Origin of the sequence: Streptomyces sp. NPDC052299 (assembly GCF_040679335.1) — a bacterium.
Classification (GTDB): Bacteria; Actinomycetota; Actinomycetes; order Streptomycetales; family Streptomycetaceae; genus Streptomyces.
The window spans coordinates 1-57,671 of the sequence record NZ_JBFAUP010000024.1 but is presented as its reverse complement, the minus strand read 5'-3'; the positions used below and the strand labels follow the sequence as shown (position 1 = coordinate 57,671).

36 protein-coding genes, 1 pseudogene and 1 riboswitch (1 of these 38 running past the window's edge) are annotated in these 57,671 nt (G+C 72.0%); of the genes and pseudogenes, 14 read left to right on the top strand and 23 right to left on the bottom strand.

The features are described 5' to 3' along the window. On the bottom strand, positions 1–1,354 hold the 5' portion of the coding sequence (locus tag AB0L33_RS30760; protein ID WP_365686634.1) for a serine/threonine-protein kinase. It extends 203 nt beyond the left edge of the window; the window shows 1,354 of its 1,557 coding nt (coding positions 1–1,354); its start codon is at positions 1,352–1,354; its stop codon lies off the left edge, out of view. 242 nt (positions 1,355–1,596) lie between these two features. On the opposite strand from AB0L33_RS30760, the gene AB0L33_RS30755 reads away from it, so the two are divergent. After that, positions 1,597–2,742, top strand: a complete 1,146-nt coding sequence (locus AB0L33_RS30755; protein WP_365686632.1) for a pyridoxal-phosphate dependent enzyme — start codon at positions 1,597–1,599, stop codon at positions 2,740–2,742. 78 nt (positions 2,743–2,820) lie between these two features. Beyond that, positions 2,821–3,225, top strand: a complete 405-nt coding sequence (locus tag AB0L33_RS30750) for an FKBP-type peptidyl-prolyl cis-trans isomerase (protein WP_365686630.1) — start codon at positions 2,821–2,823, stop codon at positions 3,223–3,225. A 47-nt stretch (positions 3,226–3,272) separates the two neighbouring features. Here AB0L33_RS30750 and AB0L33_RS30745 read toward each other — a convergent pair whose 3' ends face one another. Beyond that, positions 3,273–4,127, bottom strand: a complete 855-nt coding sequence (locus AB0L33_RS30745) for an alpha/beta hydrolase (protein WP_365686629.1) — start codon at positions 4,125–4,127, stop codon at positions 3,273–3,275. A gap of 203 nt (positions 4,128–4,330) precedes the next feature. Between AB0L33_RS30745 and AB0L33_RS30740 the strand changes: the two genes are divergently transcribed. Further along, the gene (locus tag AB0L33_RS30740) at positions 4,331–5,164 is read left to right on the top strand and encodes a PIG-L family deacetylase (RefSeq protein ID WP_365686627.1); all 834 of its coding nucleotides are present in this window, start codon (positions 4,331–4,333) and stop codon (positions 5,162–5,164) included. A 63-nt stretch (positions 5,165–5,227) separates the two neighbouring features. Here AB0L33_RS30740 and AB0L33_RS30735 read toward each other — a convergent pair whose 3' ends face one another. From AB0L33_RS30735 to AB0L33_RS30705, 7 genes are all read right to left on the bottom strand, one after another. Continuing rightward, a complete protein-coding gene (locus AB0L33_RS30735; RefSeq protein WP_365686625.1) occupies positions 5,228–6,736 on the bottom strand; it encodes a DUF4246 domain-containing protein in 1,509 nt (502 codons plus the stop codon). Between the two features lie 72 nt (positions 6,737–6,808). Continuing rightward, positions 6,809–8,524: a PP2C family protein-serine/threonine phosphatase gene (locus AB0L33_RS30730; protein WP_365686680.1), complete on the bottom strand. Its 1,716-nt coding sequence runs from the start codon at positions 8,522–8,524 to the stop codon at positions 6,809–6,811. A 106-nt stretch (positions 8,525–8,630) separates the two neighbouring features. Next, entirely contained in the window at positions 8,631–10,334 is a 1,704-nt protein-coding gene (gene atzF / locus AB0L33_RS30725) for an allophanate hydrolase (RefSeq protein ID WP_365686623.1), read from the bottom strand. Continuing rightward, on the bottom strand, positions 10,331–13,912 hold the full coding sequence (uca, locus tag AB0L33_RS30720; protein WP_365686622.1) for an urea carboxylase: 3,582 nt from the start codon (positions 13,910–13,912) through the stop codon (positions 10,331–10,333). The genes atzF and uca overlap by 4 nt, the downstream gene beginning before the upstream one ends. A 30-nt stretch (positions 13,913–13,942) precedes the next feature. Continuing rightward, positions 13,943–15,601 (bottom strand): allantoin permease, encoded by a 1,659-nt coding sequence (locus AB0L33_RS30715; protein ID WP_365686621.1) that lies wholly within the window; start codon positions 15,599–15,601, stop codon positions 13,943–13,945. Positions 15,602–15,678: 77 nt separating this feature from the next. Further along, complete coding sequence (locus tag AB0L33_RS30710) at positions 15,679–16,419, bottom strand: GntR family transcriptional regulator (RefSeq protein ID WP_365686619.1); 741 nt, start codon at positions 16,417–16,419, stop codon at positions 15,679–15,681. A 144-nt stretch (positions 16,420–16,563) separates the two neighbouring features. Next, positions 16,564–17,553 (bottom strand): polysaccharide deacetylase family protein, encoded by a 990-nt coding sequence (locus tag AB0L33_RS30705; protein WP_365686617.1) that lies wholly within the window; start codon positions 17,551–17,553, stop codon positions 16,564–16,566. Between the two features lie 360 nt (positions 17,554–17,913). On the opposite strand from AB0L33_RS30705, the gene AB0L33_RS30700 reads away from it, so the two are divergent. Together AB0L33_RS30700 and AB0L33_RS30695 are read left to right on the top strand one after the other, a co-directional pair. Then, complete coding sequence (locus AB0L33_RS30700) at positions 17,914–19,101, top strand: cellulose-binding domain-containing protein (protein ID WP_365686615.1); 1,188 nt, start codon at positions 17,914–17,916, stop codon at positions 19,099–19,101. 174 nt (positions 19,102–19,275) lie between these two features. Beyond that, a complete protein-coding gene (locus AB0L33_RS30695; protein WP_365686613.1) occupies positions 19,276–19,710 on the top strand; it encodes a hypothetical protein in 435 nt (144 codons plus the stop codon). A gap of 13 nt (positions 19,711–19,723) precedes the next feature. Here the strand turns inward: AB0L33_RS30695 and AB0L33_RS30690 are convergent, their stop codons facing one another. From AB0L33_RS30690 to AB0L33_RS30680, 3 genes are read right to left on the bottom strand one after another with little or no spacing between them, the layout of a single operon-like run. Then, positions 19,724–20,422, bottom strand: coding sequence for a helix-turn-helix domain-containing protein (locus AB0L33_RS30690; RefSeq protein WP_365686612.1), 699 nt, complete (start codon positions 20,420–20,422; stop codon positions 19,724–19,726). Next, on the bottom strand, positions 20,419–21,651 hold the full coding sequence (gene fahA / locus AB0L33_RS30685; RefSeq protein WP_365686610.1) for a fumarylacetoacetase: 1,233 nt from the start codon (positions 21,649–21,651) through the stop codon (positions 20,419–20,421). Before fahA ends, AB0L33_RS30690 begins: the two co-directional genes overlap by 4 nt. Next, positions 21,648–22,520 (bottom strand): hypothetical protein, encoded by an 873-nt coding sequence (locus AB0L33_RS30680; RefSeq protein WP_365686608.1) that lies wholly within the window; start codon positions 22,518–22,520, stop codon positions 21,648–21,650. The genes fahA and AB0L33_RS30680 overlap by 4 nt, the downstream gene beginning before the upstream one ends. Positions 22,521–22,696: 176 nt before the next feature. Between AB0L33_RS30680 and AB0L33_RS30675 the strand changes: the two genes are divergently transcribed. The 4 genes from AB0L33_RS30675 to katG all read left to right on the top strand — a co-directional run bounded on the left by AB0L33_RS30675 (position 22,697) and on the right by katG (position 29,405). Continuing rightward, the gene (locus AB0L33_RS30675; RefSeq protein WP_365686607.1) at positions 22,697–23,917 is read left to right on the top strand and encodes a chitinase; all 1,221 of its coding nucleotides are present in this window, start codon (positions 22,697–22,699) and stop codon (positions 23,915–23,917) included. Between the two features lie 180 nt (positions 23,918–24,097). Next, complete coding sequence (locus tag AB0L33_RS30670) at positions 24,098–26,320, top strand: serine/threonine-protein kinase (RefSeq protein ID WP_365686605.1); 2,223 nt, start codon at positions 24,098–24,100, stop codon at positions 26,318–26,320. 26 nt (positions 26,321–26,346) lie between these two features. Then, positions 26,347–26,961, top strand: a complete 615-nt coding sequence (locus AB0L33_RS30665; protein ID WP_365686603.1) for a class I SAM-dependent methyltransferase — start codon at positions 26,347–26,349, stop codon at positions 26,959–26,961. A 212-nt stretch (positions 26,962–27,173) separates the two neighbouring features. Then, complete coding sequence (katG, locus tag AB0L33_RS30660; protein WP_365686601.1) at positions 27,174–29,405, top strand: catalase/peroxidase HPI; 2,232 nt, start codon at positions 27,174–27,176, stop codon at positions 29,403–29,405. A gap of 61 nt (positions 29,406–29,466) precedes the next feature. Here katG and AB0L33_RS30655 read toward each other — a convergent pair whose 3' ends face one another. The 4 genes from AB0L33_RS30655 to AB0L33_RS30640 all read right to left on the bottom strand — a co-directional run bounded on the left by AB0L33_RS30655 (position 29,467) and on the right by AB0L33_RS30640 (position 42,220). Then, the gene (locus AB0L33_RS30655) at positions 29,467–32,748 is read right to left on the bottom strand and encodes a GH92 family glycosyl hydrolase (RefSeq protein WP_365686679.1); all 3,282 of its coding nucleotides are present in this window, start codon (positions 32,746–32,748) and stop codon (positions 29,467–29,469) included. 279 nt (positions 32,749–33,027) lie between these two features. Continuing rightward, positions 33,028–35,238 (bottom strand): helicase, encoded by a 2,211-nt coding sequence (locus AB0L33_RS30650; protein ID WP_365686678.1) that lies wholly within the window; start codon positions 35,236–35,238, stop codon positions 33,028–33,030. A 158-nt stretch (positions 35,239–35,396) separates the two neighbouring features. Then, positions 35,397–35,921 (bottom strand): hypothetical protein, encoded by a 525-nt coding sequence (locus AB0L33_RS30645; RefSeq protein WP_365686600.1) that lies wholly within the window; start codon positions 35,919–35,921, stop codon positions 35,397–35,399. A gap of 41 nt (positions 35,922–35,962) precedes the next feature. Continuing rightward, positions 35,963–42,220 (bottom strand): RHS repeat-associated core domain-containing protein, encoded by a 6,258-nt coding sequence (locus AB0L33_RS30640; RefSeq protein WP_365686599.1) that lies wholly within the window; start codon positions 42,218–42,220, stop codon positions 35,963–35,965. A gap of 401 nt (positions 42,221–42,621) precedes the next feature. Between AB0L33_RS30640 and AB0L33_RS30635 the strand changes: the two genes are divergently transcribed. Beyond that, positions 42,622–43,890 (top strand): phospholipase D-like domain-containing protein, encoded by a 1,269-nt coding sequence (locus AB0L33_RS30635; protein WP_365686597.1) that lies wholly within the window; start codon positions 42,622–42,624, stop codon positions 43,888–43,890. Between the two features lie 25 nt (positions 43,891–43,915). On the opposite strand, the gene AB0L33_RS30630 is transcribed toward AB0L33_RS30635, so the two are convergent. The 3 genes from AB0L33_RS30630 to AB0L33_RS30620 are packed head-to-tail and all read right to left on the bottom strand — an operon-like array spanning position 43,916 to position 47,131. After that, a complete protein-coding gene (locus AB0L33_RS30630) occupies positions 43,916–44,548 on the bottom strand; it encodes an isochorismatase family protein (protein WP_365686596.1) in 633 nt (210 codons plus the stop codon). A gap of 32 nt (positions 44,549–44,580) precedes the next feature. Next, complete coding sequence (locus AB0L33_RS30625; protein ID WP_365686595.1) at positions 44,581–46,239, bottom strand: (2,3-dihydroxybenzoyl)adenylate synthase; 1,659 nt, start codon at positions 46,237–46,239, stop codon at positions 44,581–44,583. A gap of 52 nt (positions 46,240–46,291) precedes the next feature. Next, positions 46,292–47,131: a 2,3-dihydro-2,3-dihydroxybenzoate dehydrogenase gene (locus AB0L33_RS30620; RefSeq protein WP_365686594.1), complete on the bottom strand. Its 840-nt coding sequence runs from the start codon at positions 47,129–47,131 to the stop codon at positions 46,292–46,294. Positions 47,132–47,555: 424 nt separating this feature from the next. Continuing rightward, positions 47,556–47,740, top strand: a riboswitch (cyclic di-AMP (ydaO/yuaA leader). 3 nt (positions 47,741–47,743) lie between these two features. Between AB0L33_RS30620 and AB0L33_RS30615 the strand changes: the two genes are divergently transcribed. The 3 genes from AB0L33_RS30615 to AB0L33_RS30605 all read left to right on the top strand — a co-directional run bounded on the left by AB0L33_RS30615 (position 47,744) and on the right by AB0L33_RS30605 (position 51,588). Beyond that, positions 47,744–48,610, top strand: coding sequence for a transglycosylase SLT domain-containing protein (locus tag AB0L33_RS30615; protein ID WP_365686592.1), 867 nt, complete (start codon positions 47,744–47,746; stop codon positions 48,608–48,610). 168 nt (positions 48,611–48,778) lie between these two features. After that, positions 48,779–48,967 (top strand): antitoxin, encoded by a 189-nt coding sequence (locus tag AB0L33_RS30610; RefSeq protein ID WP_365686591.1) that lies wholly within the window; start codon positions 48,779–48,781, stop codon positions 48,965–48,967. Between the two features lie 116 nt (positions 48,968–49,083). Then, positions 49,084–51,588 (top strand): SpoIIE family protein phosphatase, encoded by a 2,505-nt coding sequence (locus AB0L33_RS30605; RefSeq protein WP_365686589.1) that lies wholly within the window; start codon positions 49,084–49,086, stop codon positions 51,586–51,588. Positions 51,589–51,607: 19 nt separating this feature from the next. Here the strand turns inward: AB0L33_RS30605 and AB0L33_RS30600 are convergent, their stop codons facing one another. The 3 genes from AB0L33_RS30600 to AB0L33_RS30590 all read right to left on the bottom strand — a co-directional run bounded on the left by AB0L33_RS30600 (position 51,608) and on the right by AB0L33_RS30590 (position 54,401). After that, positions 51,608–52,405, bottom strand: a complete 798-nt coding sequence (locus AB0L33_RS30600) for an alpha/beta fold hydrolase (RefSeq protein ID WP_365686588.1) — start codon at positions 52,403–52,405, stop codon at positions 51,608–51,610. Positions 52,406–52,449: 44 nt separating this feature from the next. Beyond that, positions 52,450–53,772 (bottom strand): geranylgeranyl reductase family protein, encoded by a 1,323-nt coding sequence (locus AB0L33_RS30595; protein WP_365686587.1) that lies wholly within the window; start codon positions 53,770–53,772, stop codon positions 52,450–52,452. 143 nt (positions 53,773–53,915) lie between these two features. Continuing rightward, positions 53,916–54,401 (bottom strand): potassium channel family protein, encoded by a 486-nt coding sequence (locus tag AB0L33_RS30590; RefSeq protein WP_365686585.1) that lies wholly within the window; start codon positions 54,399–54,401, stop codon positions 53,916–53,918. A gap of 342 nt (positions 54,402–54,743) precedes the next feature. On the opposite strand from AB0L33_RS30590, the gene AB0L33_RS30585 reads away from it, so the two are divergent. Then, positions 54,744–57,344, top strand: coding sequence for a SpoIIE family protein phosphatase (locus AB0L33_RS30585; RefSeq protein ID WP_365686677.1), 2,601 nt, complete (start codon positions 54,744–54,746; stop codon positions 57,342–57,344). 78 nt (positions 57,345–57,422) lie between these two features. On the opposite strand, the pseudogene AB0L33_RS30580 reads toward AB0L33_RS30585, so the two are convergent. After that, positions 57,423–57,671: pseudogene (locus tag AB0L33_RS30580) on the bottom strand (coagulation factor 5/8 type domain-containing protein); the annotation flags it as partial.

Here is a 57,671-nt window from a genome sequence, read left to right as displayed (position 1 = left end):
GACAGAGAACCGTGGTCACGACGCCGTTCTTGGACCGGAGCCACGGCACGGTGTATCCCTTGCAGCCCTTTGAGGACCCCTGCACCACACTCGCCACCGTCCAGTCGACGTCGGCCGCCCCGCAGTCGGCCGTGCGGGGTTGTTCGGAGTCCCATTCGCCGTCAGGTGTGACGTAGTTGCCCAGGCAGTCACCAGCCCGTACAGCGGCGAATGCGTTGTCCGTCGCGTCGGGTTTCCGCGACTCCTTGTACGTGAAGTAGGCGTAGGCGCCTCCGCCGACGATGACGGCGAGCAGGGTGCCCATCAGGACGCGGACGACCGTCACCACCGTCCTGGCCACTCGCCCCTCGGTCGCCTCCTCGCCCTGCCGGTCACCGGGCTTCGTCACGTCCACCGCGTCGACGTACGTGGCGGTTTCCTCGGAGCGGGACGTCCATCGGGCGGACGCCAGTTCGCGGCCCTGGCGCGCGTACTCGTCGATCAGGTCGGTCCAGGGCTGGGGCAGCCAGCCGCCCGGCTCCGTCGAGGTGGGCATCCCGGCCAGGTCCAGGGTGAAGCGGTCGATGAACTCGGCCGCTTCCGGCCGGTCGGCCGGAGCTTGTGCCAGGCACGCCCTGACCACGGGGCCCAGCTCTTCCGGCAGGCCCGACAGATCGACGTCCGCCTCCGCGACGCGTGCCAGCAGCCGCAGCATCTCCTCCCCCTCGGGGTAGGGCGGGCGCCCCGCGACCAGGTGGAAGAGAGTGGCGCCCAGGGAGTAGATGTCGGACGCCGAGGTCGAGCGCTCACCGCGCGCCTGCTCGGGGGAGGTGAAAGCGATGGTGCCCAGCGTCAGTTGCGTGCGCGTCAGGTCGGCGGCGTGGGAGATCCCGAAGTCGATGAGGCAGGGCCCGCTGTGTCGGAGCAGCAGGTTCTGCGGCTTCACGTCGCGGTGGACGATGCCCTCCCGGTGCAGAGCGGCCAGCGCCTCCACGGTGCCGCGGACCACCCAGCGAGCCGCCGGCCCTCGTAACACCCCGGCCTGGGCGACCAGTTGGGCGAGCGACGGTGCGGCGATGTATTCGGTCGCCATCCAGGGGCGTTCGGCGTCCGGGTCGGCGTCGAGGACCCGCGCGGTGTGCGAGCTGCTCACGCGCTGGGCGACCTTGACCTCCCGGGCGAATCGCCGGCGGTCGGTGACACCGATCTCCCCCTCGGCGAGCAGCGTCTTCACGGCGGCTGTCGGCCCGTCGCCGCCGGCGTGCCCCAGGTAGATCCTGCCCATGCCCCCCGTCGCCAGCCGGGCGTGCAGCCGGTACGGGCCGAGCCACTCCGGGTCGTCTTCGTGCAGAGGTCCTAAGTTCGCCCCGACCACAGCTACGCGTCCCCCTGTTCCACCGCGTCCCGCCTTGGTGTCCTCATGCCATCTGCCGGCGGGGGGAGTGTACTCGCCCCCAGCGGCTGGGCGGCGGTTCCGTCTGCTCCCCGCTCGCGGGCCGGGCGATGACCGTGCACGTCCGCCGCGGGCGTCACTGTGCGATCTTGGACGTGTTGTTCACAGCTGGACTGCACGTCTAATCTGAGGTGTACGCCGAGCGAGGGAACTCCGGGACCGCGATGACCGATGAACAGCCTTCGGACGGTGCCGCACCCGTCCTCGTCGACCGGTCCGGCCGGCGCTACCCCCTGGATGATCCCCGTTGGCGGGGCGATGACGGCGGGCCGCTCGCCGTCAGTGCGCTGCCCGGGCTGCGGCCCGAGCAGATCGACACCGCCGAGCGGTCCCTCTGGCGCTATCACGCCGCGCTTCCCGTTCCGCCCGGCCGACGGGTGAGCCTGGGGGAGGGCTGTACGCCGATGATCCCGGTCGACTGGGCCGGGCGGCGGGTCCATTTCAAGCTGGAATGGTTCAATCCGACGTCCAGCTTCAAGGACCGGGGCGTGTCCGTGATGCTCTCCCACCTCGTGGCGCACGGTGCCGAGCGCGTGCTCGAGGACAGCTCGGGGAACGGTGGTTCCGCGGTGGCCGCCTACGCCGCCGCAGCCGGAATCCGCGCGAAAATCATTGTCCCCGCCGCCACCTCGGCGGCCAAGATCCTCCAGGCCCGGGCGTACGGAGCCGAGATCGAGCTCGTGGCAGGCACCCGCGACGAGGTCGCGCGGGAGGCGGTGCGGCAGTCGGAGCGGATTCCGTATGCCAGCCACAACTGGCACCCCCTGTTCATCCAGGGCACCAAGACCGTCGCCTACGAGATGTGGGAGTCCCTGGGCTTCACCGCGCCCGACAACGTGGTCCTCGTCGCCGGGGCCGGCAGCAACGTCATCGGGTGCGACCTCGCGTTCGGTGAACTGCTCGCCGCCGGGCAGACCGACCGGCGCCCGCGACTCTTCGTCGGGCAGCCCGAGCACTGGGCGACCATCGCCGACACGTTCAACGGCATCGCCCCGGGCGCGCGCGGCGAGCGGGTGCCGACCATCGCCGAGGGCGCGTCCATCGCTTCCCCGGTCCGGCTGCCCGAGGCGGTGGAGGCCATCCGCCGCTCCGGTGGAGCCGCGTACGCCGTTCCGGAGGCGGAGATCCACGCCGCCGTCCGTGCCCTGAGCGCGCGCGGCCTGTACGCCGAGCCCACCAGCAGTGTCGCGGCGGCGACCCTCGACCACTTCATCGCGTCCGGTGACATCGCACCGGACGAGACGACCGTCGTCGTGCTCACCGGCGCGGGTCTCAAGTCCGCCGAGAAGATGGCCGCCGTGTTCGCCTGACAACGCGGACCAGGGCGGCCGACCCGTACGGTGAGCTTCCCGGAGCGACCGGAACCGCCGACGAGTGAGGGGACAGTGATGAGTCAACCGGCCAAGCCCGAGGTCCGGGTGCCGGAGGGCGCCGCGCCCACCGAGCTGACCACCCGTGACCTCGTGGTGGGGGAGGGACCGGAAGCGTTGCCGGGCAGGGTGGTGCGGGTCCACTACGTCGGCGTCACGTTCGCGTCCGGGAGGGAGTTCGACTCCTCCTGGGAGCAGGACCGGCCGTTCAAGTTCGCCGTGGGCGGCGGCAAGGCCATCAAGGGCCTGGACCGGGGCGTGCGCGGCATGAAGGCCGGCGGCCGCCGCGAGATCATCGTTCCGCCGCGTCTCGGCTACGGCAAGCAGTCGCCCTCCGCCTTCATCCCGCCCGGCTCCACCCTGATCTTCGTCGTGGACCTGCTCACGGTGGTGGGCCCCGGCGGCTCGACGGGACCGGCCTGAACCCGGCCCCGGCTACGGCCGCCCCGCCGCCGGCGCTCGCGCTCGAACTACTGGACGGCGGGGGCGCCTCCTCGTAGCAGGAAGGACCGGAGGTGGGCGCTGAGTTCCGCCGGCTGGTCCTCGGGAATCAGGGTGTAGCTGTCCTCGATCTCCACGAGCCGGCCCCTGGGCAGCAGCTCGGCCAGCCGTCGGCCGTGCTCCGGGGGCATGACCCTGTCCTCGGCCGCCCACACCACGAGCGCGGGCCGGTCGAAGTCCCGCAGCTTCTCCGCCCAGCCGAGCAGTTCGCTCTTCGGCGGGACGCCCAGCACGTACTTGCGCAGGTCCCGGCGGATCTCCTTGGAGGTCCACAGCGGGGTGAACCAGGCGTTCATCACCTCGTGCGGGACCGGACGCTTGCTCATCCAGCCCCAGGTCACGGGCAGCCGGCGCATCCGCTTCGACTTCAGCAGCCTGAAGGCGAGGTTGATGCCGCCCGGCAGCTTCGCCGAGGCGTAGAGGTTGCGGCCCGGCACGCCCGGCGGGAAGTTGTCGAACGCCTCGCACGACGTGATGACGAGTCGTCCGATCCGATCGTCCCTGCCCTCCGCGACGAGGGCCTGCGCACCGCCCCAGTCGCTCATCACCAACGTGACGTCACACAGGTCGAGCCGGTCGAGGAACTCGGCGACCATCCGGGCCACGCCCGCGACCGACAGGTCCGCGTCGGGGCGCATCGGCCGGCGGTGGCCCCCCAGCGGCAGCGTCGGCACCACACAGCGGAAATCGGCGCGCAGGGGCTCCACCACATTTCGCCACAGGGAGCCGTCCATCGCGACGCCGTGCAGCAGGACCACGACCGGCCCCTCACCTCCGGTGTCCTGATACTCGACCGTCCCGGCGGAAAGGTCCGCCTCAGCCATTTCTCCTCGCCTCCCCCTCGCACACGCGTCCACCGCGCCCGTGAGGAATATGTCACCGCCGAGGAGGCCGGGCGGCCGGTTCCGGCCAGATGGATCGGCCGCCCCGGGAACACCGGGCACAGTCCGTGCGGTTGCACCGACCGAGGGTGCGGCGAGTCCGCGGCGCCCCCGTACCGCATGCTCGCTTCCGCTGGAGGACTGTGATGACTGACCGGCCGCTGACCCTTATGGCCGTGCACGCCCACCCCGACGACGAGGCCACCGGGACCGGGGGCGTGCTCGCCCGGTACGCGGCGGAAGGCATGCGCACGGTGCTGGTGACCTGTACCGACGGCGGTTGCGGTGACGGACCGGGAGGCGTGAAGCCGGGCGATCCCAAGCACGATCCTGCGGCCGTCGCCGCGATGCGCCGCCGGGAGCTGGAGGCCAGTTGCGAGGTGCTCAAGATCAGCGATCTGGAGACCCTCGACTACGCCGACTCCGGGATGATGGGCTGGCCGGCCAACGACGCCCCCGGCTCCTTCTGGGGGACGCCCGTCGAGGAGGGCGCCGCCCGGCTCGCCGAGCTGATGCGCCACTACCGGCCCGATGTGGTCGTCACCTATGACGAGAACGGCTTCTACGGTCACCCCGACCACATCCAGGCCAACCGGATCACGATGGCAGCGCTGGAGCTGACCGACCTGACGCCGAAGGTCTACTGGACGACGGCCCCGCGCTCGATGATGCAGCGCTTCGGGGAGATGATGCGCGAGTTCGGCGAGGACCTGCCGGAGCCCGACCCCGAGGAGGCCGCCGCGATGGCGGAGATCGGCCTGCCCGACGACGAGATCACCACCTGGGTCGACACCACCGCGTTCAGCGGCCAGAAGTTCGACTCCCTGGCCGCGCACGCCAGCCAGGGCGAGAACATCTTCTTCCTCAAGATGGGCAAGGAGCGGTTCGGCGAGCTGATGGGCGTCGAACCCTTCGTGCGCGTCAGGGACACCACCGACGCCCCCCTCCCCGAGAACGACCTCTTCGCCGGACTGCGCTGACCTCCGGCCGTCCCACCGCGTCCGCCGGCCCGCCCCTGCCCGGGGGCGAGCCGACGAACGTGCTCAGTGCTCGCAGAGGGAGAACTCCCGCTCGAACAGCTGCTCGTTGTGCTCGTCCACGAAGAACTTGCGCTCCCGCATGAGCTCCTCGCGGTACGCCTTCGCCTCGTCCAGGGTCATGGTCGAGGTCGCGGCCCAGGGCTGCTGCGGCTCCACGTCGGAGGTCGAGACGATCGTCTCCGACGGGTCCACCAGGAAGAACGCCAGGATCTTCCGGTACCCGGCGCGGCCCGGGTCCGCGAGGCGGAACGAACCGACCCGGTGCTGGAGCATGTTGGGGAACGCCAGACAGCGTCCGGCCGGGGTCGAGGCCGAGCCCAGCACCTGGTTCAGCGCGCCCTCGCTCTCCAGGCCGTACACCTCACGCACGCCGGTGTGGTCGCTCTGCTCGTAGTCCGGATCGTCGACCGCGGTCCGGAAGGCCAGCCGGCTCTCCGTGATGTTCTCGCTGTCCCAGTAGTAGATGCCGGTCGACACGATCCGCTCGTTCAGCATCCCCTCGACGTGCCAGGAACCTCGGGCGTACTCGGGCTTCTCCGGCGTCAGGTGGATGGTCGCCAGCTTGGCGATGACCTGGAGCCGACGGCCGCTCAGGGAGACCCGGTCGGCCTCGTCGGCCGGCTCGGGCGCGGTGAACTCCGGGGCGTCCGGGACGACCGGACGACGATCCCGGTACCAGTCGTCCAGGGCCCGTTCGTGCGCCATGACCGCCTCTTCGTAAGCCTCCGTGTCGCTGAAGTCGTCCTCGTCCGGATAGTCCGGCTCCGAGTCGTACCACCCGTACGGGTCGGCCTCGATCCGCAGGGCCCGCGGACGGCGCAGATCGGTGAGCACGTTCTCCCACAGCGGGAGCATCCGGGTGAACAGCTCCGGGAGGACGGCGGCCAGCTCCCGGTGGTCCTCGGGGTGGACGTTGTTCACGTACGAACGGAAGACGGCCTCGCCGTCCGCGCTGACGTCGACGTCCGTGGGCAGCCACTGGAACCGTTCCGAGAACTCGTACTTCGAGTAGCGGTTCGCCGGGTTCTCCCAGGCCCGCTCCGGGCCGCCGCTCACGTCCCGCACCAGGCAGAACAACGAGGGATGCACCAGGTCGAGGACCTGGCCGTCCGACCCCGGATGCCAGTCCTTCTCCTCCTCGGGGACCTCCTCCAGCACCCGTACCGCCTCACGCAGCCGCGACCGCAGCTCCGGCTCGATCAGCGTGTCCGACTGCCAGACCCCGTCGACGGCCGAGACCTCGATGCCGGTCCGGGCGTCCCGCAGCCGTGCGTAGTGCGCGAGCTCGGCCAGCACGTGGCGCACCTGCGCCTCGGTGAGGCCCTGGTCGATCGCCTCCCGCGTCCACTTGGCGGATATCGCCGCGTCGTGCATCTTCTCGAACCACCCCGGCTTCGCCCGAAGGGTCGCGCTGCACGCGATCATCTCCAGCTCGCGCAGGGTGCGGGGCTGCGCGGAACCGCCGGCGCGGGAGGTGTGGAACGGCAGCGGAAAGGCGGACAGGCCAGTCAACTCTCTTGGTCCTTCCAGGCGGTGAGTGATGGCCGGAACACTACGGGAGCCCACTGACACCGTCTGCGCCGGTCACGGCCGGCGCAGGGCCAGGAGCGTCGCGTCGTCGGTGCGGTGGTGGCCGTCCATGCGGGCCACGAGCCGTTCGACGTAGTCCTGGAGCCTGGCGTTGCCGGGGTTCGGCGCGGACTCCCGGAAGCAGCTCTCGGCCGCGCGGAGGAAACGGAGCGCGTCCTGGTCGGGGTCGGCCGGACGGCGCTCGGTCAGTCCGTCCGAGTACATCAGGACGATGTCGCCCCGCTCCAACTTCGTCTCGCTGGCCTGGTACGAGGTCCCCGGCAGCACGCCCAGGGTGAGCCCGGGCCCTCCGGCGGGCGCCGGCAGCTGAGCGGCGCGCCCGTCGCGCAGCAGCACCGGGCGCGGATGCCCGGCGCAGGTCCAGCGGAGCAGGGCGCGCTCGGGGTGGTAGCGGGCGACGATCGCGGTGGCGGTGGATTCCCGGGCGTCCGCGCAGGCCACCTCGTTGAGCCACTCCGTCAGCCGCTCCACGGACTCCGAGGTGTACGCGAGCCCCGCGAGCGCGTAACGTAGCTTGGCCATCAGGGTGACCGCGTCCAGGCCGTGGCCCCGGGCATCGCCCAACGCGAGCAGCAGCCGCCCGTCGGGCAGCCCGCGGGCCTTGTACCAGTCGCCGCCGACCCCGGCCCCGGGCGCGTCGGGGCGGTAGACGGCCGCCGCCTCCAGGCCGTAGCTGTCCAGCTCGTCCTGGAAGTGCGGCAGCACGGCGTCGCGCAGGACACCGGCGATCTCCGCGACCGCTTCGGCGCGCTCGTGCTCGCGGCGCGCGTGGCGCTCGGCCCGCTGTGTCGCCTCCCGCCTGCGCCGGTCCGTGGTGACGTCGGTCAGGACCGCCCGCAGGGCCCACACCAGGCCGCCGGGCACGATGCGCACGGGCTCGGCGACCATGCGGAAAATGCGCTCGCTGCCACGGAAGCGCAGCTCGCACTGGGTGACGCGCTTGCGCAGGAGGACGTCGTACAACGTCTGGTACAGCGTGGACAGGCAGTCCGGTGTGGTGGCGGCGGCCAGGTCGGACAGGCTGGGCACCGGGACGTGCTCCGGCAGACCCAGCACCTGGCGGAACCCCCGGGACGGCTGGATGCCGTCGTCGGCGAGATTCCACTCCGCCCAGCACGTGCGCACCAGCTGCTGGGCCGCCGCGGCCATGCTGAGGCGGCCGCCCGGTTCCCAGGTGAGCAGGAAGTGGTGGCCGCAGGGCGCGATCCGGACCTCCGCGCTGACCCGCACCGGCCCCGTGCGCGCGTTCACCAGCCACTCCACCGTGTCGCTCTGCTGCGGCACGCCCGTGCGGTGCGCGTCGGCCAGCATGCGCGGGATGGCCGTGGCGGCCAGCGAGGGGACCCGTTCGAACAGCGACACCGGCCCGGTCCACGGGGGCAGTGCCTCGCCGGGAAACCGGGAGTCGGCGTCGGCGCGGGCGGTGGCGTTGCGGGCGAGGAGGACGACGTCCCGGACCTCGCCGTCCTCGCCGAACACCGGGGCCAGCAGCAGGGCCGCCACCGGGAGGGCGTCGAGCACCTCCTGACCGGTGGGCGGGTGATCCACGACGGATTCCGGGGCCCGGGGCACGGCGTCGGGCGCGGGGGGCCCGTACCGCTCGGCGTACCGGGTGACGCGCCGGCGCTGGGCGTCCAGCAGCGCCCGGATCGCCTGGAGTTCCAGACGCGCGCGTGTGCCGCCCGCGGGAGGGGGTTCGTCCACGGGCATGTCGAGCCTCTCGGTGCGGGTGTACGGGCGGCGCCGGAACAGCATCGGGGCGCGGGACCGGGCGCGCCACTCGGTGTACGCCGGGTGGCGGCGGCCGCCCGTCCCCTCAGGCGTTCACCGCCTCCAGGTAGGCGCGCCAGCCGCGGTGCTCCGTGATGTCGGTGCCGCCCGCCGCGGCGAGCGGGTCGCACTGGAAGCCGAGGACCCAGCTGCCGTCGTCGAGTTCGACGCGCCCCAGCGACATGGGCGCCGGCAGCGCCGCGAGGAAGCGCCCGAGGGCGCCGGGCGACAGGAGCCAGCGCTCACCCGCGATCGCGGCCCCGGCTTCCGGCCCCGCACGGACGAGGCCCGGTTTGGGCGGGGTCGTCGCGAGCGCCGTGAGCCGGTAGGACGCGGCGGTGGTCACTTCACCCGCGTATCGCGCACCGGAGTCGGTGAGCTGATGGTTGAGCGGCTGTCCGGTCAGGTGGGCGCCGAACACGGCGAGGGCGATGCCCACGTCCGGCAGGGGGTGTGGTCGCTGTTCCCCGGTGAGCAGGGCGGCGATGTCGATGGCCGGCTGGTCCTCGAAGGCGCGGGTGATGACGCTGACCCCGAACGGGCTGCCGTCCGCTTCCCCGGCCGGGACCGCGACGGCCGCCATGTCGAGGAGGTTCACGAAGTTGGTGTAGGTGCCCATCCTGGAGTTGACCCCCACCGGATCGGCCAGCACCTCGGCGATGTCCGGATGCCCGGTGGTCGTCGGCAGCAGCAGCGCGTCGTAGCCGGACAGAAGCCTCGCCGCTCGCACCCGGTACCGGTCCAGCCGTTCCTGGTCGGCGGCCAGCGCGTGGGCGGGCAGAGTGGCGGCGGCGAGAATGATCCCGGCGACCGTGGGGTCCACCGCCGAAGGACCCTCCGCGAGGAAATCGCCGACGGCCGCGTAGCGTTCGGCGACCAGCGCCCCGTCGTAGAGCAGCCGGGCTGCCTCCAGCAGCGGTGACACGTCGACCACGGCGGTCGTGGCGCCGACCGCCTCCACCTGCTTGACGGCCGCCGCGAACGCGGCGCGCCCCCCGGGCGACAGCGGGGCGAGGTCTTCGTCCCGGGGCACCGCGATCCGGGGCCGGGCCGGGGCGGAGAGGCGGACGTCGTCGGGCCAGATCCGGCCACGCGGGTCGCCCCTGTCCGGTCCCGTCATGACGCCCATGGCCGTCTGGGCCTCGGTGAGGGTGCGGGCGAACACCGTGACCGCGTCGTAGGGGCGGGCGGCGGGGAGCACACCGGTGGTGGGCACGATCCCCAGCGTGGGCTTGATGCCGACGATGCCGTTGAGGGCGGCGGGGACGCGGCCCGAGCCCGCCGTGTCGGTGCCGAGCGCGATGTCCACGATGCCGAGGGCCACGGCGACCGCCGAACCGGAACTGGATCCGCCGGAGATCTTCTCGGGGCGCAGGGCGTTGCGCACGGCACCGTACGGGCTCCGCGTCCCGACCAGGCCGGTGGCGAACTGGTCCAGATTGGTCTTGCCCAGCAGGAGCGCGCCCGCGTCCAGCAGCCGCTGTACGGCTGTCGCGGACGCGTCCGGGACGTAGGCGAAAGCGGGGCAGCCGGCCGTCGTGGGCAGGTCCGCCACGTCGATGTTGTCCTTCACCGCGAGCAGGACGCCCGCCAGCGGCAGCGGCTTCCCGGTGGCCGGCCGGGCGTCCAGGGCGGCGGCCTCCGCCAGGACTTCCTCCTCCGGCCGCAGGTGGATCCACACCTCCGGCCGGCCGGTCTCGGCGATGCGGCGGTAGGCGGTGGTGACGCGTGCGACGCAGCTCTGGGTCACGCTGCTTCCTCTCGTGCGACGACGGCCAGCGGCGTGCCGGCGTCGATCTGCTGTCCGGGGGTGACGAGGACGTCGGTGACGACGCCCTGCGCGTGGGCGCGCACCACGACCTCCATCTTCATGGCTTCCAGGACCAGAAGTGCCTGTCCCGGCTCGACTCGGGTGCCGGGCCCGGCCTCCACCTTCCACACGGTGGAGCTCAGCGGGGCCTCGACCAGGCCCGAGCCCGGTGGGAGGGCGAGCGGGGCCGTGACTTCGGCGGCCGGCTCCGGTTCCGCGCGCGGGGCGAACTCGCCCGCCGCTTCCCAGGCCCGCCGCTCGGTCTCGAAGGCGGCGGACTGGCGGTCGCGGAAGGCGGCGATGTCCGCCGCGTTCTCCCGCAGGAACGCCTCGTGCTCCGCGAGCGAGAAGACCCCCGGACGGATGTCGAGAGCGGTGCGCCCGGCGGCGAGGTCCCCCCGGATGTCCAGGAGTTCGGCCGGATCGACGGGATGCCACACGATCCGGTCGAAGAACCGCAGCAGCCACGGCGTGCCGTCGGCGAAGGAGCGCGGCGGGCGCAGACCGCCCCACACCGGGACCGTCCGGCCGATGAGCTGATAGCCGCCGGGACTCTCCATCCCGTAGACGCACAGGTAGGAGCCCCCGATGCCCACACCGGCCTCCGCCGTCCAGGTGCGCGCCGGGTTGTACTTGGTGGTCACCAGGCGGTGGCGGGGGTCGAGCGGGGTGGCGGCCGGGGCGCCGAGATAGACGTCGCCGAGCCCGAGGACGAGATAGCGGGCGGCGAAGACCGTACGGCGTACCTCCTCGACGCTGTCCAGGCCGTTGATACGGCGGATGAACTCGATGTTGGACGGATTCCAGGGGGCGTCCCCGCGCACCGAGGCCGCGTAGCGGTCGATGGCCTCCGCCACGGTCGGGTCGTCCCAGGACAGCGGAAGGTGGACCTCCCGGCTGGGCACCCGCAGATCGGCGGTGGCCGGCAACAGGTCCTCGGCCTCCCGCAGCAGACCGAGCAGGGTGCGCAGCGGCAGCACGTCCGGATCGGTGTGCAGATGCAGCGAGCGCACGCCCGGAGTGACGTCCACGAGACCGCGCGGCGCGAGCGCTCGTACGTGCTCCGCGAGGGCGTGGACGCGCATCCGCAGGCCCAGGTCGAGGGTCATGGGGCCGTACTCGACCAGGATGTTGTCGTCGGCGCCCCGCCGGTAGGTGACCTCCGGGGCCGTGCCGTCGGCGGGGCGGCGGCCGAGCACGCCGTCGTCGCCGTCCGGGCCCCCGGGGGCCGGGAGCGTGAGGAGCGCCGGGGTCCGGCGCAGGGCGTCGGCGGTCTGCTCGGTGACGGGCACGAACTGGACGGTGTCGCCCGGGCGCAACTGGCCCGTCTTCCACCGCTCGCCGCGCACCACGGTGACCGGGCAGGCGAAACCGCCCAGGCTCGGCCCGTCGGGGCCCAGGATCGCCGGGGTGTCCCCGGTGAGGTTGACCGCGCCGACGGAGTACGCGGTGTCGTGCACGTTGGACGGATGCAGCCCGGCCTCGCCGCCGTCCGGACGGGCCCACTCGGGGCGGGGCCCGACGAGACGCACCCCGGTGCGCGCCGACTGAGCGGAGACCTTCCAGTGCGTCCCGTACACCGTCGCGATGCCCTCCCGGGTGAGGAAGTCCGGGGCGGCGTGCGGCCCTTCGCTGACCGCGATGCGCCAGTGCGCGGCGAAGTGCGGGCGCGAGGCGGCCGGGACGGGGGCGGGCGCCGGCGCAGCTGCCCCGGGCCGGTCGGGCCGCAGCACGTCACCGGTGCGCAGGGCGCGGCCCGCGTGGCCGCCGAAGCCCCCCAGGGTGAAGGTGGCCGCGCTGCCCAGGTAGGCGGGGACGTCGAGGCCGCCACGCACCAGGACGTAGGTGCGCATCCCCGGGCCCCGTGCGGTGCCGACGTCCAGCAGCTGACCGGCGGCGAGCTCGACCGGCTCCCACATGGAGGCCGGGCGGCCGTCCACGGTGACCGCGGCGGGGGCCCCGGTGACGCAGACGGTGGCCGGCGCGGAGAAGCGCAGCGCCGGGCCCTCCAGCGTGCACTCCAGGCCGGGGGCGCCCTCCGGGTTGCCGACCGCCCTGTTGCCGAGGCGGAACGAGAGGTCGTCCATCGGGCCGCCGGGCGGTATGCCGACCTCCCAGTGGCCGGTGCGCCCCGGCCAGTCCTGCACCGTGGTCTGGGCACCGCCGCGTTCCACGTCGATGCGGGGGCGCGGATCGCGCAGACCGGCCAGGGTCGCCGTGGTGTGCCGGGCGTCGAGCACGACCGGTTCGCGGCAGGCGGCGCGCAGCAGCCCCAGGTTGGTCTCCACCCCGTCCACCACCGTCCCGTCCAGGGCCTCGGCCAGCCGGGCGAACGCCTCCGCCCGGGTGTCCCCGGTCGCGACGACCTTGGCGAGCATCGGGTCGTACGCCGAGGAGACGTGCTGCCCGGTCTCCGCCCAGCCGTCCACCCGTACGCCCTGCGGGAATCCGACCCGGGTCAGCAGGCCCGAGCTGGGCCGGTGGTCCCGGGCCGGGTCCTCGGCGTAGATCCGCGCCTCGACCGCGTGGCCCCGGGCGGGCGGCTCCGTCAGGAACCCGCTCTCGCCGCGCGCGAGGCGCAGCATCCAGGCGACGAGGTCGATGCCGTGGATCTCCTCGGTCACCGGATGCTCCACCTGGAGGCGGGTGTTGACCTCCAGGAAGTACGCCTCCTCGCGCACCGGGTCGTAGACGAACTCCACGGTCCCGGCCGACCGGTAGTCCACCGAGGCGCACAACTCGCGGGCGGCGGTGTGGAGTACGGAGCGCAGGCCGGGCGGCAGGTCCGGGGCCGGGGCCTCTTCCAGCACCTTCTGGTTGCGGCGCTGGAGGGAGCAGTCGCGGTCGCCGAGCACCACGACGGACCCGGCGCCGTCCCCGAAGACCTGTACCTCGACGTGGCGGGCGCGCTCCACGTAGCGCTCCAGGAAGACCCCGCCGTCGGCGAAGCTGCCACGGGCCAGCCGGGACACCCGGGCGAAGGCGTCCCGCAGCTCCGCGGGCCCGGCACACGCCTGCATGCCGATGCCGCCTCCGCCGCCGGTCGCCTTGAGCATCACCGGATAGCCGGTCCGCTCCGCCGCGCGCAGGGCCTCCTCCTCGTCGGCGAGGAGCCCGCTGCCGGGCAGCAGCGGCACGCCCGCCGCGAGCGCCGCGGCCCGTGCGGTGTGCTTGGCGCCGAACACCTCCAGCTGGGCGGGCGTGGGGCCGACGAACGCGAGGCCCGCCTTCTCCACGGAGGCGGCGAACGCCGTGTTCTCGGACAGGAAGCCGTAGCCGGGATGGACCGCCCCGGCCCCGGTGGCGAGGGCGGCCTCCAGGACCGCGTCCGCGCGCAGATAGCTCTCGGCGGCGGGGGCGGGGCCGAGGCGCACGGCCTCGTCGGCGAGGCGGACGTGCGGGGCGGTGCGGTCGGCGTCGGAGTACACGGCCACCGTGCGCAGGCCGAGGGCTTCGGCGCTGCGGATGACCCGGCAGGCGATCTCGCCGCGGTTGGCGATGAGCAGGGTGTCGAACATGACGGCAACTCCTGGGTACGGGGCCGGGGTTCAGGCGAGCGGAGGCTGTGCGGGCAGCACGTGGTCACCCACGCCGTCGGTGCTCAGGCAGAGCGAGCAGACGACCGCGTCATGGGTGGCGCAGGCGGCGAGGTCGGGGCGTTCGTACGACTGGTGGCAGACGTGGCAGTCGTAGGTCACCGCGCTCGGGTTGCCGTCCGCGTCGAGCATCGGCTCGTCCAGGCCGTCGTCGGTGCGGCGCAGGTAGTAGCGGCCCTTGGTGACAAAGGCGACCAGGGGCGTCAGCACGAAGGCGATGACGGCGGCGGCGACGGGGGAGTACGGCTGGAGGGTGTCGCCCAGCGCGTGGAAGTACATCGCGATCGACAGGCCGGAGGCGGCGGTGAACGCGACCACGCCGACGGGGTTGACCGCGTACAGCATGCCCCGGCGGAACTCCGGCCGGAGCGGTGAGATCCGCAGCAGGTACTTGTTGACGCCGATGTCGGTGGCGACGGTGACGATCCAGGCGATGGCGCAGTTGGAGTAGAAGCCGAGGATGTCGTTGAGGAAGCTGAACATGTCGGCCTCCATCAGCGCGAGCGCGAAGCCGAGGTTGACCAGCACGAAGACCAGCCGGCCGGGGTAGTGCCGGGTGACCCGGGTGAAGGAGTTGGTCCAGGCGAGCGAGCCGGAGTACGCGTTGGTGACGTTGATCTTGATCTGGCTGATGACCACCAGGACCACGGCCAGCGGGACGACCAGCCAGGACGGCATCATCGCGTCGAAGGCGCCCCGGAACTGCTGGATCGGCTCGGGCGCGGCGGTGGCTCCCACCTTCGCGATGATGTACACGGCGAGGAACACCCCGATGGCCTGCTTGAGCGCGCCGAGCACCACCCATCCGGGTCCGGCCATGACCACGGCGGCCCACCAGGTGCGCTTGTTCGCCTCGGTCTTCGGCGGCATGAAGCGCAGGTAGTCGATCTGCTCGCCGATCTGCGCGATGAGCGAGAGGCACACCCCCGCACCGAGGAGCACGGACGCGGTGTCGATGCCCCCCTTGCCGTCGGTTCCGGCGTACGAGAGGAACCGGTCGACGGTGCCGGGGTCGGTGGCGACCAGATAGACCAGGGGGCCGACCATGAGCAGCAGCCAGACCGGCGTCGTCCACACCTGGAGCTTGCTGAGCGCCGACATACCGTAGATCACCAGCGGGATGACCATCAGCGTGGAGACCAGATAGCCGAGCCAGAGCGGCAGTCCGAGGCCCAGTTCCAGGCCCTGCGCCATGATCGAGCCTTCGAGGGCGAAGAAGATGAAGGTGAAGCTGGCGAAGATGACACTCGTGAGGACCGAGCCGTAGTAGCCGAAGCCGGAGCCCCGGGTGATCAGGTCCAGGTCGAGGTTGTACCGGGCGCCGTAGTAGGCCAGCGGGAAGCCGGTGGCGAAGATGACGACCGCGGCGACCGCGATGGCCAGCAGCGCGTTCCCGGTGCCGTGGGCCAGGCCGATGCCCGCGCCGATCGAGAAGTCGGCCATGTAGGCGATCCCGCCCAGGGCGGTGGTGGCCACGACCGCGGGGGTCCAGCGGCGGTAACTCCTGGGCGCGAACCGGAGGGTGTAGTCCTCCAGGGTCTCGCTCGTCGCCCGGCTCTTGGTGGGGGCGGTCGGTGGTGTGGACGTCGCACGTGACTCGGTCGTACTCATGGGCAGCCCTTCGGAGAGCGGTGTACGGAGGGAAGGCCGTGCTGAGGACGGGGCGGACGTCGTCGGCCGCCGGGGTTTCAGAGGCGGTCGGCGTGCAGGGCCATCTGCGTCATGGCGCGCCGGGCCCGTTCGAGGACGACGGCCATGGAGTCGCCGACATGGGCGTGCAGGGCGCGGTGGCCGTCGTCGAGGCGTCCGTCGCGGACGGCCTCCATGATCTCGATGTGCTCGGTGACCGTCGTCCCGATCCGGTCCGGGGTGAGGAAGTCGTACATCCGGACCCGGCGGATGCGCTCGCCGACGGCCACGAGGGCGTCCGTCAGGGCGGGGTTCCCGGCGGCGCGGGAGAGCTCGGCGTGGAAGCGCTCGTCCTGGACGACGAAGCGGGGATCGGGGGCCGGGGGCCGCTCGCGCATGGCGTACCAGCGGTCCAGTTCGGCCTGGAGCACGGCCGGGTCGTGCCGCACGGACGGGTCCTCGATGGCGCGGGCGATGCCGCGCAGTTCCAGGGTGACGCGCAGTTCGTAGAGGTCGCGCAGCTGGGCCAGGTTGGGGATCGTGACGAAGAAGCCGCCGTCCCCGCGTTCGATCAGGCCGTCCGCGAGCAGGCGGGCCAGGGCCTCGCGCACCGGGGTCCGCGAAACGCGGAAGCGCGCGGCGAGCCGCGTCTCGGCCAGCCGTTCGCGCGGCCCGAACCCGCCGTCGAGCACGGCCGCGCGCAACTGCCCGTACACCGTCTCGCGGAGCGAGGGCACGGGCTCCGCGCCCGGCGCCGTGTCCGGGGGCGTATACAGCGTCGTATCCAGCGTCGCATCCATGGGCGGAGACGCTAGGAACCGGTTGTTTCACCGGAGTCCACGGCGGGGTGAACGACTGGTTTCCGGCAGCTCACCCCGTTCCGGGGGCACGGCGAAGCGCCCCGCACACGGGTGCGGGGCGCTTCACCATGGGGGACGGGCGGTTCAGCCCGCGCTGCAGGAGACCGTGGGCCAGGTCCAGTTGCCGTTGGTCTGGATGGTCACGCCGAAGTTGTTGCCGCTGCCGTTGGGTTTGGCGGTGAGCACCTGGGCGCTGGGGTAACTGGCGCTGATGTTCCAGGTGGAGAGGATCTTCTCCGGCGACGGCACGTTCATCGTCACGGTCCAGTTGCTGGAGCCGGAGACCGCGACGTTGAGGTTGTAGCGGTCGCCCCAGCTCTGGCCCGCGGACAGGGTGGCCGTGCAGCCGCCGGTGTTCCCGCCGTCGCCTCCGCCGCTGCTGCCGTCGGGGGCGACGGCCCGCCCGGTCTGCGGCGAGATCATGCCGGAGCACAGGCCTCGGGAGGCGAGCGACTGGGCGATGCGCGGAATGGCGGCCAGGGTGTTGGCGGGCCACTCGTGCATCAGGATGACCTGGCCGCTGGAGAGGCGCGACACGGCTTGGACGATGGCGTCGGTGCTCGCTCCGTTCCAGTCCTGCGAGTCGACGTCCCAGATCACCTCCGTGAGCCCGTACTTGGCCTCGACGGTCTTGAGCGTGGCGTTGGTCTCCCCGTACGGCGGCCGGAACAGCTTCGGTGTGCCGCCGCCCGCGGCCGCGATGGCCTGCTGGGTCCGGGAGAGCTCCGAGTCGATCTGCGCCTGGCTCTGCTGGGTGAGGTGGGGGTGGGTGTAGCTGTGGTTGCCTACCCACATGCCCGCGTCGACCTGGGCCTTCACCTGCGCCGGGTACGCGGCGGCGAACTGCCCCTCGTTGAACATGGTCGCCCGCAGGCCGTTCTGCTTGAGGGCGTTGAGCAGGGCGGGGGTGTGGTCGTTGGACGGGCCGTCGTCGAACGTCAGGCCCACGTATCCGTTGCAGGCGGCGGCCTGGGCCGGGGCGGCGGCCGTGGCGGTAAGACCCAGCGAACTCGCCGCGGCGAGCACGAGCCCCGCCGCCAGGGCGGCCGGGCGGCGGTGGAATCGGAGACGCATGAACTGTCCTCCAGGTTCAGGGAGTTCCGGCCGCACGGGCGGTACGGCCGGGCCTGAGCACGGAGTTTTTGGTCCCGTCGGGTGACTGTCAATAGTTTCGGCAAGTATTTCGAAAGCGTCGGTCCGATGCGGCACCCGGTTCGGAGGAAAAGGTGCACTTCAGCGGGCACGGGGTGCTGTGCGTCGGCAGGTCGCGAATGCGTGACGGGCCAAGGTGGCGTCCTCGCGGGAGATCGTGTGGCGAAACTTTCGGACCCTCGGAAGTCTCCGTCCGCCATTGTATTGACAGTGTCTCGTCAAGCCGCTGTCATACATGGGAGCGCTCCCACATTTCTTCCCCACGCCCCGAGGAGGCGCACCATGACCATCCACCCCCGCCGCTTACCGCGCAGAACCTGGACGGCGGCCGGCTCCGTCGTCGCGCTGGCCCTGTCGCTCCTCGTCGCCATGCCCGACGGGGGACCGGCCGCGGCGGCGGAGTCCGCGCCCGGGTGCCAGGTCGACTACACCGCCAACGAGTGGACCGGCGGCTACACCGCCGAGGTCAGTGTCACCAACGAGGGCCCGGCGCTCAGCGACTGGCAGCTGACCTGGACGTACGACGGAGACCAGCAGGTCACCTCCGGCTGGAACGCCACCGTCACGCAGACCGGCCACGCCGTGACCGCGGTCAGCACGGCGTGGAACGGCGCGGTGGCCGAGGGCGGCACCGTCTCCTTCGGGGTGCAGGGGACCTCGCAGTCGGGCGGCCCCGCGCCCACCGACTTCGCGCTCAACGGCGTCTCCTGCGGGGGCGATGACACCACGCCCCCGACCACTCCGCCCCCGACGACGCCGCCGCCCACCACACCGCCCTCCGCCGAGTGCGGCGACGCGGTCGTCTGCGACGACTTCGAGGACCAGACCGGTTCGGCACCCGCCGGGAACTGGCGGTTCACCGCGCCCGACTGCCAGGGCACCGGGACGGCGGCCGTGGACACGGCGACCGCGCACAGCGGCACGCGCTCGCTGCGGCTGGACGGGAAGGCGGGGTACTGCAACCACGCCTTCGTGGCCTCCACCGCGGACCTCTCGAACGTGGGTCCCGTGCTGTACGTGCGCATGTGGGTGCGGCACACCACGGTGCTCCCGGCCGCGCACGTCGCCTTCGTGTCGATGCCCGACAGCTCCCAGGGCGGCAAGGCGCTGCGGATCGGCGGGCAGAACGGGGCGCTCCAGTGGAACCGGGAGACCGACGACGCGACGCTCCCGGCGCAGAGTCCGACCGGGGTGGGGCTGAGCAGGCCCCTGCCGACGGGCAGCTGGCAGTGCCTGCGGTTCGCCGTCGACACCACGGCTCCGGGGCTCGACACCTGGCTGGGCGACGAGCAGGTGCCCGGCCTGCACGCCGACGGCGTCCCCACGCGTGACGTGGACGACCAGTGGCTCTCGCGGACCACCCCGCCCCGGCCCACCGCCCTGCGGCTCGGCTGGGAGAGCTACGGGGTCGGCGACGACACCCTGTGGTTCGACGACGTGGCGGTCGGCTCCGAGCCGATCGGCTGCTGAGGGGCGGCCGCCCGGCGAGCGGGAGGCGGGCGGCCGCGACGGGCCGGTGCGGGCTTCGGGAGGAGCCGGCACCGGCCCTTCCGCGCCCCGGCGGCAGGGGGCGTTCCGTCCCGAATGGGCGGCATGTCAAGCTGGCGCTCTGCATCAGTCGTCCGGCCCGAAAGACAGAGGCTCATGTCCCAAGACGCTCCGCCGCCGGAGAACACACAGGCGTTCCGCGCCCCCCGGTGGTACCCGTGGGCCGGTGGTGCGCTGTTCGGGCTGCTCCTGGCGACGATCGCCGGGGCCTACGAGGAGCCCGCCCATGTCCTCGCGCTGCTGGGGACGGCCTTCCTGCTCGTCGCGCTGATCAGGCGCCTGCGCGTCGAGGCCACCGGGGTCGGGGCCTCCGCTCTCCGGCGCGGTGGCCGGGAACTGCGCGAGGCCGCCGGGGCGGGCCTCGCCGCCGGGGTCGTGTGGGCGGTGTGCTCGATGGCGGAGGCGGCGCCCGCCGTCTGCGTCGCGGCCCCCGCGCTCACGGGCGCCGTCGCCTGCTGGTCCGTACTGGAGCGCCGCAACAGGTCCGCTCCGGCCCGGCGCCCCGGCGCCCACGCCCGCCGCGCCGCCTGACGGGGCGCCGCGCTCACCCCTCGCCGAGGTGGTCGCGCAGGGTGCCGATCGCGGCGGCGGCTTCCAGGACGTGGGGGACAGCTCGTTCGGCGAGGTCGGGGTCGGAGGTGACCACGTTGATCGCGGCCCGGACCGGCCAGCCCGGCAGGGGGGCCGCGATGCCGTGGGCGCCGATGTTGACCTCGCTGTGGGTGATGACGCAGCCGGTCTCGCGGATCGCCTGGACGCGGGGCGGTTCGGCGGCGCGCGGGGGGCCGGAGGCCAGCGCGGCCAGGCCGCCGGAGCCGTGGTCCAGGGGGTCGCGGCTGCCCTTGCGGTACCAGAACAGGGGGCCGTCCGTCGGCGGTTCGGCCACCACCGTGGTGACGGCGGCGGTGCCGATGGCCTCGACCAGGCTCGCGGTGGCGTCCAGGCGGCGGGCGAGGCGGTGCAGCACGGGCTCCGCGACGGTCCGCAGGCTGGGTCCGGTGCCGCCGAGGAGGCCGGTCACGGCCGGGCCCACGGTGTAGCGGCCGCTGTCGTCGCGCGCGGCGAAGCCCGTCCGGTGGAGCGAGACGAGCAGCCGGTGCGCGATGGAGCGGTGGAACCCGGTCGCGGCCGACACCTGGCTGGTCGACAGCCCCTCCGGGTGGCGGCTCAGCTCGACCAGGAGGGCGAGTCCGCGCTCCAGGGTCTGCGAGCCGCCGCTCTCGGAGTCGTTCGGCGGTGTCATTCCACCTCTTCGGGGAGCGGCCGGATGGTGGGGAGGATCCTGCCACGGACCTCGCCCAGGCCGATGCGCCCCCGCGCGCCCGGAGCCGAGTAGCGCAGGACGACCTCGTCGCCGTCCTCCAGGAACGTGCGCTCCTCACCGCCCGCGGTCCAGGTCTCCTTGCCGCCCCAGGACAGTTCGAGGAACGAGCCGCGCTGGTGCTTCTCGGGGCCGGAGATGGTGCCCGACGCGTAGAAGTCCCCGACCCGCAGGGAGGCGCCGTTGACCGTGAGGTGGGCCAGCATCTGCGCGGGTGACCAGTACATGGACGCGTACGGCGGGCGCGCCACCACCGTGCCGTTGACCTCGACCTCCACGTCGATGTCGTAGCCCGACGGGCCTTCCTCGCGCAGGTAGGGCAGTACGGCGGGGTTCTGGCCGGGCAGGTCGGTGCGGGCGTGTTCGAGAGCGGCGAGCGGGGTGACCCAGGCGCTGATGCTGGTGGCGAAGGACTTGCCGAGGTTGGGGCCCAGCGGCACGTACTCCCATGCCTGGATGTCGCGCGAGGACCAGTCGTTGACTCCGGTGACGCCGAACACGGTCTCGGTGAACTCGGAGGTCGCGACCCGCTGCCCGAGCGGGACCGTGCGGCCGACGACGAAGCCGAGTTCGGCCTCGATGTCCAGGCGCAGCGACGGGCCGAATGTGGGTGCGGGGTCGGTGGGCGCCTTGCGCTGTCCGGCGGGGCGGTGCACCGGGGTGCCCGAGACGATGACGGAGCCCGCGCGCCCGTGGTAAGCGACCGGCAGGTGGCGCCAGTTGGGCATCAGGGCGTCCCCGTCGGGCCGGAAGATCCGCCCGACGTTCGTGGCGTGGTCCACGGACGCGTAGTAGTCGACGTAGTCCCCGACCTCGAACGGCAGGTGCAGGGTGACCTCGGCCAGCGGCACGAGGCGGACGCGGTCGCGGTACGCGGTGTCGGTGAGCAGTTCGGTCGCCCAGGCCCGGACCCGCCCCCAGACCGTCGCACCGGCGGCCATCAGCGGGTTGAGCGCGGGCGCGTCGAGCAGCGGCGCCCAGTCGGGGCGCAGGCCGGTGGCCGCGGCGCCCAGGTCCAGGACGTGGTCGCCGATGCGGACGCCGATGCGCGGGGAGGTGTCCGCGGTCGAGAAGACGGCGTACGGGAGGTTGTCGACGTCGTACGCGCTGCCGGCCGCGGCCTCGGCCCAGGTGACGGGGTGGGTGCTCATGCGTGGGGTCCTTCGGAATCGTTGTCGGTCGCGGGGCCGAGCAGGCCCAGGGCGGTGAGGTCTTCCAGCGGTTCGAGCACGCTGCACGACCCGTACGAGACGAACGCCTCCCGCGCGGCGGCGGCCCCGCCGGCCGGGAGTGCGGTCACCGCACGCGCCAGCGCCTCCGGGTCGCGTTCGGCGAGGGCCGCACGGACACCGGACAGGGGGGCTCCGGCGCGGGCCCGGGCCGCCGCCAGGAGCACGTTGAGATAGCCGTGGTGCTCGAAACCGGTGGCGGCCGCGGTGTGCCGGACCGCGTGGTGCAGCCCGGCCGTGCACTTGAAGGCGGCGCCCGAGGCGACGGCCTCGTGGATCCACGCCGCCACCTCGTCCTCGTCCGGGAACGCCGCCGCCTCGGTCCCGCCGGTGCGGAACTTCAGCCGGAAGCCGTGTCGTACCACCAGTGCGAGGGCCTGCTCCCAGGACGGCGTGCCGGGACGCGGCACCTCCACGTACACCGTGCCGGGGAAGCCGAGCGCGGCCAGCTCCTCGATCTGCGGCCCGAGCGGCCGGGCGGGGTCCGGCTTGAACTCGATGGCCGCCGGCCCCAGCCGGTCGGTTCCCGCGAACGCGGTCAGGACCTCCGGGAGCGCGGCCGGCCCGGCCACCACGCTCACGCGCAGGCCGTCGGGGAAGAGGTCCGGCCCGGCCTGCCCGGCCAGTTCGCCGAGCCGGTCGGCGCCGATCACGAACGGGCCCACGAGCTCGGCGTGGCCTGACGCGAGATGCCCGGCGTGCTCGGTCACGGCACGCGGCAGTGGAGCCAGGCCGGGCGGGAAGACCGCGGCGTCGTCCACGAGATGACGGAAGGCGAGAGGGAAGGACACGCGCGACACCCTAGCCGAGAGACCCGTAATGCGGACGGGGCATGTTCTGATATCGGTCACGCGGCAGGCAGGGACCCGGTGGGAACTTCAAGAATGCGCAATGGTCTAGGCCAGCACATTGACGTGAATGCGTCATCCTTCGATTCTGGCGGCACCTTCTCCCGACAGGAGCCTCCATGAGACGTCTTCGCGCTCTGCTCTCCGGCGTGGCCACCGCCGCCCTGGCCACCGCAGGACTCGCGGCCTTCGCCGCGCAGCAGGCATCGGGTGCGTCCGCCGACGCCACCGCGCTGTCGAACCGGTGGTACGCCGCCGCGCCCTACCTGATGCCGCACGACAACAACCCGCCGGACGCGGGCGCCATCATGGACGCCACCGGCCTCAAGGCGTTCCAGCTGGCCTTCATCCTGGCTCCCAACGGCGGCGGCTGCAGCCCCACCTGGGACGGAACGTCGCCGGTCTCCTCGGACACCGCGGTCGCCTCCGTCATCAGCGCGATCCGCGCCAAGGGCGGCGACGTGTCGGTCTCCATCGGCGGCTACGGGGGAACGAAGCTCGGCCAGACCTGTTCCGACGCGGCCTCCACCGCCGCCGCGTACCAGCAGGTCATCACCAAGTACCAGCTGAAGGCCATCGACTTCGACCTGGAGGAGCCGGAGTACGAGAACACGGCCGCCATCGCCCGCGAGATCGGCGCGGCCAAGATCCTCCAGCAGAACAACCCCGGCCTCTACGTCTCGGTCACCACGGCGGCCACCGCCGACGGCACCGGCTGGTTCGGGAAGCAGATGCTCAACGAGGCGAAGGCGCAGGGCTTCACGCCGAACAACTTCTCCATCATGCCGTTCGACGGCGGCTTCAACGGCGCCGCCGCCCAGACCGGCGCCCTGACCAACTTCAACTCCATCCTGCGCACCACCTTCGGCTGGGACGAAGCCACCGCGTACGCCCACGAGGGCTTCTCCGGCATGAACGGCCGGAGCGACACCGGCGAGTACTTCACCCAGGCCGACTTCCAGACCGTCCTGGACTTCGCCACCAGCCACCACATGGACCGCTTCACCTTCTGGTCCCTCAACCGCGACCGCCAGTGCACCCCGCCCGACAACAACGGCAAGACGTCCGGCACGTGCAGCAGCGTGGCGCAGGCCGACTGGGACTTCGCGAAGTACTCGGTGAGGTTCGCGGGCGTCACCCCGCCCACCACCACTCCGCCGACCACGCCGCCCCCCACCGGCACCTGCACCGCCGCCGCGTGGAGCAGCAGCGCCGTCTACACCGGCGGCGCCACGGTCTCGTACGGGGGACACACCTGGAAGGCCAAGTGGTGGACCCAGAACGAGACGCCCGGCTCCACCGGCGAATGGGGCGTCTGGCAGGACCTGGGCCCCTGCTGACCCGCTGACCCGCCCGCCTCGACGGCTGCCCCGGTTCCGGCCGGGGCAGCCCGCGCCGCGTACCGGCCCGTACCCGTTCACCCGCGTTGCCGGACCGCACCACCCTGCGGCTAGTTTGTGTCCAGCACAGACGGGTGGTCCGTGACGGCCGAGGCCCACGGGGACGAGAGGTCGGGAAGAGTGTCGCTGCGCGCAGGCGATCCAGCCGAGATCGGCGGTTATCCGCTGGAGGCGCGGCTCGGTTCAGGGGGCATGGGCACGGTCTTCCTGGCCCGCACGAGCTCCGGCCGGCCCGTCGCGATCAAGCTGATCCACCAGCACTTCGCCGGCGACAGCGAATTCCGCACCCGCTTCCGCCAGGAGGTCGCGGCGGCACGCCGGGTCAGCGGCGCCTTCACCGCCGCCGTGGTGGACGCCGCACCCGAGGCCGAACAGCCCTGGATGGCCACCACCTACATCGAGGGCCCCACCCTCGCCGAGCGCATCGCCGCCGAGGGCCCGCTGAACGGGGCCGGACTGCGCAACCTGGCCATCGGGCTCGCCGAGGCGCTGCGCGACATCCACCGCGTCGGGGTCGTCCACCGCGACCTGAAGCCGTCGAACGTGGTGCTGTCCCCCGAGGGGCCGCGCGTCATCGACTTCGGCATCTCGCGCGCCGCGGACCAGCAGACCCTGACCATGACCGGACGCGTCATCGGCACCCCGCCCTTCATGTCGCCGGAACAGCTCCAGGCGCCGCGCGGCGTCGGACCACGCTCCGACGTCTTCTCGCTGGCGACCCTCCTGGTGTACGCGGCCACGGGCCACGGCCCCTTCGACGCGGACAGCCCCTACCTCACGGCCTACCAGGTGGTGCACGAGGAACCCTCGCTGGACGCCGTGCCGGGGCCGCTGCGCGCCGTCGTGGAACCGTGCCTGGTCAAGGAGCCGGAGGGCAGGCCCTCGGCCGACGAGCTCCTGGAGCTGCTACGGGACCTGCCCGCCGACCTCGGCGGCGCGGCGGCTGCCGGGCGCACCCCCGGCCGCACCCGGGACGTGGCCACCCAGCACCACCTGGCCACACGCGACACCCCGGCGCCCGGCGCCCCCGCCCCGGAGCGGACCGGCCCCCTCGGCGGGCCGCGGCCGCGCGGCCGCTGGCGGACCGTGCTCGCGGCGGCGGTCGCCGTGGCCGCGATCGGCGGGGGAGTGGCCGCCCTCCGCGCGGGCGGCTTCGGCGAGGAGCCGGACGAGGGCAAGGCCCGTACGGTCGCCGCGCCCGCGGGCACCCTGCCCGGCGGTTTCACGCCCTGGCGCGTGACCGTGCCCGGCGGGCAGGAGGACATCCCCGACGAGCTGCGGTGCGTCGCGCGCGGCGAGGCGGTGTTCTGCGGAGGCGGCGGCGTCGTCGCCACCCGGATCGACGTGCGGGACGGCTCGCGCGCCTGGACGGTGAAGAGCCCGGGCGTCCCCGTCCAGGGCATGCACATGGTGGGCGCCACCGACGACACCGTGATCGGCTACCGGTTCGCCGCCCAGGACGACCCCCGGGCGCGGGGCGACGAGGTGGTCGCCGTCGACGCCGACAGCGGCAAGGAGCTGTGGTCCACGGTCTCCGGCGCCCAGTCGACGGCCGTCACGGGCCGGACCCAGGACGCCGTCGTGACCGGCTCCACCGTGATCACCGTCAACGCCTCGGACGACGCCTTCGAAGCCCGGGACGCGCACAGCGGCGAGCTCATCTGGACGGCGTCCTTTCCCGGCGGTTCCCGGTGCGCCCCCGTCCCGGCGGGCGACGCTCTGCTCGCCATGTGCGTGACGGACGCGGAGGTCCAGGCTCTGACGGTGAGGCACCCGGTCGTCCATGTGCTCGACCGGGCCAAGGGGACCTGGGGCCGGGCCGTCGCGCTGGACGGGCCCGGCGTTCCCGTGGGCGCCGACGGCGGCCGGCTCGTCCTGCTCCGGGAGCGCACCGAGGGCGCGGCGCTCAACGGCTACGACGCGGTGATGCGGGTCGATCCGGCCTCCGGGAAGACCACGAGCGAGCCGCTGGACACCACGTACGAGGGCACGCCCGGCATGGCGGACGGCGTCGTGTACGTGAGCGGGCAGACCGGCCGCGTCACCGCGTTCGACCCCGCCACCGGCCGGAAGAAGTGGTCCCGGCAGACCAGTGTGGAGGGCGCGTCGGGCCCCGCGGCGGGGGACGGCGCCCTGCTCTTCAGCTCCGCCACCGGCCGCGTGGTCGCCCTCTCCCCGTCCGACGGCACGGTGCTGTGGGCGACGGACCCGAGAGCCGACGGCCTGACCGGGCAGGAGGGCGCGAGCCCCCGCGTGACCGTCGCCGGACGCGTGGTGATCGTGGCGGCCGCCCGGAACACCGTCTTCGCCTTCGACGCCCACCGCCCGCCGAAGTCGGGCTGACCACGTCCCCGTTTACAGTGGCCCGCATGAACCGCTGGAGCGAACTGACCGGAGACACCTCGGGCGAGGACTACGCCGCCCGCTTCGCGGCCCTGGCCCGCAGCGGCAAGGACATGCACGGCGAGGCGCGGTTCTGCGCCGCCCTGGTGCCCGCCGGGGCGCGGGTCCTGGACGCCGGCTGCGGCACCGGCCGGGTCGCGATCCGGCTCGCGGAGCTCGGGTACGACTGCACCGGGGTGGACGTCGACGCCTCCATGCTGGCCGTCGCGCGCAAGCAGGCGCCGGAGCTGCCCTGGTTCCGCGCCGACCTGGCCGCGTTCGACCCGGACGCGCTCTCCATCGAACCGGGGTTCGACCTCGTCGTCGCCGCGGGCAACGTGATGGCGCTGCTCGCCCCCGGCACCGAGGGCGCCGTCGTCGCCCGCCTCGCCGGAGCGCTGCGACCGGGCGGTCTGCTGGTCGCCGGGTTCGGCCTGGACGCGGCCCACCTCCCCGTACCGCCCGGCCTCACGCTCGCCGAGTACGACACCCACTGCGCCGCCGCCGGGCTCACCTCCGTGGACCGCTTCGCCACCTGGGACGCCGCCCCGTACGACGGCGGCGGTTACGCGGTCAGCGTGCACCGGCGGGGCGAGGGCTGACCGGACGGCGGCTCCAGCTTTCCTGAACACGCGTTCGGTGCCGCTGACGCCGTTGATCCATTCCATCGCGTGTTCGTATTGACTTGGACAAGGTCCATCGTAGGATCGGTTCCGGCCGAAGTCAGGGCAGGACGCCCTCCGGGCGAGACCGGTCGGGCCAGCCCCCTCGCATTCTCAGAGCAACGAGATCCGCCCCGTCCGGAAGGAATTCCATGACTGAGAACCACGACGCGATCGTCACCGACCCCAAGTCGGAGGAGGCCGGCGGCTGCCCCGTCGCGCACGGTCGCGCGCCGCACCCCACCCAGGGCGGCGGCAACCGCCAGTGGTGGCCGGAGCGGCTCAACGTGCGGATTCTCGCCAAGAACCCCGCCGTGGCCAACCCGCTCGGCGAGGACTTCGACTACGCCGCGGCCTTCAACGCCCTGGACCTGCCCGCCGTCAAGCGGGACATCGCCGAGGTGCTGACGACGTCGCAGGACTGGTGGCCCGCCGACTTCGGCAACTACGGCCCCTTCATGGTCCGGATGGCCTGGCACAGCGCCGGCACGTACCGCATCAGCGACGGCCGCGGCGGCGCCGGTTCCGGCCAGCAGCGCTTCGCCCCCCTGAACAGCTGGCCGGACAACGCGAGCCTCGACAAGGCGCGCCGGCTGCTCTGGCCGGTCAAGAAGAAGTACGGCAAGAACCTCTCCTGGGCCGACCTGCTCGTCCTCACCGGGAACGTCGCCCTGGAGACCATGGGCTTGAAGACCTTCGGCTTCGGCGGCGGCCGCGTGGACGCCTGGGAGCCCGACGAGGACGTGTACTGGGGCCCCGAGACCACCTGGCTCGGCGACGAGCGCTACACCGGCGACCGCGAGCTGGAGAACCCGCTCGGTGCCGTGCAGATGGGCCTCATCTACGTCAACCCGGAGGGCCCCAACGGCAACCCGGACCCGATCGCCGCGGCCCGCGACATCCGCGAGACGTTCCGCCGCATGGCGATGAACGACGAGGAGACCGTCGCCCTGATCGCCGGCGGCCACACCTTCGGCAAGACGCACGGAGCCGGTCCCGCCGACGCCGTCGGCCCCGACCCCGAGGCGGCGCCGATGGAGCGCCAGGGCCTCGGCTGGGAGAGCTCGTACGGCACCGGCAAGGGCGGCGACGCCATCACCAGCGGCCTCGAAGGCATCTGGACGGACACCCCCACCACCTGGGACAACAGCTTCTTCAACATCCTCTTCGGCTACGAGTGGGAGCTCTTCAAGAGCCCCGCGGGCGCCCACCAGTGGCGGCCGAAGGACGGCGCGGGCGCGGGCACCGTGCCCGACGCGCACGACCCGTCGAAGAGCCACGCCCCGACCATGCTCACCACCGACCTGTCGCTGCGCTTCGACCCGGCGTACGAGCAGATCTCGCGGCGCTTCCACGAGAACCCGCAGGAGTTCGCCGACGCCTTCGCCCGTGCCTGGTTCAAGCTGACCCACCGCGACATGGGCCCCGTCGTCCGCTACCTCGGCCCCGAGGTTCCGCAGGAGACGCTGATCTGGCAGGACCCGCTGCCCGAGCGCACCCACGAGCTGATCGACGCCGCCGACGTCGCGGTGCTCAAGGACAAGGTCCTCGCCTCCGGCCTGTCCGTCTCCGAGCTGGTCTCCACCGCCTGGGCCTCCGCCTCGTCCTTCCGGGGCAGCGACAAGCGCGGCGGCGCCAACGGCGCGCGCATCCGCCTCGAACCGCAGAGCGGCTGGGAGGTCAACGACCCGGACCGCCTCGCGGGTGTCCTGCGTACGCTCCAGTCCGTCCAGGAGTCCTTCAACGCGGAGCAGCAGGGCGGCAAGCAGGTCTCGCTGGCCGACCTGATCGTCCTCGCGGGCGCGGCCGGAGTCGAGAAGGCGGCCAAGGACGCCGGTACGGACATCGAGGTCCCGTTCACCCCGGGCCGCGTCGACGCCACGCAGGAGCAGACCGACGTCGAGTCCTTCGTGGAGCTGGAGCCGGTCGCCGACGGCTTCCGCAACTACCTCGGCAAGGGCAACCGGCTCCCCGCCGAGTACCTGCTGCTCGACCGGGCGAACCTGCTCAACCTGAGCGCCCCCGAGATGACGGTCCTCGTCGGCGGTCTGCGCGTGCTGGGCGCCAACCACCAGCAGACCTCGCACGGTGTGTTCACCGACGCGCCGGAGACCCTCACCAACGACTTCTTCGTCAACCTGCTCGACATGGGCACGACGTGGAAGTCCACGGCCGACGACCAGAGCGCCTTCGAGGGCCGCGACGCCGTCACCGGTGAGGTGCGCTGGACCGGCACCCGCGCCGACCTGGTCTTCGGCTCGAACTCCGAACTGCGTGCCGTCGCGGAGGTCTACGCGAGCGACGACGCCCAGGAGAAGTTCGTGCGCGACTTCGTCGCCGCCTGGGACAAGGTCATGAACCTGGACAGGTTCGACCTCGTCTGACGACGCCGCAAGGGCCGTTCCCCCGCGCGGGGGAACGGCCCTTGCCGTTGTGCGGGTCCGGTCAGGCGGTGGCCACCGCGAAGACGTGGATGATCCCGCCGTCCGTGGTGCCCGGCAGCGTCACGGACGCGAGCCGCTTCCCGGCCTGGAGCGCGATGGGCGCGGTCGCGAAGACCTCGGTGCCCACCGGGTCCTTGCCGCCGCCCTGCACGTCGCGGTACTCGGTGTGCACCGCCACCGTGTTCCCGTACGACGGCTGCTGCGAGCCGCCGCCCAGCGTCCAGTCGCTGAAGCCGATCTCGGCCTGCTGCGTGGTGCCGTCGGTGTACGTGAGCGTCACCGTGCCCGACGCCTTGCCCTCGGCCGCGCTCCCGAGGAACGCCAGCTTCGTGTCGTCCTCGTCGGAGGGGACGTTGAGCACCTGGGGGCTCGTGCCGACCACCTCGATGTTGTCCGGGTCACCGGCCTTCACCTTCGGCCAGGTGAAGTCGAAGCCGCCCGAGGAGACCGTGCCGCCCGGCTCCGCACCGGCCGCCGCCAGCGCCTCTGCCGAGTAACTCCAGCCCTCGCCATCGAAGTTGGCCTGCGGATTCTCGTCGTCCGCCGAGATGCCGGTGCTGTTGCGGTTCCACAGCAGCCCGTTCCTCTCGGCGACCGTCACCGCCGCCGAGGTCTTCGGCAGCTCCGTTCCCGTCGACGAGCTCAGCGTCACCGGGACCGTGTAGTAGCCCTCGGCCGTGTCCTTGCCCGCCGACACGGTGAGCTTCGCCTGCGCCGCGCCGCCGGCGGGGACCGTGAAGTCGCCCTCCGCCGGGGCCACGGTGACCCCGGCCGGGACCTGGGCCTCCCAGTGCACGGTGGTGGCCTTCGTCTCCAGGCTCTGCACCTTGACCACGGTCTGCGCGCCGTCACCGCCCGGCTCGACCTTCAGCCGGTCCGGGGACGCGCCGGTGAAGTACTTCAGCCCGCCGCCGGGAAAGGACGGCGGCGCGTCGGCCGGTGCGCTGCCCCAGGAGGTGTCGGGCGTCGTGCCCAGCGTGAAGTCCAGCCGCCCGCCGTGCTCCACCAGCGAGTCACCGACCCACGGCTTCGTGGACGTGCGGCCGTCGACCTTCAGCCCGTGGATGTACGTGTGGTCCGCCGACGCGGCCGGAGCCTCGATCGTGATCTCCTTGCCGTGCCCGGTGTGCACCACCGCGTGCGGGAACAGCGGCGCGGTGAGCGTCAGATCGGCGCGGCTCGGGTTCTGCGGGTACATGCCGAGCGCCGAGAAGACGTACCAGGACGACATGGTCCCCGCGTCGTCGTTGCCCGGGATCCCGCCGGGACCGTCGGTCCACAGCTGGTCCAGCTCCGCGCGGACCGTCTCCTGCGTCTTGTAGGGGGCGCCGAAGTAGTTGTACAGGTAGGGCGCGTTGATGTCGGGCTCGTTCGTCGGGTCGTAACGGGTGGCGTCCTTCGCGGAGAAGTCGAACTTCCCGTCCGGCGTACGGAAGAACGCGTCCAGCCGCTCCGTCGCGCGCTCGTTGCCGCCCATCGCGCCGGCGAGACCGGCCACGTCCGAGTAGACCATCCAGGTGTACCGGGCGCTGGTGCCCTCCACGAACCCGGCGCCGGTGCCGGGCGTGAAGGTGCCCGCCCAGCTGCCGTCGGACTTCCGGTCGCGTATGTACCCGCCGTGCTCGGTGGCGTTGGCGTCGAAGACGTTCGTCCAGTTGCCCGAACGGTCCAGGAACTCCTTGGCGTCGGCCTTGTTGCCCAGCCGCCGGGACAGCTCCGACAGGCCGTAGTCGGCAGCCGCGTCCTCCAGCGTCTCGGCCGCCCCGCCCCAGCAGTGGCAGTTGTCCGCCGGTACGTAGCCGAGCTCCAGGTACTTGTCGAGCGCGGGGCGCTGGCCCACGCACTCGACGTTGCAGCCGGAGCTGTCGGAGTCGTTGGCGGTCGGCACGGTCGCCGCCTTCACCAGTGACTTCAGCGCGCCCTCGACATCGAAGTCACGGCCGCCGAAGGCATAGATCCCGGCGAGCGCCGCGTCGGACGGGTCGCCGGACATCACGCTCGTCTTGCCGTTCTCCAGCAGCCAGCGGTCCCACTCGCCGTCCCGCTGGTTCGCGTAGTTGAAGAGGGACTGCGCGTAGTCGCTCCCGGCCTTCGGGTTGAGCAGCGCCATCAGCTGCACCTGCGCACGGTACTGGTCCCAGCCGGAGAAGGTGCCGTACTGCGCCTTCTGTCCCTTGGACAGCCGGTGCGGCTTCCGGTCGGCGCCGAGGTAGCGGCCGTCCACGTCGCTGGTGAGTGTCGGCTCCAGCATGGAGTGGTAGAGCGCGGTGTAGAACGCGGTGCGCTGGGTCTTTGTGCCGCCGCCGATCTCGATCGCCTTCAGCGCCTTGTTCCAGTTCGCGGCCGCCTGCCGCTTCACCGCGTCGAAGCTCTTGCCGGGCCCGTTCTCCTGACGGAGGTTGGCCTCGGCGTTCGCGGCGCTGACGTACGAGACGGCCACCTTGGCGCGCACCTCGGTGGTGCCGTCCGCGAACGTGACGTAGCCGCCGGAGCCCTTGCCCTCCTTGGCGTTGCCGGACGAGCTGTAGCCCGTTCCGCCGGAGGCGGAGGTGGAACCGGGGGTGAGGGTGTCGTCCTTCCAGGTACCGACCTTCGCGAAGGGCTTGTCGAAGTGGGCGGTGAAGTACAGCGTGTAGAGGTCCTTGCGGTTGTTCGCGCTCTGCGGTCCGCAGAAGTTGCCCGCCGTGACGGACCCGGTCACCGTCCGGGCGGCCTCGTCGATCCGCACGGTGGCATCGGTGCTGCCCGTCTCCGAGTTGGAGGTGCGGAAGAGCAGGCTGGCCGGCTTGTCCGCCGGGAAACCGAACTCGCCCGACCCGGTCCTGGCGGTGGTGGTCAGCGCCGCCGAAGCGCCACCGGCCAGGCCCACCTTGTAGTAACCGGGGGTGGCCGTCTCGTCGTCGTGCGAGAAGTCGCTCGCGTACTTCGCGTCGGTGGTGTCCGAGGTGGGGGAGGAGTCCACGTCACCCACGTACGGCATGATCGGGATGTCGCCGTTCGCGCCCGAGCAGCCCACTCCGTTGAGGTGGGTGAGGCTGAAGCCGCGGATCTTCTTCGCGTCGTACTGGTAGCCGCCGGGGGCGGGCGTCGAGACCTGCTTGCCCCTCGAGTTCTGCGGGCTCCACGCCAGCATGCCGAACGGCTGCACGGCGCCCGGATAGGTGTTGCCCGCGTTGGACGTGCCGATGAGGGGATCGACGTACGACACCGGGTTCTTGACGATGTCCCGGCCGGGTGCGGCCGAGGCGGGGGCGGCGGCCGCCGCGAGCCCCGCTACGGCCATGGCGGCGGCCGTGACGGACCCCACGGCCCTGATCGCGGTGTGCGTACGACGTTTGTGCGTGTGTGGCACCGTTCCTGCCCTTCTGATGTGACGGACGGTCAGCGCGGCGGGGTCCGACGCCGGGACCGGGGAGGAACGGCGTGACCCGACAACGTTGTCAACGACGTGAGGATGCTCCTCCTGCCGGTCCGGGGTGTCAAGGCTCCCCGGAATACGCCCGTCCGGCCGGGCTGTCCCCGCACAACAGCCCGGCCCGCGACCCCGGTTGCCCGGGGCCCGTCAGCGCAGGGACGCCGGAAGCGCCTCCCGGTGCAGGATGCCCAGCCGCTGCGTGGCCCGGGTCAGCGCCACGTACAGGTCGCTCGTCCCGAACCGGCCGGGCTCCACGACCAGGACGTGGTCGAATTCGAGGCCCTTGGCCTGCCGGGGCCCCAGCAGCACCACCGTGCGGGTCAGATCGGGCTCGCCGCCGGGCACGATCCCGTCCAGCGGCGCCGCGATCTCCTCGTGCAGCTCGCGCGGCGCGATCACCGCGAGGCGCCCCTCGGTGGGGGTCAGCTCCTCGACCGCCCGTGCCACCGCGCCCGCCAGATCCGCCCCGGAGTCCCGCACCCACGGCACCTCGCCCGTGGAGCGCACCGACCCCGGCGGCTCGAACGAGGGGTCCTCGGCCCGCAGCACCTTCGCCGCGAGCTCCATCACCTCGGCGGGCGTACGGTAGTTGACCCCGAGCCGGACGTGCTCGTACCGGTCACCGACGTACGGCTCCAGGATCTCCTGCCACGAGCCGACCCCGGCCTCCTCCGAGGTCTGTGCCGGGTCGCCCACCAGCGTCATCGACCGGGTCGGCGACCGCCGCATCAGCAGCCGCCACGCCATGGGCGAGAGCTCCTGCGCCTCGTCCACGATGATGTGCCCGAACGCCCAGGTCCGGTCGGCGGCGGCCCGCTCGGCCGCGCTGCGGTGGTCGGCCTCCTCCTGCCGCTCCGCCATCCGCTCGGCGTCGATGATGTCGTGCGCGGCCAGCAGCTCCGACTCCTCGTCCTCGAACTCGAAGGACTCCGAGCCCCTGGACAGCTCCAGGACGCCCTGGGCGTACGCGATCCGCTCCTGGCGCTCCGCCTCGGCGGCGGCCCGCTCGGCGCTGTCGTCCACCCCGAGCAGTTCCGCGGCCTCGTCCAGCAGCGGCACGTCGGCCGGGGTCCACGCGCCCTCGCCGGGCGCCCGCCGGATGGCATCCGCGTCCGCGTCCGGCAGGTGGACCGGCTCCGCCAGGAAGTCGGCGAGGAAGTCCTCCGGGGTGAGGGTGGGCCACAGCCCCTCGATCGCGGCGTGCACCTCCTGGCTGACCGCGACCGCCTTGCCGAGCTGGGCGATGTCGTCCGGGCCCAGGAAGTTCGGCCCGCCGTACGGGTCGGCGCCGATGCGCTCGGTGAGCTGGGCGGTCAGCGCGTCGATGATCCGGAACGCGAAGTGCGGCCGGGCCAGGTTGTGCGGCAGCCGGGTGTCCCGGGCGGCCTGCCGGGCCTCGTAGGCGATCTCCCAGTCCAGGACCAGGTCGCCGTCGTCGTGCGGGACGATCAGCGGGGCGCCTGGCTCGGGCAGCTGCTGCCGGTCCCGGACCGCCAGCGCCAGCGCCTCGGCCATGGGGGCGCCGCCCTTCACGGCCGCGGCCCGGGGCGTGTCCGTGCCCCGGGCGCGGACGCCCGGGAACAGCTCGGCCTGGGTGGCGAGGAGGACGCCGGTCTCGCCCAGCGAGGGAAGCACCTCGCCGATGTAGCCGAGGAAGGCCGGGTTCGGGCCCACGATGAGGACCGCCCGCTTGGCCAGCAGTTCCCGCTGCTCGTACAGCAGGAACGCCGCCCGGTGCAGGGCGACGGCCGTCTTGCCGGTGCCGGGCCCGCCCTCGACCACCAGGACGCCCCGGTGCGGCGCGCGGATGATGCGGTCCTGCTCCGCCTGGATGGTCCGCACGATGTCCGCCATGCGTCCGGTCCGCGCCGAGTTCACCGCGGCGAGCAGGACCGTGTCGCCGCTCGGGTCCTCGAAACCGGTGCGCTCCCGGTCCCCGACGTCCAGGATCTCGTCGTGCAGCTCGGTGACCGTGCGGCCCTCGGTCGTCAGGTGGCGGCGCCTGCGCAGCCCCATCGGGGTGTGATTCGTGGCGAGGTAGAAGGGGCGGGCGACCGGGGCGCGCCAGTCGATCAGCAGAGGTGTGTGTTCGGTGTCGTCCTCGCGGATTCCGATGCGGCCGATATGGTGCGCGACGCCGTCGGTGAGATCGATCCGGCCGAAACAGAGCGAGCCGTCCACCGCGTTCAGCGCGGCGAGCAGACCGGAGCGCTCGGCGACCAGGACGTCGCGTTCGAGCCGGGCCTGCTGGCCGGTGCCGACCGGGGTCAGGGCGTCCTCGACCTGCTCGGCGGCGTCACCGCGCAGCACGTCGACACGGTGGTGGAGCCGGTCGACGTATTCCTGTTCCTTCTGCAATTCGGCGCTTTCCCGAGTTGACAAAACAGCTCCCTGACGGATATGGTGATTCTTGTCGGCCCCCGGTGAGGGGCCTTTTTCTGTGGGCGCACAGAATCACTCAATATACGCGCGAAAATCCCCGGCCCGCAATTGCGGACCGGGGATTTTCGCTTTGATCAGCAGGCGTCGTCCGCCTGCTTCCGGAACTCGGCACGGCTCATGGCCTCGCCGGCGACCCACCACTGTCCGGGCTTCAGCTTCGCGAGGGTGGCACTCGTGAAGCTCGTGATGGCTTCGTACTGGACGGCGCCGTTCGACTTCTCGACGTCGAAGCTGAGGTAGTAGTGCGGCCCGGACGCCAGCCCGGTGGCGGGCCGCGCTTTCCCCGCCCAGTCCGGCGGGGGGCGGAACAGGCTGAACTCCTGTTCACCGGTGACAGACCCGGGCGGCCGGGCCGTCCACGCACCGAGGTCCGTGGAGGTTGCTCGTCCGCCTTTGTCCTCGTCCCGCAGAAGTGACACCTCGCCGAAGGCGTCCTCGTCCGAGCAGGGCCGCAGCAGCGCCCGGATGTCCCCGTCCGGTGCCCTGCCCACGGCCACGAGGGGATGCTCGGGCGGGCTGCATCCCGCTGTCAGCAGGGCGAGGCCCACCGCCACCGCCGCGCGAGGCAGCACACCTGCCCACTTGCCGCTCCCGGTCACGATGGTCCTCGCCTCGATTCTGAATCGGTCCGACGGTCAACCTACCTGCGTATGTAGCCGCCCCAGTAGAGGTTGGCCTCCTTCTCGAAATTGTTCTCCAAGGCGGGATCTCCCGTCTTCATCTGCGATTTGCCCGACTCGATCGAGTAGTCGAGCACGTAGAGGTCGGCGTTCGTGTAGCGCGCCCACTGCTTGGAGTGCACCGCTTCGTGGCGGAGCAGGTCGGGTCCGTACTTCTCCATGTACGCAGTGCCCTTGGTGGCCTTCAGCTCATTTCGTCTCTGCTTCTCTTTGTTGAGCCGGGTCTGGAGCCCACCCTTGCCGTACGGCACGAAGAGCACGTCGCCGACGGTGATGGGCTGATCGCCCGCCGGTGAGCTGCCGTAGCAGATCACCTGGCTCTTGCCCGCCTCGCACTCGCCGCCCGCGCCCGCGTTGTAGGTCAGGGCCATGGCATTTGCGCCATTGATGTTGTTGGCCAGGTGACTCTTCTTGAGCAGCAGCCGCGACAGCGCGCTCTTCTTGTCGATCCAGTGCAGGATCTTGCCCACGGCGTCGCCGAACGGGGCCAGCGGGTTCCAGCTGCTGCCGGAGCCCGGGTAGGGCGGCAGCGACGGCGGGGCCTGCGGCGAGGGCGAGGGCTGGGGCCGGGACTTCTTCTTTTTCTTCTTCTTGCCGCCGACCCGGTCCCGGTCCTTGTCCTTCTTGTGGCACACCGGGTCGTACGGGTTGACGTCGCAGCGCGTCAGGCCGGACGGGTCGGCGTAGCCGATCGGGTTGTTCCCCGAGTAGCTGTACGAGTTCAGCGCCTGCGGGTCCGCCGTGTCGGTGACGGCGTCCGTCGACAGGAACCGGCCCAGATTCGGGTCGTACATCCGCGCCCCGAGCAGGGAGAGCCCTGTGGAGTCGTCCTCCGGCTTGCCCACGAAACCTCGGTCGAGGCCGTCCGGCAGCGCGGACGCGGTGCCGCGCTGCTTGCCGAAGGGCGTGTAGCGGCGGCGGGTGACCGCCCCGGCCATGGAGATGACGAGCTGCACGGACGCCTGGTTGTCACCGAGCAGCCAGGACAGGACGCCGTTGGCGGAGCCGTCGGCGGTGCGGGTGGCGATCACGGTGTCCGCCGCGGAGTACATCCGGGTCGCCCGCGGGGCACCGGACCCCTTCTTGTGGACCTCGTGCCCGTCGACGTACAGCACCTTCTCCTGCGGCGAGGTGCGCAGCAGCACATTGCCGTCGACGTCGTAGACGTACGTGGACGTCTCGGCGCCGGTGCTCTTGTTCTGGGTGATGCTGCTGACCCTGTTCAGCGCGTTCCACTGGAGGGTCGAGCTCTCGCCGCCGACCTTGCGGGAGGTCATCTGTCCCGCGTCGTTGTAGCCGAAGGTGTCACCACCGGCGCTGGTCACCGCGTGCGGGCGCGGCTGGTCGGGGGTGTACGTCGCCTCGTCGGCGCTGTAGCCCGGGTACTTGTAGTCCTTGGTCGTCGCACCGGTGGCGGTGGTGTCGGTCACCGACTGGATGTTGCCCAGGCGGTCGTAGGTGTACTTCGTCTGATAGGGGTCGGGGCCCGTGAAGTCGGACTTCGGGGTGGACGCGCACGCCGTGGCGGCCGTGGTCCACGCGTCGGTCAGGCGCTCCAGGTCGTCGTAGCGGAAGCACTCCTGCTGGTTGTCGACGGTGGCCCGCTCGGCGGTCGTCTGCCCCTTCAGGTCCCTGCTGTAGAGGTCCTCCTGCACCTTCTTGGTGACGGACCCGGTGGTGACGTCCGTGCGGACGCTCTTGAGCCAGCCGGTGCCGTTCGTGTCGTCGTAGCCGTAGGTGCGCGCGGCCTGCGAACCCGTGCCCGAGCTGCCGAGGGAGCGCGAGGTGAGCCGGCCGTAGTCGTCGTAGCCGGTGCCGGCGAGGTAGGTGGCCAGCGGGCTGCTGAGCTTGTCGACGCGGCCCTGCGCGGTGTAGCCGGTGGTCACCGTCTCGGCGGGCAGGCCACCGATCGCGGGGTACTTGACCTCCGTGGTGTGGTCAGCCGCGTCGTAGCCGTAGCCGAAGGTGTACGAGCCGTTCAGCCCGGACCCGTCGTCCGGGACGGTCATCGTCTTCGACGTCGTGCGGCCGCGCGCGTCATAGGAGTTGATCTTCACCGAGTACGCCTTGCCGCCCGCGTAGGTGGTGGAGACCGCCGCCAGGCCCTTGCCGCCGGTGGCGGTGTCGTAGCTGATCTCGGAGAGCAGCGTCGAGCCCTGCTTGGTCTTCGTCTTGCGGCCGATGCTGTCGTACTCGTTGGTCAGCACGGTGTTGTTGCCGTCGGTGGTGGTGAGCACCGCGCCGTTGTCGTCGTAAGTGGTGCTGGACAGACCGGAGTCGGGCTCGTCGGCGGTGAGCCGGTCACCGGCCCAGTTGTACGTGTAGTGGGTGGTGTTGCCGCGGGAGTCGTGGATGTACTTCAGCCCGCCGCTTCGCGTGTACTCGTACGTCGTGGTGTTCGACTCGGCGCCGATGTGCTCGACGACGCGGTCGGTCTGCCCGTAGACGTCGACGTAGGTGTAGGTCGGCACGTTGTTGGCGTCGAAGGTGGTGGTGAGATCGGCGCCGGTGTACTGGGTGACCGACCTCGCCGCCGTCTGCGCGACCCCATTGACCTGGATCTGCGACAGCGTGGTGCGCCCGGCCCAGTCCACCTGGAGGTCGGTGTAGGACTGCAGGTCCGCCACCGCCGGATTGACCAGGCCCGATCCCGCCGCCTTGTCGTTGTAGAAGGCGGCGGAGGTGCCCGCGATGTTGCCCGAGGAGTCGTAGCGGGTCACCGTGACGATGCGCCCGGAGCCGGACGGTGCCGGCTCCTGCTGCTCCCGGAGCCGCCCCATGCCGTCGCCGTACGTGACCGACGTGGTGTACGTGCTGCCGGACTGCAGGGTCTGCGAGGTCGCCTTGAGCGGGGCTCCGGTGGCGACGTTCGGCACGCCCGTCTCCGAGGGGGCCACGGGGATGTCGTAGGCGAACTTCATGGAGGGGGCGCCGTCCGGGTAGTTGCCGGACTCCGTGGGCTTGAAGACCTTCGAGAGGCGTCCGACCGCGTCGAACACGACGTAGGTCGTGGCGCCGTTCGCGTCGACCTTCTTCCACGGTTCGCCGAAGAAGCGCGACACGTACTCGGTGGAGACGAGGGGAGTGCCGCTTCCGGCCCCGTCCGGGTCGGGGGTGGTCGTCGTGATGCCGTTGACGGGCCACGAGGTGGTGGGGTCGAAGGCGACGGTGGTGAGGTTGTTCTTGCCGTCCCAGGTCTTCACGGCCCGGCCCGCGTCGTCGAACTGGCTCTTCGCGGAGCGGTAGTGGGAGGCGTCGGTGTACGTGCGGACCTCGGTGGCGTTGCCGTCGACCAGGGCGGCGTCATTGCCGGTCATCGCGGTGGCCCCGTCGTACAGGGTCACCGTCCGCTTGTCCTGGTGCAGGGTGTCGTTGCCCGCGGCCTGGTCCTCCGCCTGGGCGGTGCAGGAGACGCTGTAGTGCCGCTCCTCGTCCTGGTAGACCATCCACCGCCTGGTGTGGGTGCCGTCGAGTTCCTCGGTGTTGTAGGCGCGGCCGTACTCGGTGCAGTGGTTGTCGCTCACACCGCTCTCGCCCCAGTCGTCGACGCGCATGGGCAGCCCGAAGCTGGTGCTCGCGGCCTCGTCGTTCTCGTACTCGTTCTCGACGACGTGCTCGCGCCAGGTGGCCAGGTCGTCCGTGGAGGTGGACACCTTCTCCAGCGTGCGGGTCTTCTTCTCCCGTACGAAGCGGGCGTCCGGCAGCCCGACGTACTGGGCGATGTTGTAGGCCCAGTACTCGTGCCACTCCCTGCTCTGCGAGTCGCCGTTGTGGTCGCGCTCCGACGTCTCCAGGGTCTGGCCGGAGAGCCAGGCGGAGTCGGTCCAGGTGGTGCCCTCGGAGTCGGTGACGCTCACCGAGCGCGTCGCGGCCGGGTCGGTCTTCTCGGTCCGGTCGCCGTCCAGGCCGCGGTAGAGCCAGTGGTAGGTGGAGTGCTTGTTCGCGTTGGCTCCGGTGGTCACGAGGACCTTGCCGTAGCCGCGCCACTCCGTCCAGGACTCGTCCTCGTCCTTGGCCACCGGATCGGCGCTGAACCGCCAGCCGGGCGCGCCGTCGTACTCGTACTCGGTGGTCATGGCGGGATCGCCGTCGGCGAGGTCACCGGGGTCGACGACCACCTTCTTGACGACGAACTTCTTGAACCAGCCGGTGCGTTCGCTCTCGGAGCCCTCGGGCACCCACTTCTGCCAGAAGCACTCGTACTTGTTGGCCGACTGGCTCGGGAGGCTGTTCTCGTCGCACTGCCGGGAAATCGTGCCGCCCTCGTCGGTGGCATGCCCGTAGGTGGCGGAGATCGTGGCGCCGGTGTCGGTGAAGACCTTGTTCACCCGGCGGAAGTTGAGTTCGCCGGCGCCGACCTTGTTGTCCTGCCACTCGCCGTTGAAGTTGATGGTGGGCTGGGTGATGTCGGTGCCCGAGTAGCTGCGGCGCTGGATGTAGTCGAGCCACAACTGGTCGCCCACCGCACCGGCCGGGTCCATCAGGGCGTACTTCATCTGGTACTGCCGGATGGTGTCCCACTCGGCATCGTTGTTGTCGCGGACCCGGACGTTGATGTCCCACAGCATGCCGCGCAGGAAGAACGTCGGGTAGTACGTCTTGCCCGCGCAGGACTCGCCGTCCTCGGGGCCGTCGCAGATCAGGTCGACGGGGACGTCCGGATACGAGGCGGGCTTGGCGTCGATCGTCGGGCACGTCGGCGCCGCGTTGTTGAGCGGGTCCTTCTCGGACATCCGCTCCACGCAGCGGTTGACGTGCTCGAAGTCGACCTGAGCCGGCAGCTGCGCGTTCGGGATCTGGGACGACCAGCCGTAGTCGATGCGCTCCAGGTAGGCGCCCGCGTCGTAGGAGCGGGCCTTGTCGGCCGCGGCGACCGAACGGTAGTAGTTCTTCTCCTTCGTGTAGAAGTAGGAGTTCTCCACCTCGTTCGGGGTGACCACCCGGTCCAGGTTCCAGCGCCAGGCCTGCTTGCAGGGGTTGGGGAAGGACGAGAAGCAGGGTTCGCCCTCGTCGTCGCCGACGACGGGCACGGTCAGGACCGAGTCGGTCTTCTCGTACTCGCCGGCGTTGTTCTTCCGCTCCGTGCGGCCCCAGCCGAAGTAGTGCCGGGTGCCGTCCTGTTCGGTGACCACCCAGAACTCGTCGGTGTTGTCGCTGCCGTAGCCGCCGTTGAGCTTCTGGACCCGCCAGCCGGGGTCGCTCTGGAGGTGGAAGGAGCCGGTGCCGGTGTTGTCCTGGACGAGTTCGGAGGTGGTGCCGTTCAGATTGATGACGTAGGAGGCGCCATTGGGGTCCTTCGACGAGTTCGGTGAGTCCCAGCACAGGTCACCGAAGCCCGGGTGGCCGTCCTGGGTGCAGTTCTTGTAGCGCCGCTCGATGTAGCCGACATTGAGGTCCCAGCCCATGCCGACCCAGGACGCCTGGTTGTTGGAGGCGGAGGTCCGCCCGTCGATCTCCTGCGAGTTGTAGTCCAGCGACAGGTCGGGCGCCTCGCCGACCGGTGGGTCGGGAACCTCGATCGGCACCGAGTAGGTGAAGGCTCCCGAGCCGAGCGAGACGTCCCACTTGCCGGTGGGCGACAGGGTGCTGGCCCGGTAGTCGCCCTGGTCGGAGGAGGAACCGGACGTGAGGGCGTACACGGACGGTTCGCCGAGCGCCGCCATGCCGGAGATCCGCTCGATCCGCGGGGCCGCTTCGACCGTCGCGGTGAGGGTCTGCGCGGTGGTGTCGTTCCTCGCCGCCACGTACGTGGACTTCTGGCAGCGCGGCAGCTCCGGGGTGGTGGCCGCGCAGGCCGGGAGCTTGATCAAGCGGGCCCGGCCCGCGAAGTCACCGCCGTACGCCTTCGCGAACCCCGAGTAGTCGATGGCGATCTCGACGGGCCCGGCGGTGGTGCCGCCGTCGCTTCGCGCCACCCGGACACCCAGCCCGAGCGCCCCCGCCCGCTCGGCCTGCTGCCGGTCCAGCACCTGGACGTCGACCTTGGCGGGCGCCTCGGCCGCCGGTGCGGCACCGGCGGTCCTCGCGGTCCGGCCCGGCCGCACGGACACCACGGACGATGCCTTGCCGCCGCCGGCCGACAGGTCCACCGTGGCGGAGCCGGCCTTCGGCCAGGAGACCCGGGGGGCCTTCGTCATCGTGGGTTCCTGCGCGGAGGGCACCGGCGCGTCCAGCGCCCGCGCGGGCACGCTCGGCTTCTCACCGTCGGGCAGGCTCACGGCCGCGGCGGTCGGCGCTATGGCCACTGCGGACAGGAGCCCCGCAATCAGCCCTTTCACCACCAACGCGGAAATTGATCTGGAACGTGCGCGTCTCACGGAAACCCCCCACATCGTGTCTTCGTCCACGCGCTTCGAGCCATGAGAACAAGGGTCGCGGCACGCTCCGCGCCGAATGCCGGGCGCGGCGAACGTGGAGCCTAGGGAAAGGGCTTACGGCATGTCCAGATCAACAAATGCGTCCATCCCGGAGCGGAACGCCCAACCGCTGACCGAGTGGTTATCAAGCGGCCTTCCCAGCCGCCTGATCCTCTGACAAGATCCTGCCACCGCGCGGCGAATGCCGAGACCTACGGCGTACGCGCCGGACGCGGGCCGTCGCTCATCACCAGGGAGAACCCGTGTCGCGTGCACGATGGGTCAAGGGCGGAAGCACCGTTGCGGCGCTGTCCCTCGCACTGCTCACCACCGGCACTCCGGCCGTCGCCGCGGCCGAGCAGTCCAGGCCCCTCTTCAACAACCCGCTGGGCACCGTCGACGAGCAGCAGGTGATCCGCACCCAGCTCCTCCGGTACATCGCCGGCAGCCCGGCCGGTTCCTCCATCAAGGTGGCGCTCTACCACTTCTGGGACCAGGAGGTGGCGCAGGCTCTCGCCGACGCGCACACCGAGCGCGGGGTGTCCGTACAGATCGTCCTCGACGAATCGTCCGTCAGCGACCGCCCGACCGACGGAAGTTACGGGGTGCTGAAGCAGGCGCTGGGCGACAGCACCCAGGAGGGCTCCTTCGTCACCCTGTGTCCGCCCGGCAAGTCCTGTTTGGGGCGTCCCGAGTTCGGCACGTCCATCAACCACAACAAGTTCTGGCTGTTCTCACAGGTGGACGGGGCGGCCGACGTGGTGGTGCAGACGTCGTCCAACCTTTCGCCTTCGGCCTACAGCGCTTTCTGGAACGACGCGTACGTGCTGACGTACAACCCCGGCGCCTACAACGCCTACAGTTCCCACTTCGACCAGATGGTCGGCAAGAACTGGTCCGCCTGGACGTATACCAGTGCCTCCTTCTCGCCGTACAAGGTGTATTTCTTCCCGTACTACCCGGGCACGGGCAACAGCACGGACACCATCTGGAACACGCTCGACAACGTCACGTGCAACTACACGGCTTCGGACGGAACGGCGAAGCACACAAAAATTCGTGTGGGCATGTTCAAATTCACCCGTCAGGGCGTCGCGGACAAACTGGTCGCGATGAAGAAGGCCGGCTGTTCGGTGGAGCTCGTGTACACCGAGACGGACAGCGCCGACAGCTCCGCCGACGGCGCCACCCCCGGCACCTGGGAGACGTTGCACTCGGTCGCCGGTTTCACCCCGGTCTGCTACAACGACGACCACGACGGCAAGACCTCCACCAGCAACCGGATCATCCACTCGAAGTACCTGCTCATCGACGGCAAGTACGACGGCAGCGTCAAGCGGGTCATGTGGACCGGCAGCCACAACTACTCGGGCCCGGCGCTCCGGGAGAACGACGAAGCACTGCTGAAGATCGACATCGCCTCGGTGCACGACGCCTACGTGGCGAACTTCAACACGGTCAAGGCGGCCGCCCAGCCCGGCACCGCCGACAACACCCCGGGTTGTAAGGGCGTGGTCAACCAGCCCGAGTGACGCCGGCCGGGCCGGGCGCGGGCCGTCACAGGTCCTTCAGCAGCGCCTCCGTCGTCGTCACGACCGCGCAGCGGCCGGCCGCCCAGCGCAGTGCCATGTCGTGGTCCTCGCGCGAGAAGTCCGCGACCGCGTCGGCCACCACGAACGCCTGGATGTCGCGCATCCACGCGTCGGCCGCGCTCATCAGCACACCGATGTGCGCGTAGACACCGGTGATCACCAGCTGGTCGCGGCCGTCGTCGCGGATGAGGGATTCCAGCCCGGTGCGGACGAACGCGCTGTACTTCCACTTGGTGAGCACCGTGTCACCCGGCGCGGGCGCCACCTCGGCCGGCGACGCAAGGGCCTCCGGGTCGTCCGCCATCCCCGGTCCCCAGAAGTCCAGCTGGAGACCGCGCTCCTCGGCGCTCTGGCCGCCGCGCTGCGCCGAGTGCACCACCGGGATTCCGGCGCGGCGGGCGGCCCCGGTCACCCGGGCGGTGTTCGCGAGCATGCCGGTCAGCGGCTCCTCGCCGGGGCGGTACGCGCGCAGGAAGTGGTTCTGGAGATCGTGGACGAGCAGCACCGCGCGTGCCGGATCGACGGTCCACGCGACCCGGTTCGCCGGGAGTTCGCCGGGGCCCGGCAGGGGATAGGGGGCGATGGCGGGAAGTGCCATGAGGGAACCTTTCGGTGCCGCGCGCGGCGGACTCAGCTCTGTACGGGGGGAGTTGACGTGGAGGCGGGAGCCGCGTCCGTGCGCAGGCCCTTCTTGCTGACCTTGCCGATCCCCGTCTGCGGGAATGCGTCCACGAATTCGACGAGGTCGGGCACCTTGTACGCGGCGATTCCGCGTGCGCGTACGTGCCGCTTGACGGCGAGCGCCCCGGGCGGTTCGGCGCCCTCGCGCAGGATCACGTACGCCAGGGTGCGTTCACCGAGATACGGGTCGGCCACACCGACCACCGACACGTCGTGCACCGAGGGGTGGGCGAGGATGATGTTCTCGATCTCCTCCGGCGCCACCTTCTCGCCGCCCCGGTTGATCTGGTCCTTCGCCCGTCCCTCCACCACGAGATGGCCGCTCGGGGTGCGGCGCACGATGTCGCCCGTCCGGTAGAACCCGTCCTCGGTGAACGCGGTCCTGTTGTGCTCGGGCGCGCGCCAGTAGCCCCGGATCGTGTACGGGCCCCGGGTGAGCAGATGCCCGAACTGCCCGTCGGGGACCTCCTGTCCGGCGTCGTCCACGATGCGGATCTCGTCGTCCTCGGAGATCGGCCGGCCCTGGGTGGTGACCACGGTCTCGTGGTCGTCGTCGAGCCGGGTGTAGTTGACCAGGCCCTCCGCCATGCCGAAGACCTGCATCAGCCGGCAGCCCAGCGCCGGTTCGAGGCGCCGGGCGGCCGTCTCGCTGTACTTGGCGCCACCGACCAGGATCAGCTCCAGGCTCGACAGGTCCTGTCGCGCCGAGGCGGCCGCGTCCGTCCACACCAGGGCGAGCGGCGGCACCATCCCCGTCATGGTGACGCGTTCCCGCTCGATGACCGGGAACGCGGTGGCCGGGTCGGGGCCCGGGCACAGGACGACGGTACCGCCCGCGTACAGCGTGCCGAGCCAGCCGGGCGAGCTCATCGGGAAGTTGTGCGCGGCGGGCAGGACCACCAGGAAGCGGGTGTCCGCGTCGACGCCGCAGATCTCGTTGGATCCGCGCAGCGAGTAGATGTAGTCGTCGTGCGTACGGGGGATGAGCTTGGGCACCCCCGTGGTGCCGCCGGAGAGCTGGAGGAAGGCCAGGTCGTGCGGCCCGGGCCCGTCCTCCGGTTCCCCGGCCGCGTCGCACGGCACGTCGGACAGGGCGGTGTGCTCGCCCGGGTCGCCGACGACGAACACGTGCCTGAGGGTGGGCGCCTGCTCCCGTACGGCCGTGGCCAGCGCGCGGTGGTCGAATCCGGCGTGCCGGTCCGGGATGACGTAGGCGACGGCTTCGGCGAAGGAGCAGAAGTAGCCGATCTCCGTCTCGCGGTGGGCGGGCAGCGCGTAGACGGGGAGCGCGCCGATCCGGAAGAGGGCGAAGACGACCTCGGCGAACTCGGCGATGTTGGGCAGCTGGACGACGACCCGGTCGCCCTTGGCTATCCCGCGCGCCCGGAAGCCGGCCGCCAGCCGGGCCGCGCGCTCGTCCAGCTCCCGGTAGGTCCAGGCGCGGCGCTCCGGTGCGGGGTCGATCAGCGCGACCCGGTCGCCGTGGGACTCGGCTCGTTCGCGCAGCATGCTCGTGAAGGTCTCGCCGCGCCAGTGCCCGGCCGCGCGGTAGCGGGCTGCGAACTCCGCGGGCCAGGTCGGGGCGTCGTCGTACGGTGAGGCAGTCATCGTTTCAGGTCTCCAGGGGGAGGGCCGTTTTCGGGGGCACCGGGCGGCCGGGTCAGGCGCGCAGGGTGGCGCCACCGTCGACGTACAGGTCGTGCAGGGTGATGTGGCGGGCCCGGTCGGACACGAGGAAGGCGACCGCCTCGGCGATGTCCGACGGTTCGGCGATCCTGCCCAGCGGGATGCCGGTGCGGAAGCTCGCCAGGTCTCCGGCTATGACGCGCCGGGCGGCGGGCCCGTGGTCGTCGCCCGCCTCATCGGCCGGCCACATTCCGCGCTGCATGTCGGTGAGCGTGGAGCCGGGCGAGACGGTGTTGCAGCGGACGCCCCGGGGGGCCAGTTCCAGGCCGAGGCACTTGGTGAACATGACGGATGCGGCCTTGGACGCGGCGTACGCCGCCATGGCCGTGCGGGGGATGCCGGCGGCGTTGGACGCGACGGTGACGATGCTGCCGGCGCCCCGGTCCGCCATCCGGCGCGCGACGGACCGCGAGACGTGGAACACCCCGTCGGTGTTGACGGCGAACGTCGCCCGCCAGTCCTCGTCGGTGAGCTCGATGACGGGTGAACAGCGCAGTATCCCGGCGACGTTGACCGCGATGTCGAGGGGGCCGAACTCCTCCTCCGCCTCGGCGACCAGGGCCTCGACGGCCGCCGCGTCCGTGACGTCCAGCTGCCGGGCCACGACGCTCCCGTCGTGCTCCCGGGCGAGGGCGTCGACGCCCTCCGGGGCGGCGTCGGTCGCCAGGACCCGGCAGCCGCGCGCGACGAGGGCCCGCACGACCGCCTCGCCGATGCCGCGTCCGGCTCCCGTCACGAGGGCCAGCCGGCCGGTGAGCTCCTTTTCGGCGGGGTCGACGGGACGACGGGAAGAGGAGGCGGAATGCGGCGCCATGGTTCAGGGGTCTCCCTATGACGGTGCGAACGGGGACAGCGACACTTAGGTAAGCCTAACCATAGGGTGATCACGGGGGCGAGGGGGTCGGAACCCGTGATCCCGCCCGGTCGCGGGCCGGCTCGTGTCCTATTTGCACCTTTATGAGTAAAAGGTCAATTGAGGGCGATCTGGGCAGGTTTGATGCTGTCAGATGCGCCTAAAACGGACGAACATCTTCATTTCGGTCTCAGTGGGCAGCGTCACGTCGGCCGTTTCTGACGCGCAATCCGATCTCCCGGTTCCCAGTCGTGCCAAGAAATTTGACTTCCTCCGGCGCGGGCGATCATGAGCATTTCCTTTGATGGATCTTGCAAAACAATTGTGATCAGCAATTCCGGGCTTGTTCCGCTCGTCGTTTCTCGCTTACGGTCCCTTCACCAATCCGGATGGAACGCCGAATCCTGCCGCCGTCCGGGAACCCGACCACTCACGTACGGCAGGAGCGGGGGACCCAGGTTTGCCGCCGGTCCGGAATCCGGAGCGGCTAGGGGTGAAGTCGCCATGCGCGACCGGACATCTCCAGTCCGAACCCGACAGCTCACCTCGCAGGCGACGGAGAGGAAATACGCCATGCCCATCCCGGGTAAGCACCGTCGTGCCAAGTCCGCGTCCCTGACCCGCGGTTTCATCGCCGTCAGCGCGGGCGGAGCCGTTCTCGCGCTCCCCCTGATCGCGGCCGGATCGGCCTCCGCCGCCCCCGCCAAGACCGTCGTCGCCGAAAAGGCTTCGGCCCCGACTTCCGTCGCCGGCAAGGAAATTGCCGTGCGCAAGGCCGCGCCCACCACCTATTCCGTGGTGTCCGGCGATTCGCTTTACAAGATCGCTCAGGGGCATTCCCTCAGCGGCGGCTGGGAGCGGCTGTACAAGGACAACCGCGGTGCCGTCGGGAGCAACCCCGACCTCATTCACCCGGGCCTGAAGCTCACCATCGGCGCCAAGTCCGAGGCCGCCGCCCCGAAGGCCGCCGAGAAGAGCACCTTCAAGGCGGAGACCGCCCAGAAGAACGGCGACACCGCCCCCCGGGCCGAGAGCGCCGACCGCGCGGACCGCTCCGAGCGCACCGTCGTCCCGGTCGCCGCCGAGAAGCCCGCCGAGACCCAGGCGGCCGTCACGTACACCGACGACCTCGACGGCTGGATCAAGGAATCCCTGGCGATCATGGCGCAGCAGGGCATCCCCGGCAGCTACGACGGCATCTACCGCAACATCATGCGGGAGTCCTCGGGCAACCCGATGGCGATCAACAACTGGGACATCAACGCCGTCAACGGCACGCCCTCCAAGGGTCTGCTCCAGGTGATCCAGCCCACCTTCGACGCCTACCACGTGCCCGGCACGTCGATGGACATCTACGACCCGGTCGCCAACATCACGGCCGCGTGCAACTACGCCGCCGCCACGTACGGCTCGATGGACAACGTCTTCGGCGCGTACTGACCGGACCGGCCCCGCGCTCGGGGCGGGGCCGTGAGCAGGGGTGGGAAGAAGCGGAAGCGCTTCTTCCCACCCCTTCCGCTTGCGCGGCGCCAGGACCGTCCGTCCCGGAATGCGGGGGCCCGGCGGGGCGGGGATGCTGGAACGGTCAGCGTCTCTAGGAGGTCAGTCATGGGCATGCTCGACAAGATCAAGGACATGATCAAGGGGCATCCGGACCAGGCCCGCCAGGGAGTCGAGAAGGGGGGCGACTACGTCGACAAGAAGACCGGCGGCAAGTACGGCGGCCAGGTCGACTCGGCTCAGCAGAAGATGAACGACCAGCTCGGCGACCGCCGCCCGCCCGACGAGGGCCGGTAGGCGCTCGCACGGACCGCGAGGGAGCGGTGGCCACCACGATCGTGGTGGCCACCGCTCCCGCACGTCCGGGGCCGCTCCGACGTGCCGCACCGGCCGCCCGGGAGCATGCTGGCTGTGTGACCTGGCACGGCGCGGCCGGGCGGGTGCCGTCGGGCCCGAACGACGGCCCGCCCGGAGGAGCGGAGAACGGCCGGGCGCCGGACGACCTGTCCCTGGTGCTCGCCCAGTCCGTCGTGAACGCCACCGAGGCGGTCGGCGGCCGGGCCGGCGGGATCTACCTCCCTTCGCGCACCCCCGGGCTGCTCCGGCTCGCCGTCCTCGCCGGACTCCCCGGCCCCCTGTTCCGCCCCTGGTGGCGGATGCACGTGAACCGGCCGTTCCCGATCGCGGAGGCGTTCCGCACCGGCAGCCCGGTGTATCTCGCCGACGCGGAGGACGCCATGCGGCGCTTCCCGCAGCTGATGGCCGGACTCCCGTTCCCCTTCCGCTCCCTGTACGTGCCGGTGCTGCGCCGCCGCGAACCGGTCGGCGTCCTCGTCGTCCTGTGCGGTGTGACGGACGACGAGCCGGCGCCCGGTGCCGACCGGGAACGGCTCCGGCGCATCGCCCGCGACCTCGCCGCCGAACTGGCCGGCCTCGCGGACGCCGGCACCCGGCCCGAGTGGGAGGGCGAGCCGCTTCCCGTACAGCTGCCCGCCAGGACCTCGCCGCCCGTGCGCATCGGCCGCTTCGACTGGAACCTCGCCACCGGCGCCGTGGACGCGGACGACGAGCTCGCCTCGATCCTCGGCACCGGAGACGGCCGCTTCCCCGGCACCATCGAGGCCCTGGCCGCCCGGCTCGCCCCGGAGGACGTCCACGGCCTCTGGGCGCTGGCCCGGCAGGCGGCGGGGTCCGCCGGTCCCGTCGTACGCCGGATGCGGCTGCGCGGCCCGGACGGGCGCTCCCACCTGCTGGAGGTGTCCGGGCGCCGGCAGGACGAGGAGGGGCCCGGCGGGCACCTGACCGGCTTCCTGGTGGACCTGGGCATCGGCCCGGTCGTCGCCGAGGCCGCCGACCGGCTGCCGCGCGGCATCATCTCGCTGGACCGCTTCGCCCGGATCACCTACGTCAACCCGCTCGCAGAGGAGATGCTCGGCCGGCCCCGTGCCGCCCTGGTCGGCCAGGTGCTCTGGGAGGCGGTGCCCTGGTTCGCGAACCCGGCGTACGAAGACCACTACCGGGCCGCGATGATCTCCGACGCCCCGGTCCACTTCCGCGCCCGCCGCGACCCGCCCCCCTGGCTCTCCATCTCCCTGTATCCCGGGCACGACGGCCTGACCGCCGTCCTCACGCCCACCGACACGCCCGCCTACACCCCGGACTCGGTCGTCTCTCCCGGACTGGGGCTCGGCTCACCGGCCGACCGGTCGGCCGCCCTCTACCGGCCGGTCGCCCTCGCCATCGCGCTCACCGAGGCCGTCACCGCCCGGCAGGTCTCCCGCGTGGTCACCGAGGAACTGCTCCCCGCCTTCGGCGGCCGGCAACTGGCGATCTACCTGCTCAAGGAGGGCCACCTCTACCTGGAGTGGGAGACCGGCTTCCCGCAGGGCTTCCTCGACCGGTTCGACGCGGTCGGCCTGGACGCCCGCATCCCCGGCGTGGAAACGCTCACCACCGGGCGCCCGATCTTCTTCGAGTCGATGCAGCGCCTCGCCGCCGCCTATCCGGGCATCCCCATGGACGCCGACGTCGGCGCCCGCGCCTTCCTCCCGCTCATCGCCTCCGGACGGCTGGTCGGTTCCTGCATCCTCGGCTTCGACCAGCCGCGCGGCTTCAGCCCGGAGGAGCGTACGGTTCTGACCGCCCTGGCCGGCCTCATCGCCCAGGCCCTCGAGCGGGCCCAGCGCTACGACACCGAGGCCGCCCTCGCCCGCGGCCTCCAGGACGCCCTGCTGCCGCACCGGCTGCCCGCCGTCCGCGGCATCGACACCCAGGGCCGCTACCTCGCCGGCACCCAGGGCATGGACGTCGGCGGCGACTGGTACGACGTGATCGAGACCCGGGGCCGCCTCGCCCTCGTCATCGGGGACGTGCAGGGTCACGGCGTGGCCGCCGCCGCGACCATGGGCCAGCTCCGCAGCGCCGTACGGGCGTTCGCGCTCAGCGGCCACGACCCCCAGGAGGTCATGAGCGGCACCAACCGCCTGCTCATCGACCTGGACACCGGCCAGTTCGCCAGTTGCTGCTACATCGTGACGGACCCGGCCACCGGCCGGACGCACGCCGTGCGCGCCGGGCACCCCCAGCCCGTCCTGCGCCACCCCGACGGCACCGCCGAGGTCATGGAGCTCCCCGGCGGCATCGTCCTGGGCATCGACGCCGAGGCCCGCTATCCCGTCACCGAACTGCACCTCGACCCCGGCGCCACGCTCGCCCTGTACACCGACGGCCTGGTCGAGCAGGCGGGCATCGACATCGACGTCGGGGTCGAGCGGCTGCGCACCACCCTGGCGAGCGGGGGCGCGGCCCCGCTCGCCGACACCGCCGGCCACATCATCAGCCGGGCCCGCCAGGCCGCGGACCGGCCCGACGACATCGCCCTGCTCCTCGCGGCCCGGTGGGCCGGGGACGACGTCTGACCAGCTTCTCCCGACGGGGTCAGTTGCCGAGCGGCCCCCGCGCCGGGGCGGCGGACAGGGAAACGGCCAGCTCCGCGACGACCGGCAGCCGGTCGTTCAGGAAGAAGTGGCCGCCCGGCAGAACCCGCATCGCGAACGGGCCCGTGGTCGTCTCCCGCCACGCCCCCACGTCCTCCGGCGTCACCTCCGGGTCCCGGTCCCCGGTGAGGGCGACGACCGGGCACGACAGGAGACCGCCGCCCGGCACGTACCCCGCGACGGCCGCGTAGTCGGCGCGCAACGCCGGCAGGATCACGTCGAGAAGTTCCGGATCGGCCAGCACCGCCGGGTCCGTGCCGCCGAGCTCGCGGACCCGGGCCAGCAGCGCCTCGTCCGTCTCCGGCCAGCCCGATCCCAGGCGCGAGGGCGCTCGCCGGCCGGACACGATCAGCGCCGCCGCCCCCTGGCCCGGGACGGAGGACAGCCGCAGCGCCACCTCGTGGGCGAGCGAGGCGCCCATGCTGTGCCCGAGGAGGACGCGCGGCCCCGCCGGGGCCGGGCCGGCCGCCAGGGCCTCGGCGATCAGGTCGGCGAGCCGGTGCAGATCGTCGAGCGGCGCCTCCCGGTAGCGGTCCTGCCGGCCCGGGTACTGCACGGCACGCAGGTCCAGCGCGTGCCGCACGGCGTCGGCCAGCGGGCGCCAGAACCCCGCCGCGCCGCCCGCGTGCGGGAAGCACACCAGCTCGGCGCGGGCGCCCTTGGGGTGGTAGCGGCGCAGCCAGGTCTCCGGACGCGCGCCCGCTCCCCGGCCGGCCACTTCGGTCTCTTGCTTGTGCATGAATCGCCTTCGGTTCTCACGTCTGGTGTGCGGGGCCCACGGGATCAGCGACGCCGCGCGCCCGGCGCGGGCACCAGGCGTACCGCCGTGTTCAGAAGATGGTCGATCGCGTCGCGCGAGGGGTGCTCCGTGAGGTTGGTGAGCAGCCGGGCCAGCGTGTTGAGCAGCGCCGGCGAGCCCATCACGTACCGGTTCAGCACCGGCTGGAATCCCGACCGGCTGAAGACCAGATCGGCCGCCGTGTTGCCGAGCCGGTAGTAGCGGCCCCAGCGCCGGTTCATCTCGGTGGGGTAGTGGCGCAGCGCGCGCTCCCGCCTCGGCCCCGGCGGCAGTGCCAGCGCGAGCGCCGTCGTCTCCGCGGCGACCTCGCCCGCCTCCATCGCCTGCCCGATGCCCTCGCCGTTCCACGGGCTCACCATGCCCCCGGAGTCCCCGACGAGCAGCAGCCCCCGGGTGTACAGCGGATGGCGGTTGAAGCCCAGCGGCAGGGCGGCGCTGCGCACGGGCCCCTCGGCGTTCTCCTCCCGCAGCCCCCACTCCTCGGGCGTACGGGCGAGCCACCGGTCCAGCGTCGCCCGCAGGTCCGCGCTGCCGTGCCGGCGGTGGGGGAGCGCGCCCAGGCCGACGTTCACCCGGCCGTCCCCCATCGGGAAGATCCAGCCGTACCCGGGCAGGAAGGCGTCGCTCCTCGGGAAGCGGAGGTCCGCCCACAGCTCCAGGAAGTCCTCCCGGGAACGCTCCGGGCTGCGGTAGTAGCGCCGGGCGGCCGTCGCGATCTGCCGCCTGGCGTCCCGCTCGAGACCCATCGCCAGGGCGATCCGCGCCGAGGCACCGTCGGCGGCGATCACGACGGGGGCCCGGTGCACCACCGTGCCCGCCCCGGACACCGCCGACACCCCGGTGATCCGCCCGGCCCGGTCGGTCACCGGCTCCTTCACCTTCACCCCGGTACGCAGCCGGGCACCGGCCGCGACGGCGTGCCGGGCCAGGATGTCGTCGAAGTCGTGCCGGCTGCGGGTGAGCCCGAAGTCCGGGAAACCGCCCAGCGCCGGCCAGTCGATCTCCACCTGCCGGGGCCCCGCCACCCAGCGCATCCCCCGCGACCGGGTCCAGCCCGGGGCCTGGATGTCGACGCCCATGCGGATCAACTGGTGCACCGCGCGCGGAGTCAGGCCGTCGCCGCACACCTTCTCGCGCGGGAAGCGGGACTTCTCCAGGAGCAGCACATCGACGCCCGCTCTCGCGAGGTGGTAGGCGGCGGACGAACCGGCCGGACCCGCGCCGACCACGATGACCTGCGCCTCCTCGGCCGCGCCGTGAGCGGTCTCCTCGTCCGGCGGCGGCTGCTCTGCACGCGTCTCCCGCATGGGGCTCCTCTCCTCGTTCGGCACCGCCGACGGGACGACGGCCCTGTACACCGACATCCTGCCGGTTTCCCGGGCCCCCCGGGGCGGGTGATCGAAAAAGGGCTGCCCGGCCCGGGGCCGTTCACACCCGGACCGCCCGCCGCTCAGTCCGGCGGCCTGTGCCCCGAGTCCGCGAGCAGCCGCTCGATGCGGTCGAAGCGCTCGTGCAGCAACTGCTCCGTCTCGTCCCGCATCCGGCGCGCGGCGTGCCCGGCCTCGGCGGCCAGCCGGTGACGGCGCCGCTGCTCGTGTCCGACGAACCAGGTCGCGAGCGCGGCCGTGACCATCCCGTACGTCGTGATGCCGACGCCCATCACGACGGCGGCCACGAGCCGCCCCCACAGCGTCACCGGGAAGAGGTCCCCGTAACCGACGGTCGTCGCGGTCTCCACGGACCACCACAGCGCCCGCGGATAGGACGTGATCGTGGCGTCGGGCCCGTGCCGCTCCGCCAGGACCACCAGCCAGGAACCGGCCAGCATCGTCACGGCGAGCAGCACCGTCGCCCAGCCCGCCGCCTTCAGATGCAGCGAGCGGTTCTCCCGGCCGAGCAGCAGCTCGACCGCCTTGGTCAGGAACACAGGCACCATTTCCGGATCATCGGACGACCACACCGCCGCCGGCGCCCGGGCACGCGCCCGCCACCCGCGCGTCACCCGATCGCGCCCGGCCCGGCCCGCCAGGGGCGCGGGCCGGTCCCGCACACCGATCGCCCTGCGACGATCCGTGTTAAACCTGGACATGTGGGTGGCACAGGTCGGTTCCGGGCGAAATTTCACCGCTCCGCCCGGCGTCCGCAGCGACACGGCGGCGGCCGCCCGGGCGGCCGAGCGCCCGCGCCCTCGAAGCAGCCGCGCGACCGGGCCTCCCGGGGGCGCGGCCTGATCTCCCTGTTCAGCGTGCGCACCGTCGCCGGACAGTTCTTCGTCCTCATGCTCGGCATCGTCATCCTGCTCGACGCCGCCGCGGTCGTCGCCCTGGTCGTGCAGGGCCGCCGTGACAGCATGAGCGCGGCGCGCGCCCAGTCGCTGAGCGTCGCACAGACCTTCGCCCACGCCCCGGGCGTGGCGGCGGCGCTCGACAGCGAGGACCCCACGGCCGTCCTCCAGCCGCGTGCCGAGGAGATCCGGCAGAGCACCGGCGTCGAGTACGTCATCGTGGCCGGCTCCAACGGCATCCGGTACACGCACCGGGACATCGCGCTCATCGGCAAGAAGATCCCCGCCCCCTACAGGGAAGCGCTCAAGGGCGAGGCCGTGACCCGCACCCTCTCGGCGAGCCGGGGCAGAGCGGTCGCCTCGGCGGTGCCCGTCGAGCGCAGGGACGGCTCCGTGGCCGGACTGGTGGCGGTCGGCATCAGGGTCGAGGCCGTCAACCGGCTGGCGTATCCGAGCGTTCCGCTGACCATCGGCGCCGGGGTCACCGCCCTCGCCCTCACCGTGGCCGGCGCCGCCCTGGTCAGCCGTCGGCTCAGCCGCCAGACGCGCGGCCTCGGCCCGACCGAGATGACCCGGATGTACGAACACCACGACGCCGTCCTGCACGCGGTGCGCGAGGGCGTCCTCATCATCGGCGCCGACCACCGGCTGCTCCTCGCCAACGACGAGGCCCGGCGCCTGCTCGATCTCCCGCCGGACGCCGAGGGCCGCGCGGTGACAGACCTCGGGCTCGACTCCGGCACCGCGGAACTGCTGGCCTCCGGGCAGGTCGCCACAGACGAGCTGCGGCCCGCCGGGGACCGGCTGCTCGCCGTCAACCTCCGCCCCACCGAGGAGCGCGGCGGCCAGCCCGGCATGGTCGCCACCCTCCGCGACACCACCGAACTGCGGGCCCTCACCGGCCGCGCGGAGACCGTACGCGAACGGCTGACGCTCCTCTACCGCGCGGGCGCCCTGATCGGGACCACCCTCGACGTCACCACCACCGCCCAGGAACTCGCGGACGTCGCCGTCCCCGGATTCGCCGACGCCGTCACGGTCGACCTGGCCGACGCCGTCCTGCGCGGTGCCGAGCCGAGACCGCCCGCCGGCGACACCCTGGAACTCCGCCGCACCGCCCTCCGCACCCCCGCCGAGGACCACCCGCTCTTCCCGGCCGGCCGCGTCATCGGCTACCGGCCGACCACCGCCGAGGGCCTGGGCACCGGCGTCGGACACACCTGGATCGTCTCCGACCTGGCCTCCTCCGGGCAGTGGCGCGAGGCCGAACCGGAACAGGCCGACCGCATCGTGGAACACGGCTACCACTCACTGCTCTCCGTTCCGCTGCGCGCCCGCGGCGTCATCCTGGGCGTCGCCAACTTCTGGCGCGCGCACAACGAGGTCCCCTTCGATTTGGACGACCTCTCCTTCGCCGAGGAACTGGTGGCCCGCGCCGCGGTCAGCGTCGACAACGCCCGGCGCTACACCCGCGAGCACGAGATGGCCGTCACCCTTCAGCGCAGCCTCCTCCCGCGCGGCCTGCCGGAGCAGAACGCCCTGGACGTCGCCTACCGCTACCTGCCGGCGCAGGCGGGCGTGGGCGGCGACTGGTTCGACGTGATCCCGCTCTCCGGCGCCCGGGTCGCCCTCGTCGTCGGCGACGTCGTCGGGCACGGGCTGCACGCGGCGGCCACCATGGGCCGGCTGCGCACGACGGTCCTCAACTTCTCCACGCTCGACCTGGCCCCCGACGAACTCCTCGGCCACCTGGACGAGCTGGTGGTCAGGATGGACCAGGACGAGGAGTCGGGCGGCGGCGCGATCACCGGTGCCACCTGCCTGTACGCGATCTACGACGCCGTGTCCGGCCGCTGCACGGTCGCCAGGGCCGGCCACCCCGGGCCCGCCCTCGTGCTGCCCGACGGCACGGTCGTCTTCCCGGAGATCCCGGCCGGACTGCCCCTCGGGATCGGCGGCATGCCCTTCGAGATGACCGAGCTGGACGTCCCCGAGGGCAGCCGCCTCGTCCTGTACACGGACGGGCTGGTGGAGCGCCGTGACCGGGACATCGACGACGGCATGGACCTGCTGCGCCGCTCACTGGCCGACCGCGACCGCACCCCCGAGGAGACCTGCGACGACGTGCTGGAGGCCATGCTGCCCAGCCGCCCGGGCGACGACGTGGCCCTGCTGGTCGCCCGGACCCGCATCCTGGACCCGTCCCGGCGCGTCCAGTGGGACGTGCCCCCGGACCCCGCCGCGGTCGCCGGCATCCGTAGGCAGGCCATGCGCTGGCTCTCCGACCGGGGCCTGGACGAGGAGGGCTTCGTCACCGAGCTCATCCTGAGCGAACTCGTCACCAACGCCATCCGCTACGGCTCCGAGCCCATCACGGTCCGGCTGCTCCACGACCGGGCCCTGACCTGCGAGGTGTCGGACTGCAGCAGCACCTCCCCGCACCTGCGCTACGCCACCACGACGGACGAGGGCGGCCGGGGCCTCTTCCTCGTCGCCCAGTTCGCGGAGCGCTGGGGGGCCAGGTACACCGACCGGGGCAAGGTCATCTGGTCCGAGCAGACACTCGGCGGCCCGCCGCCGTCCGGGCTGCTGTAGGCGACGGACGCGGGGCCCGGCAGTCTGCCGGGCCCCGCGCCGCTTCACCTCGGGTGCCTCATGTCCTGCGCGTCCCCGTCAGGGGTAGGACACCACGTTCGACGGCACGGTCGAGGTCCCGGAGGTCGGGGCTCCGGTGTCGTTGATGACGTGGTTGTACTGGCCCTGGCCGCCGAGCGAGACGACGAGCAGGTCGTGGAACTTCACGCCGGCCTTGACCGGGGCCTCGAAGCCGTGGTCCTGGCGGATGCTGGGGTCGACGTTGAAGTAGCAGTAGCTGCCGAGTCCCCAGCCCTCGTGGGTGTTGACCGAGTCGTCCACCTTGTA

What these genes read in the sequence shown, in the direction of transcription:
- AB0L33_RS30750 (WP_365686630.1), top strand. Translation starts at nt 2,821, where the DNA reads ATGAGTCAACCGGCCAAGCCCGAGGTCCGGGTGCCGGAGGGCGCCGCG.
- AB0L33_RS30715 (WP_365686621.1), bottom strand. Translation starts at nt 15,601, where the DNA reads ATGAGTACGACCGAGTCACGTGCGACGTCCACACCACCGACCGCCCCC.
- AB0L33_RS30745 (WP_365686629.1), bottom strand. Translation starts at nt 4,127, where the DNA reads ATGGCTGAGGCGGACCTTTCCGCCGGGACGGTCGAGTATCAGGACACC.
- AB0L33_RS30600 (WP_365686588.1), bottom strand. Translation starts at nt 52,405, where the DNA reads ATGCACAAGCAAGAGACCGAAGTGGCCGGCCGGGGAGCGGGCGCGCGT.
- AB0L33_RS30755 (WP_365686632.1), top strand. Translation starts at nt 1,597, where the DNA reads ATGACCGATGAACAGCCTTCGGACGGTGCCGCACCCGTCCTCGTCGAC.
- AB0L33_RS30595 (WP_365686587.1), bottom strand. Translation starts at nt 53,772, where the DNA reads ATGCGGGAGACGCGTGCAGAGCAGCCGCCGCCGGACGAGGAGACCGCT.
- AB0L33_RS30615 (WP_365686592.1), top strand. Translation starts at nt 47,744, where the DNA reads ATGCCCATCCCGGGTAAGCACCGTCGTGCCAAGTCCGCGTCCCTGACC.
- AB0L33_RS30630 (WP_365686596.1), bottom strand. Translation starts at nt 44,548, where the DNA reads ATGGCACTTCCCGCCATCGCCCCCTATCCCCTGCCGGGCCCCGGCGAA.
- AB0L33_RS30695 (WP_365686613.1), top strand. Translation starts at nt 19,276, where the DNA reads ATGTCCCAAGACGCTCCGCCGCCGGAGAACACACAGGCGTTCCGCGCC.
- AB0L33_RS30690 (WP_365686612.1), bottom strand. Translation starts at nt 20,422, where the DNA reads ATGACACCGCCGAACGACTCCGAGAGCGGCGGCTCGCAGACCCTGGAG.
- AB0L33_RS30610 (WP_365686591.1), top strand. Translation starts at nt 48,779, where the DNA reads ATGGGCATGCTCGACAAGATCAAGGACATGATCAAGGGGCATCCGGAC.
- AB0L33_RS30730 (WP_365686680.1), bottom strand. Translation starts at nt 8,524, where the DNA reads ATGCCCGTGGACGAACCCCCTCCCGCGGGCGGCACACGCGCGCGTCTG.
- fahA (WP_365686610.1), bottom strand. Translation starts at nt 21,651, where the DNA reads ATGAGCACCCACCCCGTCACCTGGGCCGAGGCCGCGGCCGGCAGCGCG.
- AB0L33_RS30655 (WP_365686679.1), bottom strand. Translation starts at nt 32,748, where the DNA reads ATGGCCGTAGCGGGGCTCGCGGCGGCCGCCGCCCCCGCCTCGGCCGCA.
- AB0L33_RS30625 (WP_365686595.1), bottom strand. Translation starts at nt 46,239, where the DNA reads ATGACTGCCTCACCGTACGACGACGCCCCGACCTGGCCCGCGGAGTTC.
- AB0L33_RS30675 (WP_365686607.1), top strand. Translation starts at nt 22,697, where the DNA reads ATGAGACGTCTTCGCGCTCTGCTCTCCGGCGTGGCCACCGCCGCCCTG.
- AB0L33_RS30585 (WP_365686677.1), top strand. Translation starts at nt 54,744, where the DNA reads ATGCTCGGCATCGTCATCCTGCTCGACGCCGCCGCGGTCGTCGCCCTG.
- AB0L33_RS30740 (WP_365686627.1), top strand. Translation starts at nt 4,331, where the DNA reads ATGACTGACCGGCCGCTGACCCTTATGGCCGTGCACGCCCACCCCGAC.
- AB0L33_RS30590 (WP_365686585.1), bottom strand. Translation starts at nt 54,401, where the DNA reads ATGGTGCCTGTGTTCCTGACCAAGGCGGTCGAGCTGCTGCTCGGCCGG.
- AB0L33_RS30665 (WP_365686603.1), top strand. Translation starts at nt 26,347, where the DNA reads ATGAACCGCTGGAGCGAACTGACCGGAGACACCTCGGGCGAGGACTAC.
- AB0L33_RS30710 (WP_365686619.1), bottom strand. Translation starts at nt 16,419, where the DNA reads ATGGATGCGACGCTGGATACGACGCTGTATACGCCCCCGGACACGGCG.
- katG (WP_365686601.1), top strand. Translation starts at nt 27,174, where the DNA reads ATGACTGAGAACCACGACGCGATCGTCACCGACCCCAAGTCGGAGGAG.
- AB0L33_RS30700 (WP_365686615.1), top strand. Translation starts at nt 17,914, where the DNA reads ATGACCATCCACCCCCGCCGCTTACCGCGCAGAACCTGGACGGCGGCC.
- AB0L33_RS30705 (WP_365686617.1), bottom strand. Translation starts at nt 17,553, where the DNA reads ATGCGTCTCCGATTCCACCGCCGCCCGGCCGCCCTGGCGGCGGGGCTC.
- uca (WP_365686622.1), bottom strand. Translation starts at nt 13,912, where the DNA reads ATGTTCGACACCCTGCTCATCGCCAACCGCGGCGAGATCGCCTGCCGG.
- AB0L33_RS30620 (WP_365686594.1), bottom strand. Translation starts at nt 47,131, where the DNA reads ATGGCGCCGCATTCCGCCTCCTCTTCCCGTCGTCCCGTCGACCCCGCC.